Annotated in this window: 53 protein-coding genes and 1 riboswitch; of the genes, 20 read left to right on the plus strand and 33 right to left on the minus strand. The window is 68.8% G+C overall.

Features of this window, described 5'->3' with window-relative positions:
• A partial coding sequence (locus NBRGI_RS10370) for a TetR family transcriptional regulator (protein WP_036558387.1) occupies window positions 1–367 on the minus strand: 367 nt, incomplete at its 3' end.
• A complete protein-coding gene (locus NBRGI_RS10375; protein ID WP_029894926.1) occupies window positions 357–1,919 on the minus strand; it encodes a DHA2 family efflux MFS transporter permease subunit in 1,563 nt (520 codons plus the stop codon). The genes NBRGI_RS10370 and NBRGI_RS10375, both read right to left, overlap by 11 nt.
• A gap of 122 nt (window positions 1,920–2,041) precedes the next feature.
• Here NBRGI_RS10375 and NBRGI_RS10380 point away from each other — a divergent pair, with 122 nt between their 5' ends.
• On the plus strand, window positions 2,042–3,331 hold the full coding sequence (locus NBRGI_RS10380; RefSeq protein WP_029894928.1) for a D-alanyl-D-alanine carboxypeptidase family protein: 1,290 nt from the start codon (window positions 2,042–2,044) through the stop codon (window positions 3,329–3,331).
• A gap of 20 nt (window positions 3,332–3,351) precedes the next feature.
• On the opposite strand, the gene yhjD is transcribed toward NBRGI_RS10380, so the two are convergent.
• The 3 genes from yhjD to NBRGI_RS10395 are packed head-to-tail and all read right to left on the minus strand — an operon-like array spanning window position 3,352 to window position 6,453.
• Window positions 3,352–4,374 carry an inner membrane protein YhjD gene (gene yhjD, locus NBRGI_RS10385; protein WP_029894930.1) on the minus strand — a complete coding sequence of 341 codons (1,023 nt, stop codon included), beginning with the start codon at window positions 4,372–4,374 and terminating at the stop codon, window positions 3,352–3,354.
• A 39-nt stretch (window positions 4,375–4,413) separates the two neighbouring features.
• Complete coding sequence (trpS, locus tag NBRGI_RS10390; RefSeq protein ID WP_029894932.1) at window positions 4,414–5,445, minus strand: tryptophan--tRNA ligase; 1,032 nt, start codon at window positions 5,443–5,445, stop codon at window positions 4,414–4,416.
• A gap of 48 nt (window positions 5,446–5,493) precedes the next feature.
• A complete protein-coding gene (locus NBRGI_RS10395) occupies window positions 5,494–6,453 on the minus strand; it encodes an oxygenase MpaB family protein (RefSeq protein WP_029894934.1) in 960 nt (319 codons plus the stop codon).
• A 98-nt stretch (window positions 6,454–6,551) separates the two neighbouring features.
• Between NBRGI_RS10395 and NBRGI_RS10400 the strand changes: the two genes are divergently transcribed.
• Window positions 6,552–7,181 carry a TetR/AcrR family transcriptional regulator gene (locus NBRGI_RS10400; protein WP_081877990.1) on the plus strand — a complete coding sequence of 210 codons (630 nt, stop codon included), beginning with the start codon at window positions 6,552–6,554 and terminating at the stop codon, window positions 7,179–7,181.
• A 10-nt stretch (window positions 7,182–7,191) separates the two neighbouring features.
• Here the strand turns inward: NBRGI_RS10400 and NBRGI_RS10405 are convergent, their stop codons facing one another.
• From NBRGI_RS10405 to NBRGI_RS10415, 3 genes are read right to left on the minus strand one after another with little or no spacing between them, the layout of a single operon-like run.
• The gene (locus NBRGI_RS10405; protein WP_029894938.1) at window positions 7,192–7,689 is read right to left on the minus strand and encodes a barstar family protein; all 498 of its coding nucleotides are present in this window, start codon (window positions 7,687–7,689) and stop codon (window positions 7,192–7,194) included.
• Window positions 7,689–8,174: a ribonuclease domain-containing protein gene (locus tag NBRGI_RS10410; RefSeq protein ID WP_029894940.1), complete on the minus strand. Its 486-nt coding sequence runs from the start codon at window positions 8,172–8,174 to the stop codon at window positions 7,689–7,691. The genes NBRGI_RS10405 and NBRGI_RS10410 overlap by 1 nt, the downstream gene beginning before the upstream one ends.
• Window positions 8,171–8,890, minus strand: a complete 720-nt coding sequence (locus tag NBRGI_RS10415) for an exodeoxyribonuclease III (protein ID WP_228836015.1) — start codon at window positions 8,888–8,890, stop codon at window positions 8,171–8,173. Before NBRGI_RS10415 ends, NBRGI_RS10410 begins: the two co-directional genes overlap by 4 nt.
• A gap of 122 nt (window positions 8,891–9,012) precedes the next feature.
• Here NBRGI_RS10415 and NBRGI_RS10420 point away from each other — a divergent pair, with 122 nt between their 5' ends.
• From NBRGI_RS10420 to NBRGI_RS10430, 3 genes are all read left to right on the plus strand, one after another.
• On the plus strand, window positions 9,013–9,924 hold the full coding sequence (locus NBRGI_RS10420) for an alpha/beta fold hydrolase (protein WP_029894944.1): 912 nt from the start codon (window positions 9,013–9,015) through the stop codon (window positions 9,922–9,924).
• 86 nt (window positions 9,925–10,010) lie between these two features.
• Window positions 10,011–10,646: a hypothetical protein gene (locus tag NBRGI_RS10425; protein ID WP_029894946.1), complete on the plus strand. Its 636-nt coding sequence runs from the start codon at window positions 10,011–10,013 to the stop codon at window positions 10,644–10,646.
• Window positions 10,647–10,783: 137 nt separating this feature from the next.
• Window positions 10,784–11,308, plus strand: a complete 525-nt coding sequence (locus tag NBRGI_RS10430; RefSeq protein WP_029894948.1) for a hypothetical protein — start codon at window positions 10,784–10,786, stop codon at window positions 11,306–11,308.
• Window positions 11,309–11,325: 17 nt separating this feature from the next.
• On the opposite strand, the gene NBRGI_RS10435 is transcribed toward NBRGI_RS10430, so the two are convergent.
• The 6 genes from NBRGI_RS10435 to NBRGI_RS10460 all read right to left on the minus strand — a co-directional run bounded on the left by NBRGI_RS10435 (window position 11,326) and on the right by NBRGI_RS10460 (window position 17,101).
• The gene (locus tag NBRGI_RS10435; RefSeq protein ID WP_029894950.1) at window positions 11,326–12,177 is read right to left on the minus strand and encodes an alpha/beta fold hydrolase; all 852 of its coding nucleotides are present in this window, start codon (window positions 12,175–12,177) and stop codon (window positions 11,326–11,328) included.
• Window positions 12,178–12,294: 117 nt separating this feature from the next.
• Entirely contained in the window at window positions 12,295–13,554 is a 1,260-nt protein-coding gene (locus tag NBRGI_RS10440; RefSeq protein WP_029894952.1) for an acyl-CoA dehydrogenase family protein, read from the minus strand.
• A 27-nt stretch (window positions 13,555–13,581) separates the two neighbouring features.
• A complete protein-coding gene (locus tag NBRGI_RS10445; protein ID WP_029894954.1) occupies window positions 13,582–14,460 on the minus strand; it encodes an SDR family oxidoreductase in 879 nt (292 codons plus the stop codon).
• Window positions 14,461–14,517: 57 nt separating this feature from the next.
• On the minus strand, window positions 14,518–15,396 hold the full coding sequence (locus NBRGI_RS10450; RefSeq protein WP_029894956.1) for a MaoC/PaaZ C-terminal domain-containing protein: 879 nt from the start codon (window positions 15,394–15,396) through the stop codon (window positions 14,518–14,520).
• Window positions 15,393–15,830: a type II toxin-antitoxin system Rv0910 family toxin gene (locus NBRGI_RS10455; RefSeq protein WP_029894958.1), complete on the minus strand. Its 438-nt coding sequence runs from the start codon at window positions 15,828–15,830 to the stop codon at window positions 15,393–15,395. The genes NBRGI_RS10450 and NBRGI_RS10455 overlap by 4 nt, the downstream gene beginning before the upstream one ends.
• Before the next feature lie 65 nt (window positions 15,831–15,895).
• On the minus strand, window positions 15,896–17,101 hold the full coding sequence (locus NBRGI_RS10460) for a lipid-transfer protein (protein WP_014981867.1): 1,206 nt from the start codon (window positions 17,099–17,101) through the stop codon (window positions 15,896–15,898).
• Between the two features lie 385 nt (window positions 17,102–17,486).
• On the opposite strand from NBRGI_RS10460, the gene NBRGI_RS10465 reads away from it, so the two are divergent.
• A complete protein-coding gene (locus NBRGI_RS10465; protein WP_051066898.1) occupies window positions 17,487–19,139 on the plus strand; it encodes a purine-cytosine permease family protein in 1,653 nt (550 codons plus the stop codon).
• A gap of 133 nt (window positions 19,140–19,272) precedes the next feature.
• Here NBRGI_RS10465 and NBRGI_RS10470 read toward each other — a convergent pair whose 3' ends face one another.
• The 3 genes from NBRGI_RS10470 to NBRGI_RS10480 all read right to left on the minus strand — a co-directional run bounded on the left by NBRGI_RS10470 (window position 19,273) and on the right by NBRGI_RS10480 (window position 22,447).
• Complete coding sequence (locus NBRGI_RS10470; protein ID WP_029894962.1) at window positions 19,273–19,917, minus strand: TetR/AcrR family transcriptional regulator; 645 nt, start codon at window positions 19,915–19,917, stop codon at window positions 19,273–19,275.
• Between the two features lie 52 nt (window positions 19,918–19,969).
• Window positions 19,970–21,136, minus strand: coding sequence for an MFS transporter (locus NBRGI_RS10475; RefSeq protein ID WP_029894964.1), 1,167 nt, complete (start codon window positions 21,134–21,136; stop codon window positions 19,970–19,972).
• Between the two features lie 312 nt (window positions 21,137–21,448).
• On the minus strand, window positions 21,449–22,447 hold the full coding sequence (locus tag NBRGI_RS10480; RefSeq protein WP_029894967.1) for a GlxA family transcriptional regulator: 999 nt from the start codon (window positions 22,445–22,447) through the stop codon (window positions 21,449–21,451).
• A 127-nt stretch (window positions 22,448–22,574) separates the two neighbouring features.
• Here NBRGI_RS10480 and NBRGI_RS10485 point away from each other — a divergent pair, with 127 nt between their 5' ends.
• On the plus strand, window positions 22,575–23,465 hold the full coding sequence (locus NBRGI_RS10485) for an NAD(P)-dependent oxidoreductase (protein WP_029894969.1): 891 nt from the start codon (window positions 22,575–22,577) through the stop codon (window positions 23,463–23,465).
• Between the two features lie 101 nt (window positions 23,466–23,566).
• Here NBRGI_RS10485 and NBRGI_RS10490 read toward each other — a convergent pair whose 3' ends face one another.
• Both NBRGI_RS10490 and NBRGI_RS10495 read right to left on the minus strand, forming a co-directional pair.
• Window positions 23,567–24,784 (minus strand): NADP-dependent isocitrate dehydrogenase, encoded by a 1,218-nt coding sequence (locus tag NBRGI_RS10490; RefSeq protein ID WP_029894971.1) that lies wholly within the window; start codon window positions 24,782–24,784, stop codon window positions 23,567–23,569.
• A 326-nt stretch (window positions 24,785–25,110) separates the two neighbouring features.
• On the minus strand, window positions 25,111–26,622 hold the full coding sequence (locus NBRGI_RS10495; RefSeq protein ID WP_029894972.1) for an MFS transporter: 1,512 nt from the start codon (window positions 26,620–26,622) through the stop codon (window positions 25,111–25,113).
• Window positions 26,623–26,737: 115 nt separating this feature from the next.
• On the opposite strand from NBRGI_RS10495, the gene NBRGI_RS45085 reads away from it, so the two are divergent.
• The 3 genes from NBRGI_RS45085 (at window position 26,738) to metX (ending at window position 30,173) form a co-directional block, all read left to right on the plus strand.
• Window positions 26,738–27,442, plus strand: a complete 705-nt coding sequence (locus NBRGI_RS45085) for a TetR family transcriptional regulator (protein WP_051727644.1) — start codon at window positions 26,738–26,740, stop codon at window positions 27,440–27,442.
• A gap of 41 nt (window positions 27,443–27,483) precedes the next feature.
• Window positions 27,484–27,594, plus strand: a riboswitch (SAM riboswitch).
• A gap of 93 nt (window positions 27,595–27,687) precedes the next feature.
• On the plus strand, window positions 27,688–29,016 hold the full coding sequence (locus NBRGI_RS10505; protein WP_051727645.1) for a bifunctional o-acetylhomoserine/o-acetylserine sulfhydrylase: 1,329 nt from the start codon (window positions 27,688–27,690) through the stop codon (window positions 29,014–29,016).
• Entirely contained in the window at window positions 29,013–30,173 is a 1,161-nt protein-coding gene (gene metX, locus NBRGI_RS10510; RefSeq protein WP_029894979.1) for a homoserine O-acetyltransferase MetX, read from the plus strand. The genes NBRGI_RS10505 and metX overlap by 4 nt, the downstream gene beginning before the upstream one ends.
• Before the next feature lie 93 nt (window positions 30,174–30,266).
• Here metX and NBRGI_RS10515 read toward each other — a convergent pair whose 3' ends face one another.
• On the minus strand, window positions 30,267–30,917 hold the full coding sequence (locus NBRGI_RS10515) for a TetR/AcrR family transcriptional regulator (protein WP_029894981.1): 651 nt from the start codon (window positions 30,915–30,917) through the stop codon (window positions 30,267–30,269).
• Window positions 30,918–31,082: 165 nt separating this feature from the next.
• Between NBRGI_RS10515 and NBRGI_RS10520 the strand changes: the two genes are divergently transcribed.
• Window positions 31,083–32,042 carry an oxygenase MpaB family protein gene (locus NBRGI_RS10520; protein ID WP_036558374.1) on the plus strand — a complete coding sequence of 320 codons (960 nt, stop codon included), beginning with the start codon at window positions 31,083–31,085 and terminating at the stop codon, window positions 32,040–32,042.
• Window positions 32,043–32,105: 63 nt separating this feature from the next.
• On the opposite strand, the gene NBRGI_RS10525 is transcribed toward NBRGI_RS10520, so the two are convergent.
• The gene (locus NBRGI_RS10525; protein ID WP_235210908.1) at window positions 32,106–32,429 is read right to left on the minus strand and encodes a DUF3017 domain-containing protein; all 324 of its coding nucleotides are present in this window, start codon (window positions 32,427–32,429) and stop codon (window positions 32,106–32,108) included.
• Between the two features lie 150 nt (window positions 32,430–32,579).
• Here NBRGI_RS10525 and NBRGI_RS10530 point away from each other — a divergent pair, with 150 nt between their 5' ends.
• From NBRGI_RS10530 to NBRGI_RS10540, 3 genes are all read left to right on the plus strand, one after another.
• Entirely contained in the window at window positions 32,580–33,131 is a 552-nt protein-coding gene (locus NBRGI_RS10530) for a carboxymuconolactone decarboxylase family protein (protein WP_029894987.1), read from the plus strand.
• A gap of 75 nt (window positions 33,132–33,206) precedes the next feature.
• Window positions 33,207–33,626 carry a hypothetical protein gene (locus NBRGI_RS10535; protein ID WP_029894989.1) on the plus strand — a complete coding sequence of 140 codons (420 nt, stop codon included), beginning with the start codon at window positions 33,207–33,209 and terminating at the stop codon, window positions 33,624–33,626.
• A 45-nt stretch (window positions 33,627–33,671) separates the two neighbouring features.
• The gene (locus NBRGI_RS10540) at window positions 33,672–34,136 is read left to right on the plus strand and encodes a tRNA (cytidine(34)-2'-O)-methyltransferase (protein ID WP_029894991.1); all 465 of its coding nucleotides are present in this window, start codon (window positions 33,672–33,674) and stop codon (window positions 34,134–34,136) included.
• 6 nt (window positions 34,137–34,142) lie between these two features.
• On the opposite strand, the gene NBRGI_RS10545 is transcribed toward NBRGI_RS10540, so the two are convergent.
• The 4 genes from NBRGI_RS10545 to NBRGI_RS10560 form a co-directional block, all read right to left on the minus strand.
• A complete protein-coding gene (locus NBRGI_RS10545; RefSeq protein WP_014981849.1) occupies window positions 34,143–34,373 on the minus strand; it encodes a DUF167 domain-containing protein in 231 nt (76 codons plus the stop codon).
• 100 nt (window positions 34,374–34,473) lie between these two features.
• A complete protein-coding gene (locus NBRGI_RS10550; protein WP_036558377.1) occupies window positions 34,474–35,610 on the minus strand; it encodes a DUF4349 domain-containing protein in 1,137 nt (378 codons plus the stop codon).
• Window positions 35,611–35,719: 109 nt separating this feature from the next.
• On the minus strand, window positions 35,720–39,175 hold the full coding sequence (locus NBRGI_RS10555; RefSeq protein WP_029894995.1) for an error-prone DNA polymerase: 3,456 nt from the start codon (window positions 39,173–39,175) through the stop codon (window positions 35,720–35,722).
• A 24-nt stretch (window positions 39,176–39,199) separates the two neighbouring features.
• The gene (locus NBRGI_RS10560; protein ID WP_029894997.1) at window positions 39,200–39,652 is read right to left on the minus strand and encodes a hypothetical protein; all 453 of its coding nucleotides are present in this window, start codon (window positions 39,650–39,652) and stop codon (window positions 39,200–39,202) included.
• Between the two features lie 155 nt (window positions 39,653–39,807).
• On the opposite strand from NBRGI_RS10560, the gene NBRGI_RS10565 reads away from it, so the two are divergent.
• Window positions 39,808–40,779, plus strand: a complete 972-nt coding sequence (locus NBRGI_RS10565; RefSeq protein ID WP_029894999.1) for an SDR family NAD(P)-dependent oxidoreductase — start codon at window positions 39,808–39,810, stop codon at window positions 40,777–40,779.
• Window positions 40,780–40,798: 19 nt separating this feature from the next.
• On the opposite strand, the gene NBRGI_RS10570 is transcribed toward NBRGI_RS10565, so the two are convergent.
• Entirely contained in the window at window positions 40,799–41,533 is a 735-nt protein-coding gene (locus NBRGI_RS10570) for an alpha/beta fold hydrolase (protein WP_029895001.1), read from the minus strand.
• A gap of 168 nt (window positions 41,534–41,701) precedes the next feature.
• Here NBRGI_RS10570 and NBRGI_RS10575 point away from each other — a divergent pair, with 168 nt between their 5' ends.
• On the plus strand, window positions 41,702–42,406 hold the full coding sequence (locus NBRGI_RS10575; RefSeq protein ID WP_029895002.1) for a class I SAM-dependent DNA methyltransferase: 705 nt from the start codon (window positions 41,702–41,704) through the stop codon (window positions 42,404–42,406).
• Here the strand turns inward: NBRGI_RS10575 and NBRGI_RS10580 are convergent.
• Together NBRGI_RS10580 and NBRGI_RS10585 are read right to left on the minus strand one after the other, a co-directional pair.
• Complete coding sequence (locus tag NBRGI_RS10580) at window positions 42,397–44,001, minus strand: DNA polymerase Y family protein (protein WP_029895003.1); 1,605 nt, start codon at window positions 43,999–44,001, stop codon at window positions 42,397–42,399. The two genes, NBRGI_RS10575 and NBRGI_RS10580, sit on opposite strands and share 10 nt — an antisense overlap.
• A gap of 40 nt (window positions 44,002–44,041) precedes the next feature.
• A complete protein-coding gene (locus tag NBRGI_RS10585; RefSeq protein ID WP_029895006.1) occupies window positions 44,042–44,830 on the minus strand; it encodes a hypothetical protein in 789 nt (262 codons plus the stop codon).
• A gap of 262 nt (window positions 44,831–45,092) precedes the next feature.
• Between NBRGI_RS10585 and NBRGI_RS10590 the strand changes: the two genes are divergently transcribed.
• Complete coding sequence (locus NBRGI_RS10590) at window positions 45,093–46,214, plus strand: serine/threonine-protein kinase (protein WP_029895008.1); 1,122 nt, start codon at window positions 45,093–45,095, stop codon at window positions 46,212–46,214.
• A gap of 45 nt (window positions 46,215–46,259) precedes the next feature.
• Here the strand turns inward: NBRGI_RS10590 and NBRGI_RS10595 are convergent, their stop codons facing one another.
• Together NBRGI_RS10595 and NBRGI_RS10600 are read right to left on the minus strand one after the other, a co-directional pair.
• A complete protein-coding gene (locus NBRGI_RS10595; protein ID WP_014981839.1) occupies window positions 46,260–46,895 on the minus strand; it encodes a response regulator in 636 nt (211 codons plus the stop codon).
• 98 nt (window positions 46,896–46,993) lie between these two features.
• The gene (locus tag NBRGI_RS10600; RefSeq protein WP_148310768.1) at window positions 46,994–48,232 is read right to left on the minus strand and encodes an ATP-binding protein; all 1,239 of its coding nucleotides are present in this window, start codon (window positions 48,230–48,232) and stop codon (window positions 46,994–46,996) included.
• A 277-nt stretch (window positions 48,233–48,509) separates the two neighbouring features.
• On the opposite strand from NBRGI_RS10600, the gene NBRGI_RS10605 reads away from it, so the two are divergent.
• Together NBRGI_RS10605 and NBRGI_RS10610 are read left to right on the plus strand one after the other, a co-directional pair.
• A complete protein-coding gene (locus tag NBRGI_RS10605) occupies window positions 48,510–50,081 on the plus strand; it encodes a PspC domain-containing protein (protein WP_063726250.1) in 1,572 nt (523 codons plus the stop codon).
• Window positions 50,074–50,289: a hypothetical protein gene (locus NBRGI_RS10610; protein ID WP_029895016.1), complete on the plus strand. Its 216-nt coding sequence runs from the start codon at window positions 50,074–50,076 to the stop codon at window positions 50,287–50,289. The genes NBRGI_RS10605 and NBRGI_RS10610 overlap by 8 nt, the downstream gene beginning before the upstream one ends.
• Before the next feature lie 64 nt (window positions 50,290–50,353).
• On the opposite strand, the gene guaA is transcribed toward NBRGI_RS10610, so the two are convergent.
• On the minus strand, window positions 50,354–51,937 hold the full coding sequence (gene guaA, locus NBRGI_RS10615; RefSeq protein ID WP_370627715.1) for a glutamine-hydrolyzing GMP synthase: 1,584 nt from the start codon (window positions 51,935–51,937) through the stop codon (window positions 50,354–50,356).
• A 366-nt stretch (window positions 51,938–52,303) separates the two neighbouring features.
• On the opposite strand from guaA, the gene NBRGI_RS10620 reads away from it, so the two are divergent.
• Complete coding sequence (locus NBRGI_RS10620; RefSeq protein ID WP_029895020.1) at window positions 52,304–53,104, plus strand: alpha/beta fold hydrolase; 801 nt, start codon at window positions 52,304–52,306, stop codon at window positions 53,102–53,104.
• A gap of 39 nt (window positions 53,105–53,143) precedes the next feature.
• Here the strand turns inward: NBRGI_RS10620 and NBRGI_RS10625 are convergent, their stop codons facing one another.
• Together NBRGI_RS10625 and guaB are read right to left on the minus strand one after the other, a co-directional pair.
• Window positions 53,144–54,298 carry a GuaB3 family IMP dehydrogenase-related protein gene (locus tag NBRGI_RS10625; RefSeq protein ID WP_029895022.1) on the minus strand — a complete coding sequence of 385 codons (1,155 nt, stop codon included), beginning with the start codon at window positions 54,296–54,298 and terminating at the stop codon, window positions 53,144–53,146.
• Window positions 54,299–54,582: 284 nt separating this feature from the next.
• A complete protein-coding gene (guaB, locus tag NBRGI_RS10630) occupies window positions 54,583–56,127 on the minus strand; it encodes an IMP dehydrogenase (protein ID WP_081877991.1) in 1,545 nt (514 codons plus the stop codon).
• Window positions 56,128–56,173: the final 46 nt, after the last annotated feature.

Raw genomic sequence — 56,173 nt, forward strand, 5'->3', positions numbered from 1 at the left:
ACACCAGCGCTTGGCGCTCCTGCTCGAAGGCCAGCTCCGAAGCGGGCAGCGTGCCGAACACCTCGGCGATGGCGTCGCGGAAAGCCTGCAGCGGCGGCACCTCCGGCGGCTGCGCCTGGAAGACCGCCATCAGCACCGGGTCGAGGTCGTCGGCGAGCACCAGCTGTTCCTTGGACGGGAAATAGCGGAAGAAGGTGCTCGGCGAGACCTCGGCCGCCGCCGCGATCTGCTCGACGGTCGTCTCGCCGTAGCCCTGCTCGCGGAACAGCCGGAACGCTTCGAGTCGAATCGTCCGGCGGGTCCGCTCCTTCTTCCGCTCCCGTAGACCGCGCACCGCGGGCTCTTCTCCGGACTGATCAACCGACATGGTTCGATTCTGACGCATCCGCCCCGACGATCACCTCCGGTGCGGCCGTCGGTTGTTGCCGATCCGGCACCGCGGCCGGTGCCGCCGGGCGCGGCGCGCGGATGAACACGGTGGCGAGCACCGCGGCCACCGCGCACAGGGCCGCGCAGACCCAGAGCATCGCGGCCATGCCGCCGACGAACGCGGTCTGCACCTGGTGCAGCAGCACGAGGTCGCCGGTCCGGTGCGCCACCGCGGCGCCGGCGTTCACCCCGTCCGAGATCGGGTCACGGTTCACCTCGCCCAGTTCCGAACGGTATCGGGTGGCCAGCACGGTGCCGAGGACCGCGACGCCGATGGTGCCGCCCGCCTGGCGCAGCGCCTGGATCAGCGCGGACCCGGACCCGGAGCGCTCGGCGGATAGCTCGCCCATCGCCAATCCCATGGCGGTCGGCATGGCCAGGCCCATGCCGGCGCCGAGCAGCGCCAGCCACAGCGCGGTGAAACCGTAGCCGCTGTGCACGGTGGTCAGCCCGCCGAGTGCGAGCGCGGCGGCGAGCAGGCCGAAGCCCACGCCGAGCACCGTGCGGGTGCCGAGTTTCGGCAGCGCCCGGTCGACCACCCGGCTGCCGACGAGCAGCCCGCCGATCAGCGGCAGCAGGCGCAGCCCACTGCCGAGCGCGTCGACGCCGAGCACCGCCTGGAAGTACTGCGGCACCGTGAAGAACATGCCGAACATCGCGAAGTTGACGACGATGGAAAGTGCGGTGCCCCAGCGGAATCCGGCGATATCGAACAGGCCGAGATCGATCAGCGGGTGCGCGGTTCTGCGCTGCCACAGCACGAACGCGCCGAGTAGCAGCACACCGGCACCGACGATGACCCACGCCGCCCCGTTGCCCCAGCCGAACTCACCGATCCGGATGAAACCGTAGGTGAGGCCGAGCATGCCCGCGGCCGACAGCACGACACCGGGCAGGTCCAGCCGGTAGCGCTGCGCGCTACGGGATTCCGGCACCAGGGCGAGCACCGCGAGCACGCCGATGATCACCATCGGCACGTTGATCAGGAACACCGAGCCCCACCAGAAGTTCCGCAGCAGCCAGCCGCCCACGATCGGCCCGAGCGGCAGCCCGAGCGCGGTCGAGGTCACCCAGACGGTGAGCGCACGCTGTCGTTCACCGGGTTCGGGAAACAGCGAGGGCAGCACCGCCATGGACAGCGGGATCATCGCCGCGGCGGCCACGCCGAGCACCACCCGGGCGGCGATCAGCGCGCCCGCCGAGGTCGCGAACGCGCACGCGAGCGAGGCCGCGCCGAACACGAGCAGGGCGGCGAGCAGGAACTTCTTGCGCCCGTACCGATCGCCGAGCGCGCCCGCGGGCAGCATCACCGCGGCCAGCGCGAGCGTGTACGCACTGCTGAACCATTGCAGCGCAGCGGTATTCGCGTGCAGGTCGACGGCGAGCGTGGGCAACGCCACGGTCAAGACCGTCACGTCGAGTCCGATGGTCAGCATCGCGACCGCCAGCGCACCGAGCGCCAGCCAGCGGCGAGTCGAATCAGTTCGCACAACTCCTCCAGAAATGAGAGAAACTACTTTTTGATAGTAGCTCTCATTTAGTAGAGACTGTCAATACCTTGCTCAGACGCGTGCGCGGCCGTCGTCGGCACCGACCGTTACGCTCGCAAACGATGAAGATCCGGGAGTCGCGCCGCCGCGCCACACTTCGCCTCGGTTCCGCGCTGGCCGCACTGGCCGTCACCGCGGGCTTGGCCGCCGTACCGTCGCTCGCCGCGCCGACGAGCACGACGACGACACCGTTCACCACGCCCAATACCGACGGGTGCCCGCAGAAGACGAGCCCGCCCCCGCCGATCGACCAGTCCGAGGTGCCGCGGCCCGGGCAGTCGGCGCCGACCGCGCTGCCCGTCCCCGTCCCCCCGGTCGGCGGCAGCAGGCTCGGCGAATGCGGGCTGGTGCTGCCCAAGGGCGCACCCGCAGTGCCACAGGATATTTCGGCCACCTCGTGGCAGGTGTCGGACCTGGACACCGGCGACGTCCTGGTCGCGAAGGACCCGCACGGCCGGTATCGGCCGGCCAGCACCATCAAGGTGCTGCTCGCCACCATCGCGCTGCGCACTCTCGACCTGAACAAGGTGGTGACCGGCACCGAGGACGACGCGAACGCCGACGGCACCCGCGTCGGCATCGGCCCCGGCGGCCGCTACACCAATCGGCAGCTCATGCAGGCCCTGATCATGGCGTCCGGCAACGACGCGGCCCATGCCATCGCCACCCAGCTGGGCGGCGAGGAGGCCACCGTCGCCAAGATGAACGAGCTCGCGAAGTCGTTGCACGCCTTGGATACTCGCGCGGCCAGCCCGTCCGGGCTGGACGGGCCCGGCATGAGCACCTCCGCCTACGACCTGTCCGTGCTGTTCCGCGAGGCCATGACGATCCCGCTGTTCGCCGAACTCATCCACACCGAACAGGTCGATTTCCCCGGCTATCCCGCGAACCCGAAGATCCCCGACGACAAGGACCATCCCGGCTTCCCGATCGGCAACGACAATCACCTGCTCTACGACTACGAGGGCGCACTGGGCGGCAAAACCGGTTTCACCGACGACGCCAGGCAGACCTTCGTCGCCGCCGCCGAGCGCGACGGCCGCCGGCTCGTCGTCACCCTGCTCAAAGCCGATGTCCGGCCGCTACGCCCCACCGATCAAGCCGCCCGCCTGCTCGACTACGGCTTCGCCCTGCCCCGCGGCACCAGCATCGGCAAACTGCCCAGCGCCACCCCCGACCCGTCGAAAACCGGTGCCGCACTGGCCTCCCCACCGCCCCGCGACTCGATTCCCCAGGCCGACTCCGCTCCCGGCAACTCCCGCGGGCCCGACCGCACCGTCTGGATAGTGGGCGGCACCATCCTGGTCCTCGCCCTCCTCCTTGGCGCCCGCCGGCTGAATCGCCGCAGATAGAACGGCTCTACCCGGCCGAGTCAGGGACGGCGGCGCAGGCCGGAAAGAGCCAGGGCCGCAAGGGCTCCCGCACCGAAGAAGGTCGCGCCCGCGCCGACGGACAGTTCGCGGGCGCAGACCCGGGGTGCGATGACGGCGGCGGGCGGCGGCGGGATATCGGCTTCGCGGTCGTTGTCGGAGGCGGTGGCGGCCCACGCGGTGGCGAACAGGACGATGCGGTAGGTGATGTAGCTGAAGACCATCAGGCCGATGATGGAGCCGAACGCCGCACCGGCCGGACTGGACAGCACGGTGCGCAGGTAGATCGAGGCGACGAACTTGAAGACCTCGAAGACCAGGGCGGCCAGCGCCGCGGCCTTCGCGGCGCTCTTCAATGTGACCGGCTCGCGCGGCAGCCGCGCGATGATCCAGGCGAACACCGCCCAGGAGGCGAGGAAGCCGAGGAAGATCGAGACCAGCGCCAACAGCAGCCGCGCGCCCGGCAGATGCGAAAGACCGAGGCTGATCAGCAGCCGAGCCCCGAGGGTACTGGACGCGAGCGCGGAAAGACCAAGGGAGACAACGAAAGCCAGGCCGAGCCCGAGCAGCGCACCGAGATCGGACAGCTTCGCCAGGAACCAGTTCTGCTCCTCGCTCTTCTGCTCCCACTGCTCGGTGAGCGCCGCGCGCAGGTTCGCCATCCAGCCGAGGCCGGTGTAGAGCCCGGCCAGCAGACCGATGACGCCGACCGTGCCGCGGGAGTCGACGGCCTTGTCGACCAGCTCGTTCAGCTGGGTGCCGAGCTCGCCGGGGATGTTGTCGACGATCTTGGCCTGCAGCTCGCCGAGCAGATCAGGATTGCTCGTCAGCACGAAGCCCGCGATCGCGAAGGCGACCATCAGCAACGGAAACAGCGACAGCACGGTGAAATACGTGATACCCGCGGCGTAGTAGTCACCGCGCTGCCGTTGGTACCGTCCGCCCGCTCGCACCAAATGGTCGAGCCACGGCCGCTTCTGGATCCGTCGTTCGATCCCGGCCTGGATGTTGTCGATCACCTGCACCAGTTCGCCCCTTCAGGAGTGATCTCGCAGGTGCCGCCGCTAGCGGGTCAGCAGACCCACTCGGTCGTATACCTGTGCGAGGGTGTTGCCGGCGATCTCTCGCGCACGCTCGGCACCGGCGGCGAGGATGCGGTCGAGTTCGCCCTGATCCGACAAATACTCTTGCACCTTCGCCTGCAATGGCGTGACAAATTCGACCAGCGCGTCGGCCACATCTGCTTTCAGGTCGCCGTAGCCCTTGCCCGCGTAATCCTTTTCGAGCGTCACGATCGGCGTGCCGGTCACCGAACTGAGGATCACCAGCAGGTTGCTGACGCCCGGCTTGTGCTCGACGTCGTAGCGGATCTCGCGCTCGGTGTCGGTGACCGCGGAACGCACCTTCTTGGCGGTGATCTTCGGGTCGTCGAGCAGGTTGATCAGCCCGGCGTCGGAGGACGCCGACTTGCTCATCTTCGCCGTCGGATCCTGCAGGTCGTAGATCTTGGCCGTGCCCTTCACGATATGCGCCTCGGGCACCACGAAGGTCTTCTTGAACCGGGTGTTGAAGCGCTGCGCCAGGTTTCGGGTCAATTCGAGATGCTGGCGCTGATCCTCGCCGACCGGCACCTGATGCGGACGGTAGAGCAGGATGTCCGACGCCATCAGCACCGGATAGGTGAACAGCCCGACGGAGGCGTTGTCCGAGCCCTGTTTGGCCGACTTGTCCTTGAACTGAGTCATCCGGCTCGCCTCGCCGAACCCGGTGATACAGCTGAGCACCCAGGCCAGTTCCGCGTGCTCGGGCACCTGGCTCTGCACGAACAACGTCGACTTCTTCGGGTCGATGCCGATGGCGAGCAGCTGTGCGGCGGCACCCCTGGTCTGCGCCCGCAGCGCCTTCGGGTCCTGCGGCACGGTGATCGCGTGCAGGTTCGGGATGAAGTACAGCGAATCGTAATCGTCCTGCATGGTCACCCAGTACTGCAGCGCCCCAAGGTAGTTGCCGAGATGGAACGAGGAACTGGTGGGCTGGATCCCGGAAAGGACCCGCTGCTTGCGTTCAGCGGCCGGGGTTTCTGCAGGAGCGGACATACTCCGATCTTTCCATGCCCTGCCCGTCCGTCGCCCGACCACCTCCCCTCAACGAGTCGCTGCGCGACGCCCCTGTCCGATCGAATTTCGCTGCGCCCAGTTGCGCGGATCAATGCCCGGCATGCTCGGCCGCCCGGTGCGCAACAGGCGGCGTTCACGTTGGGAAACCAGCTTGTAGACCGGCGCGCTCGGTCCGGCCAGCGTGCCGCGCAGCACAGGCGGCGCCAGCGGCAACGCGACGTGCGCGGTCCGCACGGCCTGCGCGAGCGCCCGGTACGCGCCCTGCTCGGCGATCCCCCACCGCATGCCGTACATCTCGCGGATCCGCGGCGGCAGACTGCCCTGCACCAGCAGGAAGAAGGCGGAGGTGACCTGCTGCAACGGCATCCGCTGCGGATACGGCACGCGCTGTCCGGCCAGGTACGAGCCGACCAGCCGCGCCTCGTCGGTGAGGAACAGTTCGTCCGAGGCGAGGTAGGCGTCGAACGACGCGCGGAACTCCCGGTAGGTGGCGGGCGCGGCCGCGGGCGGCATGCCGAACAGCTCGGCCCAGCGGACATAGTCCTGGTAGAGGCCCTCGCGTTCGCCGTCGGTCAGGTTGCGGACCAGCAGGTCGTACATCACCTCGGCGGAGTCGAAGGTGAAGGCCATCGTCAGATACATCAGGTGCGGATCGTCGGCCGAATATCCGGTGCCCGCCGGATGATGGGCTCCGGCGTCCTCGGGCAGCACGCCGCGCACCGTGGCGTGCTTCTTCTTGGTGAATTCCAACGCGCGGTCCGCCTCCGCCTTGCTGCCGAGAAACACCGCCTCGAACAGGTGACCGGTGAGCGCGAGCCTGGTGTAGGGCGTCATCCGATGTTCGGTGTTCTCGGCGGTGCCGACGTAGAGCAGTGGCTGCACCGCGCCGACGACCAGGGCGCGCTGGCCATAGGTCAGGCCGACCGCCCGCTTGCGCATCACCCGCCGGGCCATCGAGTGATCGCTGAAATAGCCAGGTTCGGACATCACTGCCTCCTCATCGAGACCATCTGGCAATAGCATCCGCCAGATTCGCAATTCTGGCAAGAGGCTATGCCAGAATGGGCCGTGCCAGAATCGGAGTCGTGACTCGTAGCTATGGCGGGGTCTCCGCGACGGAGCGCAAGGCACAGCGGCGCACGGCACTGCTCGATGCCGCACTGGAGATCATCGGCACCCAGGGGCTGGCCAAACTGACCGTCTCGGGGCTCTGCGCTCGAGCCGGGCTCAACGAGCGGTACTACTACGAGAGTTTCGACAGCCGCGACGCCGTGCTGACGGCGCTGATCGACGCCATCGCCGAGGAACTGGCGAGCGTGATCGTCGCGGCGGTGGGCGCCGCGCCGAAGGATTCCCGGGGCACCGCGCACGCCGCGATCGCCGCGGGCATCCATTTGCTCACCGACGATCCGCGCAAAGCCAAGGTCGCACTGGTCGCGGGCATGGCGACGCCGGAACTGCGGGCGCGCACCACCGAAACGGTGCGGTTGTTCGCCGGGATGGTCGCGGCCGAAGGCATCGACTTCTACGGCATCGACGATCCGGCCGCGGATCCCGCGATCGCGTTCCGGGCGAACTACCTGGTCGGCGGGTTGGTGCAGACGCTGACCGCCTGGCTACAGGGCGAGCTGCCGATCAGCCGCGACGAACTGATCGAGCACACCACCGACGTGTTCGTCCTGCTCGGCGAGGACCTGGCGCACCGCCTGGGCTGACTCGGCGGAGTCAGAGCTGCACCGAAACGTCCTGCAACCCGGTCGATTCACCCTGCAACACCACCCGGAACAGAATGCCCTTGTCCGACCAGTATTCGGCGGCATCGCGAATCGCCGAACCGAACCAGGCCCGCTCGTCCGGTTCGTCGGCCAGCAACTGCGCCGAATCCCGGATCACCACCACGTATCCGGTCGCGTCGCCGACGAAATCGTCCAGATCACGCAGGCATTCGTCGAACGCGTCCTTGTTCTCGCCGAAGTAGTACGGGAACTGCAGCGCGGCGGCGATCTCGTCGAAAACCCGTGCGACCGAACGCATCTTCGGTCCGCGCAGCTCACGCACCGCGAAACCCGAAGGCGCACGGTAGCGCACACTGCTCAGCTCGGCCGCATCGACGGCCGTGGCGCCCAGCGCCGCCCGCGGCGGCAACGGAGCGATCGACTGTACGCCCGCGTCGGCGGCGACGGGACGAGCAAGGAACTGCGACAACGTGACTGACTCGGTCATCAACGCATCCTCGTGAAGGTTTTGTAATGGTCCCCGGTGTACCAGGCCGCACCGTCACTTCCGGTGACGATGCGTTCGGCGTCCCGATTCCGGTTGCGCTGCTTGGGATTGACGTCCCACTCCCGATAAGTGATCGGTTTGCCGGACGCGTCGGTGGCGGGCAGATCGCCGCCGCGATTCATCCAGCGGTCACCACCCTTGGTGCCGGGCGCGTTTGCCGAATCCGGCCAGCGGCCCGCGTCGATCTCGCGCAGGGTGGCGTACGCGCGATCTGGTACGCCGGGTGCGCGACTGGCTGAAGGGGTCGCTTCCGGTGTCCGCTGAGCGTTCCCGGCCGGTGCGCCGGCGCTCGGCGTGGCACGGGTGGTGGTCCCCGCGGCCCGGTCGTCACCGCCGCGGGTTGCCAGCACCGCGGCCACGATCAGCACCAGCGCCACCGCGCCGAGCGCGACGGCGGCGCGAATCGCCTTCGGCGACAGGTTCATCGGTACTGCACCGTGACCGGTGCGTGGTCGGACCAGCGCTGGTCGTAGGCGGCGGCCCGCTCCACCACGGCCTGCTTGGCGCGGGTCGCGAGTTCGCCGCGCGCCAGCTGGTAGTCGATGCGCCAGCCGGTGTCGTTGTCGAAGGCGCGGCCGCGATAGGACCACCAGCTGTACGGGCCTTCGACGCCGGGATGCAGTGCGCGCACCACATCGACGTATCCCGCGGCGAGCAAGCCGTCGATCCAGGCGCGCTCGTCCGGCAGGAAGCCCGCCGACTTCAGGTTGCCCTTCCAGTTCTTCAGGTCCAGTTCGGTGTGCGCGATGTTCCAGTCACCGCTCACCACGAACTCGCCGGTGCGCGTGGTCAGGTAGGCGCCGAGTTCGGCCAGGTACCGGTACTTTTCGTCCTGGCGCGGGGTACCGGCCTCGCCGGAGTGCACGTACACACTCGCCACGGTGACATCGCCGAAGTCCGCCTCGAGGTAGCGGCCCGAGGCGTCGAACTCGCTGCTGCCGAAGCCGATTCGGACCGCGTGCGGCTCCCGGCGGGACAGGATCGCGACTCCGGCGCGGCCCTTGGATTCCGGTTCGGCATTGGCCAGCCACCACCCCTCGGCCAACGCCGGCGCCAACGCCGCTCTGGTCTGCTCGTCGGTCGCCCGGACCTCCTGGACGCAGACGATGTCGGCCTCGGTGGCGGCGAGCCAGGCCAGCATGCCCTTGCCCGCGGCAGCGCGGACGCCGTTTACGTTCACACTCGAAATGATGTAGGCCACCGAACGACCGTACAATGCTGGTCAGATGAATTCCTTCGGACACCGCCGTCCAGGAAAGGGTGATGACGATGCCGTCTGACACCTCCAAGCCCACCACCGCCGCGAAGCGCCCCGCGCGCCCGCCGGCCGCCGCCAAGCAGGCTCCGGCAATGCCCAAGGCCGTCAAGGCTTTACATCTGGGCTCCGGCGACCCGCTGCTCCTGCTGCACGGCTTCATGATGTCGCCGCACTGCTGGGAGCAGACGGCGACGCGGCTGTCGAGCCAGTGCGAGGTGTACGCGCCCGCCTTCGCGGGCCACTGGGGCGGCGAGGACGCGGACGGGTGGTCGGTCAACGTGCACACCCTCGCGGACCGCATCGAGGATCAGCTCGACGACCTCGGCTGGCGCACCTGTCACATCGCGGGCAACTCGCTCGGCGGGTGGGTCGGAGTCGAACTCGCCCGGCGCGGGCGGGCCCGCACCCTCACCCTCGTCGCGCCGGCGGGCGGCTGGCACGCGCCCTCGATCACGCAGCTCCGGATCAGCCTGAAGTTCCTGTCGCTGGTCCCGATCGTCGAAATCGGCAAGCGGCTGGGCGGTTTCGCGATCAACAATCCGATCGCGCAACGCTTGGCATTGCTCCCGCTGAGCAAGAACGCCTCGGCGGTGTCGCGGGCCGACGCCGCGGCGTGCATCATGGCGGCGCTGCACTGCCCGACGATGATCCCGTTCGTCATCGCCGGTCTGCGCGGGCCGGGACAGGAAGACCTGTCCACCCTCACCACGCCGGTCCGGCTGCTGCTCGCCGAATACGACCGGGTGATCCCCAATCGCGTATACGCCCGCCGGTACTTGAAAGAACTGCCCGACTCCGCCGATCGCATCGTCGTACACGGGGTCGGCCACGTCCCGATGCTCGAAGCCCCCGACCGCATCGCCACCCTAATCGCCGAGCACGTCTACGCCAGCCGCAACCGCCTCCGCGCAGTCTGAACGACCGGATATCCACAGGTAGAGAAGTTGTCCCCAGATCGAAGAAAGATCTCGATCGCGCTCGCACCGAGACCTAGTCTCGTGCCATGGGGAGCCAGCACACCGACCGAACCTTCCATCAACTGCGTGGCGACGTCTACGGATTGTACGAAGTGGCCCAGGACATCAAAGATGACGTGATCAAGTGCGACCGCGTCATTCGAGACGTCCACCTACGCCTAGGACGGCTGGGGCGAACCTCCGGACGTCAATTCGGTCTCCTGCTCACCGCCCAGCACGAACACGGGCACCGCCTGGACCGCGTGGAGTCCCGCCTCCGCGATGTCACTACCGACCTCGACAGACTCGCACCACTACCAGCGCAAGTCGCCACGCTCACAACCCAAGTCAACGGACTCACAACCCAAGTCAACGAACTCACCGGCCGGTTCGACCAACTCACCAGCCGGGTCGACCAACTCACCAGCCGGGTCGACCAACTCACCAGCCAGGTGGACCAACTCACCAGCCAGGTGGACCAACTCGCCAGTCAGGTCGGTGAACTCGCCGCTCTACCTGCACGATTCGTCACCCTCGAGACTCAGATGGGCAACCTGCAAATGCAGGTGAACCAACTCGAGGGGACCATTCATCAGAACTCCCGGACCCTCGACACCGTCGTCGAACTCCTGCGCAAACAGCAGCCCGCACGACGCAGAGACGAACTCGAACCGCCTTTCTGAACCCGGCGACCCGTTCCATTCGGACGAGCACGATTTGCGGTGCCGCGGCCCGGCCCGATGCACCGCAGGTCAGAACAGTTTTCCCAGGTCGGCAATGTGGTCGACGCGCCCTCTAGCGACGGCTAGCGTTGCGCGCCATGGGAATCGCCGAGCTCCAGCACGCTGTCCGCCGGCTCCGGAATGACATCACGAGCCTGCACGATCTGGCCCGAGCTTCCACCGGGCAAGCCGAAGCAATAGGTCGCACGATCCGCCGGATCGAGCTGCAGCTAATTCGCCTGGAGCAGCGCGCTGACCGGCAATTGAGAGCGCCCCACCGGCAGCCGACTGCACACCTTCGACCTGAGCAGGAATCCGTTCTCGCCCAGATCGACCGGCTGAAAACCAGCTCGGCCCGGCTGGCAACGCGAATCGACCAGATGTCGACACGGACGACCAACGTTGTCTCGCAAAGCCATACCCTGCGGATCAGAGCCGGTGTTTCCAGGCGGCGCAAAGCCTTGTTCGAGCCGGAGCTGGGCATGCTGCAGACACAGACGCGCCGTCTCAATCGGCAGACGAGACGCCTACGCAGTGACCGACTCAGGCTTTCCGCACGGATGGCACAGCTCGAGCACCGTTTCGGTGCGGCCGTGACGAATGCACCTGCGTCACGGCTCTGAGGCCGTGCTCGACCGGGTCAGGAGGCAGCGGTTGATCGCGGAGTGACGGGGAAGTGGAGGAGGAGTTGGGCGATCTGGTCGGGGGCGTCGAGTTGGGGGCAGTGGCCCAGGCCGGGGAGGAGGACGAACTTGCTGTGTGGGAGGAGGGCGTGTAGTGCGCGGGCGGCGGCGAGCGGGATGATGCGGTCTTCGGTGCCGTGGGCGATGAGGACGGGGCAGGTGAGGGCGAGAGCGCCGTGGCCTGCGGGATGTTCGCGGGCGTAGCGGACGGCGTCACGACCTCGGGCGGCGACGGCGGCCATGTCGGGGATCGAACGGACTGCGCTGCTGAGGAATTCGGGGGTGGCGGGGAAGCCGGGGCCGTAGACAAAGGTGGCGACGGCACGGTGCACACCCCAGCGCACCACCGAGTCCGGCACCGGCAGTACAGCGAGGAGACCGAACAACAGCCGGTACTCACATAATCGACCGACCCGGGCCAGCCAATGCCGAGCCAGCAGCGGCTCGTCCAACGCGACCACAGCGATGACCTCGTCACCCGGATGCCGGGCGGCGGCATGCAGCGCGGTGGCCGCGCCGAGCGAGTTGCCGACCACGGTCAACGGGCCGTGCTCGGCGATGATCGCATCGACGAACGCATCGAACTGCGGGGTCAACGCGCCGGGCCGACGCCGCTGTGCCAGGCCGAAACCCGGCAGGTCGACGGCGAACGCCGCACGTCCGGCGGCCGCGAGCGCGGTGAGCACCCCACGCCAGGTGTCGGCACTGTCCGCATACCCGTGCAGCAGCAGCATGGGCGGGCCCGCGCCCGCGACGGAAAGCACCCGGGTGCGCACTCCGTCGTAGTGCGCGGTGGTCTCGGTGATCATGGCCGATGTCCTTCACGAGCGGCGTACCCCGAAAGGTGCACAGGGACAACGGCGTTGCAACGGCACAGCACGTTCGGAGCGCACACGCCGTTGTAGTGCGCCCCGAACGACGGGCTGTCAGGCCAGCAGGCCCTTGGCGATGTGGGTCACCTGGATCTCGTTGCTGCCCGCGTAGATCATCAGCGACTTCGCGTCGCGCGCAAGCTGTTCCACGCGGTACTCGGTCATGTACCCGTTACCGCCGAACAATTGGACCGCCTCCATGGCGACCTCGGTGGCCGCCTCGGACGCGTACAACTTCATCGCCGAGGCCTCGGCCAACGTCGGCGGCTTACCCGCCCGGCCCCGTTCCAACGTGTTGAACACCATGTTCTGCACGTTGATGCGCGCGATCTCCATCTTGGCCAGCTTGAGCTGCACCAGCTGGAACCGGCCGATCTCCTGACCCCAGAGCTTGCGGCTCTTGGCGTATTCCAGGCAGAGCCGGTGGCATTCGTTGATGATGCCCAACGCCATGAACGCGACGCCGACCCGTTCCGCGGTGAAGCTGGACCGGGCGCTTTCCCGGCCGTCGCCGCCCTTGTGCTCCTCGGTTTCGCCGAGCAGCCGGTCCCGGCCGAGGCGGACGTTGTCGAAGAACAGCTCGCCGGTGGGCGAGGCGTGCAGGCCCATCTTCTTGAACGGCTTGCCCTGGGTGAGGCCCTCCATGCCCTTGTCCAGCACGAAGGTCAGCACTTTGCGCTCGCGCTTGTCGGCGCCGTCGCCCTCGTCGAGCTTGGCGTAGACGATCATCACGTCGGCGAAGGGGCCGTTGGTGATGAAGGTCTTCTGCCCATTGAGCAGGTAGTCCTCGCCGTCGCGTTTGACGTAGGTCTTCATGCCGCCGAACGCGTCGGACCCGGAATCCGGCTCCGTGATAGCCCACGCCGCAACCTTTTTCATGGTCACGATGTCGGCGAGCCAGCGCTGCTTCTGCGCCAGCGTGCCCCGCGACATGATGGTGGTGGCTCCGAGACCGATGCTGACACCGAGCGCGGTGACCACGCCCATGCAAACACCGGACAGTTCGCCGACGAGCACCGCCATCAGCGATTCCTGCCCGGCGAACGGGCTACCGCCGGCGGACTTCTCCTTCTTCTCCGGCTTCGGTTCCCCCGCCGCGATGGCCGCTTCCTTCGCCTCCTGCTTGGCGAGCAGCTTGGTCACCGCTTCCTCGCCCATCGCGTCGATCCCGAACTCGCTGAACAGCTTCCGGATGATCGGGTACGGCGACAGCTCGCCGCTGTCCAGGGCGTCCAGGTTGGGCCGGATCTCCTTGTCGATGAACGTCCGCACGGCATCGCGGATCAGCAGATCGGTCTCGGACCATTCGAACATCGTTGTTCTCCTAACGTTGCGGCGAGCTCAGGGCAGCCGGGCGGAGATGTCGTCGATCAGCCAGGGCCCATCGGTCTCGATCGTTTTCACATCGTGCCAACCGGCCAGCTCGGAAATGGCGCCACCCTGCACGGCGAAGACCTTGCCGGTGATCGGGCACTTGTCCGAGGCCAGGTAGGCCACCAGCGGCGAGATGTTGGCGGGGCTGAAGGCATCGAAGCCGCCCTCCTCCACCTCGTCGGCCTCGGCGGCCATCATCGCGCCCATGCCCGGCGTGGCGAGGGTGAGCCTGGTGCGCGCGATCGGCGCGATGGCGTTGACCCGCACGCCGTAGCGAGCGAGTTCGTCGGCCGCGACGAGGGTCAGCGCGGCGATCCCCGCCTTGGCCGCGCCGTAGTTGCCCTGGCCGGCGTTGGGCACCGTGGTGCCCGAGGCGGACGCGGTGTTGATCACCGCCGCGTTGGGCTGGTTGCCCGCCTTGCTCTGGTCTTTCCAGTAGGCGGCGGCGTGGTGCAGCACGGCGGCGTGGCCTTTGAGGTGCACCGCGATGACCGCGTCCCATTGCGCTTCGTCCATGCCCGCGATGAACGCGTCACGCAGGATGCCCGCGTTGTTGACCACGATGTCGAGCCCGCCGAGTTCGGCGACGGCCTGGTCGACCACTCGCTTCGCGCCGTCCCAGGTGGCGATGTTGTCGGTATTGGCCACCGCCTTGCCGCCCGCGGCGACGATCTCGTTCGCGACCTCTTGCGCGGGCGTGGTGTCGGTACCCTCGCCCTCGTTGCTGCCGCCGAGGTCGTTGACGACCACGGCCGCGCCCTCCTTGGCGAACAGCAGGGCGTGCTCGCGGCCGATGCCGCGCCCGGCGCCGGTGATGATGGCTACTCGACCTTCGAGTGCACCCATCGAAGTCTCCTTTTCTGAAGTCTGTGCTGAATTGTGCGACCTGGTAAGGGTTTTCGCTCAGTCCGCGATCTCGGCGAGCCCGTCGCTGAGCACCACGTCCGCGCCGCGCACGGTTTCGAACGCGTAGGTGGTGACACCGTCGGCGGAGCCGACCTTCCAGATGCGGGTTTCCAGGTCGTCGCCGGGGAAGACCATCTTGGCGAACCGCACGGCGAATCGCTTCAGCCGGTTGACGTCCGAACCGCCCACCTCGGTGAGCACCGCCCACGACGCGAACGCCATGGTGCAGAGGCCGTGCGCGATGATGCCGGGCAGCCCGGCGTCCTTGGCCACCTGCTCGTCGAGGTGCAGCGGCACCGGATCACCGGAAGCCGGTGAGTATCGGAAGGTTTGGTCGTCGTCCACGTGCTGGGCCACGACCGCCACCGGCGGCTGCGCGCGCAGGCTCTCGTCGAACTTGTGCGCCGGTGCCGCCGTGCCGACCGACTTGCCGGCGTCGATATTGCGGAAGAAGGCGGTCAGGTACTGCTCGTTGACCAATTCCCCTTCCTCGGTACGACATTCGATGAGGATGGTGATGGTCGTGCCATTGGACCGGCTGGTGTATCCGGTCGCCTTCGCCCGCGAGATCAGCTTGTCGCCGGGCTGGATGGCCCGGTGGAAGTGGAAGTCCTGCTCGCCGTGCACGACCCGGCCGAAGATGTCCATCGGCGCGACATCGATCACCGGCATCATCATCGCCTCGAACACCGGCACGATGGCGAAGACCGGCGAGGCGACCCGGCCCGCGAGGTGCGCCTCGATCGGATCATTGGTGGCCGCGGCGTATTCGCCGATCCGCTCGCCGGTGACCTCGAAACGCTCGTCGTCACACCAGGTTTCCAGGCCCGCGTCGTCGAACTCGACCAGCCGTGCCGCGGCGGTCTCGGCGGTCATGCCGAGGCCAGCGCGTCGAGCTGCTCGAGGGACTTGTCCAGCTGCTTGAGGCCGTCCTTCTCGACCGCCTTGCCGAGCGCGCCCTTGATCAGCGCGCCCTCGAAGTCGCCGGACACCAGGATGGTGCTGCCGCCGTCACCCTTGGGCTGGATGTCGAAGGTGAATTCGGTTTTCACACCGGCCATTCCGGTACCGCCCAAGGTGAGCTTGGACGGCTGCGCGACGGAGACGACGGTCCACTCCAGCTTGTTCGCCATGCCGAGCATCACGATCTTGGCGACGAGCTTGGCGCCCTCGGTGAGCACGGCGGGCGGCTCCTCCATGAAGCGCTCGTGGATGGTGAACCACTTGTCCCAGGTCTGCGGGTCGGAGACGACCGCCCAGAGGGCATCGGGGGTGGCGTTGACGTCCTTGGTGGCTTCGATGTGTCCCATGAATTGACTCCTCGTCGAGATGTGTTGTGCGAGTTCAGCGGTCGGAGGTTCGGTGGCGGGCCGGCTCAGCGGTCGGCGCGCTGGTAGGCCGTGACGACCGCGGCGCCGCCGAGACCGATGTTGTGCTGCAGCGCGGCGGTGACGCCGTCGACCTGCCGCTTGTCCGCGGTGCCGCGCAGCTGCCAGGTGAGTTCGGAGCATTGCGCCAAACCTGTTGCGCCCAAGGGATGTCCCTTGGAGATCAGGCCGCCGGAGGGGTTCACCACCCACTTGCCGCCGTAAGTGGTCAGGTTGTCGTCGATCAGCTTTCCGGCTTCACCCTCGCCGCAGAGACCCAGCGCCTCGTAGGTGAGCAGCTCGTTGGCCGAGAAGCAGTCGTGCAGTTCGATGACCTGGAAGTCTTCGGCACCGAGGCCGGCCTGCTCGTAGACCTTGCGGGCCGCCTGCACGGTCATGTCGTAGCCGACGAGGTTCTTGGCGGTCTCATCGAAGGTGGACTTGAAGTCGGTGGTCATCGCCTGGCCGACGATCTCCACCGCCTGCGCGGCGAGGTTGTGCTTGTCCACGAACGCCTCGCTGGCCAGGATCACCGCGCCGGAACCGTCCGAGGTGGGCGAGCACTGCAGTTTGGTGAGCGGGTCGTAGATCATGCGCGCGCCGAGGATGTCGTCCATCGAGTACGCGTCCTGGAACTGCGAGTATGGGTTGTTCACCGAGTGCTTGTGGTTCTTGTAGCCGATCTTGGCGAAGTGCTCGGCCGTGGTGCCGTACTGCTTCATGTGCTCGCGGCCGGCCGCGCCGAACATCCACGGCGCCACCGGGAACAGCACCTCGGAGATCTCGGCGAGCGCCATGATGTGCCTGGCCATCGGCTGCTCACGGTCGTCCCAGGTGGAGCCGAGCGAGCCCGGCTGCATCTTCTCGAAGCCGAGCGCCAGCGTGCACTCGGCAAGCCCGCCCCGAATCGCTTGTGCCGCAAGGTAGAGCGCGGTCGAGCCGGTGGAACAGTTGTTGTTGACGTTCACCACCGGGACACCGGTCATGCCGAGTTCGTAGACCGCGCGCTGACCGGAAGTGGATTCGCCGTACACATAGCCGACGTAAGCCTGCTCTACCAAGTCGTAGGCGATACCCGCGTCGGCGAGCGCCTTGGTCCCGGACTCCCGCGCCATGTCCGGGTAGTCCCAGTCGGTCCCGTCTTCGTTCTTGCGGCGGCCCGGCTTCTCGAACTTCGTCATGCCGACGCCGACGACGTAAACCTTGTTCGCCATCGAACTCCTCAGATAGTGCCTAGCCCGGCGGCCCCCGCCGGGTACCGCCCGTGGGCGGACGACGCTGACCGATCCGTCCGGATCGAGCTGAAACAAACATACAGAGATGTATGTAAGTACGCAAGGTTGTCACCAGTACCCGCGGTTCCAACTAGGTGTTGTACTGCCATCAGACACGCCGCTACGACATACCGTCGGAGGTGTATGTATTGCCAGTTCGTGCTGGTATTCAGGCCGGTTCGAGCGGCCGACGGAGTGCACCACGCCGACTGCTGTGACCCAATTCACCGCCTCGGCGGCCGTAACAGCCGCGTAATGGTCCGGAAATTCATCGTCCACAACCGTGTACGACGGTCGACACGTCGCAGAACATGAGGAGAAGAACGTGGTCGAGCTCGATACCCGGTCGTCGAATTCCGACGGGATCGCCGCAGCAAAAGAAACACTCGAGGACTACACCCTGCGGTTCGCGCCACGGAGTTACCGGAAATGGAGCCCGGCCGTCGTCGGCATCTCCGCCCTCGGTGGCATCGCCTACCTGGCCGACTTCGCCATCGGCGCGAACATCGGCATCGCCAACGGCACCGGGAACGCGCTGCTCGGGATCGGACTGTTCGCCGTCGTCGTGATGCTGACCGGCTTTCCGCTCGCCTACTACGCGGCGCGCTACAACATCGACCTCGATTTGATTACTCGCGGCAGCGGATTCGGCTATTACGGGTCGGTCATCACCAATATCGTGTTCGCCTCGTTCACCTTCATCTTCTTCGCGCTCGAAGGGTCGATCATGGCCCAGGGGCTGGAACTCGGCCTGGGCATACCGCTGTGGCTCGGCTACCTGGCCTCGACGTTGATCATCTTTCCGCTGGTCATCTACGGCATGAACACCCTCGCCAAACTGCAGGTGTGGACGACGCCGCTGTGGCTGCTGCTGATGGTGCTGCCGTTCGGGTTCCTGCTCGTGCGCCACCCCGACTCGGTGTCCTCGTTCTTCGCTTACGGCGGCGAAAACGGCTCCGGCGTCAGCTTTTCCGGCACGCTGCTGGCTGCGGGCGTCTGCCTGTCGCTGATCGCCCAGATCGCCGAGCAGATCGACTACCTGCGCTTCATGCCCCCGCGCACGCCGGAGAACGCCCGCAAGTGGTGGAGCTGGATGCTGCTCGCCGGGCCGGGCTGGGTGGTCTTCGGCGCGCTCAAGCAGGTGGTCGGACTGTTCCTCGCGGTGTACCTGATCGCGAATGTGCCTGCCGCACAGGGGATCGCCAATCAGCCGGTGCACCAGTTCCTGGAGATCTACCGCGATATGGTGCCGGGCTGGCTGGCCATGACGCTGGCCGTCGTGCTCGTCGTGATCAGCCAGATCAAGATCAATGTGACGAACGCGTATTCGGGCTCGCTGGCCTGGACCAATTCCTACACCCGGGTCACCAAGAGCTACCCGGGCCGGTTGATCTTCCTCGGCGTGAACCTGGTGATCGCGCTGATCCTGATGGAAGCCAACATGTTCGACTTCCTCAACAACATCCTCGGCTTCTACGCCAACTGCGGCATCGCCTGGATCGTCACCGTCGCAACGGATATCGCGGTCAACAAGTACCTGTTGAAGATCTCGCCGAAGCAGCCGGAGTTCCGGCGCGGCATGCTGTACGACTTCAACCCGGTCGGCCTGGTCGGCTTCGGGCTGTCCGCGGTGCTCTCGATCATGACGTTCTTCGGGCTGTTCGGCGAGTTGCTGAAGCCCTACTCCCCCATCGTCGCGGTGGTCGTCGCGTTCCTCGCCACCCCGCTGACCGCGATCGCCACCAAGGGCAAGTACTACCTGCGGCGCAGCGACGACGGCATCGATCTGCCGATGTTCGACGAGCACGGCAACCCCTCCGGCGAGACCCTCACCTGCCATGTCACCGGCCTCGAATTCGAGCGCCCCGACATGATCGCCTCGGCCACCCCCGGCCCCGAAGGGGAGATCCAGTACATCAGCTCGCTGGCCCTGTCCACCGACAAACCCGGCCACCACCTACTCCCCCGCCAGCACTGACCAACCTCGTCGAGCGGGACGCGACCGAGCGGCAACACCTGCCGCACCGGTCTCGTCCCGCTCGACGGCGTTATTGGCTAGGCTCCGTCCGAACCGCTCGCCCTGGCACTGTGCGGCGAGTAGTCGCCGCGTCTCAGTCGGCGGTGCGGACGCCGGCCAGCGCCGCGGCGGCGATCTCACGCAGGTGGGCGGTGGCGCGACGCCAACGGCGTTGGGCGCGTTCGTTGTCGGGGTCGATGAAATTGGAGACGAGGATGCCGCGCAGGGCGTCCATGGCCGTGTAGATGAAGTCGCGCGCTTCCTTGCGGCGGATCTCGTCGGGAACGAAGCGGGCGACGGCCATCAGGACGGCGTTGTTGACGAACGGCTCGACCTTCTCCATCGCGGCGGCGAGCACGGGGTCGGTGCGGCCCGCCACCCACAGTTCGACGGTGGCGATGAACAGCGGGCCCTGGTGCAGTTCCCACAGGAACTCCAGCGCCGCCCCGACCGGGTCGTCGCCGCGCTCGACCTTGGCCATCTCCCGCATCGCGGTCTCGGCGCGCAATTGCGCGAGGTGACTGATCGCGGCGACCACCAGATCGGTCTTGGAACCGAAGTGATGCACCTGCGCACCGCGGGTTACGCCGGCGCGTTCGGCGACCCGCGGTGTGGTCGTGCCCGCGTAGCCGTACTCGACCAGACAGTCGATGGTCGCGTCGAGCAACCGCGTGCGCATCTCGGTGCTGCGCTGCTCCTGGGTGCGGCGCTGCGGTTTCGCGACTTCGATCCTGGCCATCCGGCGATTCTACACTTACATACAGCTCTGTATGTTCAAGCGCGGCGCACCGTCAGGCGATCAGGGCCGCCGCGGCGACGAGGCGCGCGTCGCGCCGGGCCGCCCAGACGGTGACAGCGAACAACATCACGCCGATCACGGCGAGACCCGCGCCGACCATGGCGGGCGCGGTGTACCCGAGCCCGGCCGCGATCACGGCGCCACCCAGCCAGGCACCCGCGGCGTTGGCGATGTTGAGCGCGGCGTGGTTCAACGCGGCGGCCAGCGTCTGCGCCTCATGCGCCACGTCCATCAGCCTGGTCTGCAAGCCGGGGGCGAGCGACGCGCCACTCGCGCCGACCAGGAACGCGCCGATCGCCGCGGTGTACGGATTGTGCGCCGCCGCAACGAATCCGGCGAGGATGACGGCCATACCGATCATGGCGAAGTAGATCGCGCGATCCACCCCGCGGTCGGCGAGCACGCCGCCGACGATATTGCCGACCACCATGCCGACGCCGAACAGCATCAGCACCAGCGGAACCAGACCGGCGGACATGCCGGCGACGCCGGTGAGCGTGGTGGTGATGTAGGTGTAGACGGCGAACATGCCGCCGAAGCCGATCGCGCCGACCAGCAGGGTCAGCAATACCTGGGGACGACGCAGCGCACCGAGTTCGGTGACGGGGTTGGTCATCGTGATGCCGGTGAGTTCCGGGACGAACTTGATCAGTGCGGCGACGGTCGCCAGTCCGATCACGGCGACCACGACGTAGGCATCGCGCCAGCCGAGATGCTGGCCGAGCCAGGTCGCAGCAGGAACGCCGACAACATTGGCGGCGCTCAACCCGAGCATAACCGCGGCGACCGCTTTCGCGCGCTGCCCGACCGGAGCGAGGGTGGCGGCGGCCAGCGAGGCGACGCCGAAGTACGCGCCGTGCGGCAGCCCGGAGACGAACCGCGCGGCCACCAGCGTGCCGAAGGTCGGTGCCAGCACGGTCGCGATGTTGCCGAGCGTGAACGCAGCCATCAACGCGATGAGCAATATCTTCCGGGACACCCGCGCGCACAGCGCGGCGATGACCGGCGCACCGATCACCACCCCGAGCGCGTACGCGGAGACGGCGTGTCCCGCGGTCGGTTCGGAGACGCCCATCGCGTGGGCGATGTTGGGCAGCAGGCCCATGGTCACGAATTCTGTTGTGCCGATGCCGAATCCGCCGAGAGCCAGCGCGAGCATGGCCGGAATATGCCAGCTCGTCCGCTCAGCCTCGGGGCGTGCGGGTACCTGGGTGGCGAGTGGGGTGGTCACGTATCCATGAAACGCCTCCCGCGGCGGTTCCGCTTCCCGAGTAAACGTGAGTTGAAACACCTTTAGCTTCATAAAACATGCAGGTCAGAAGGAAAAATCAGGCAATTTGGACGCGTCGGCCATTCGACCTGGCAATTTTCATTCGGAAACACTCGCGTACCCCGAGCACACCGGCCCGCCGCCTCCGCCGGATGTGTGCGGCGTCATCCCGGCCCCGATTCGGTTCCGCCGACGAGCAATTCACGCCGCGGGTGGTTCGCGTAGTTCGAAGGTGCGGCGGTATTCCGCGGGCGTCACGCCGACCACGGCGGCGAAGTGTCTACGCAGGTTGGCGGCGGTGCCGAGGCCGCACATCCGGCTCACCCGATCGATGGGGTGATCGGTGGATTCGAGCAGCGATTGCGCGCGGGCCAGGCGCTGGGTCAGCAACCACTGTTTCGGGGTCACCCCGATCGACTGCTGTACGCGGCGGTGGAAGGTGCGCGGGCTCATGGCGGCGCGGGCGGCGAGCTGGTCGACGGTGAGCGGCTCATCGAGGTGAGCGCCTGCCCATTCGAGCACGGGGCCGAGATCGGCCGCGGCCCGCGCCGTGACGGACAGGTCGATGAACTGGGCCTGTCCCCCGGCTCGATTCGGCGGCACCATCAGCCGCCTGGCCAGCCGGTTCGCCACGGGCGCCCCGAAATCGCGGCGCACCAGATGCAGCGAGAGATCCAGCGCGGCGGTCATTCCCGAGCTGGTGAGGATGTCCCCGTCGTCCACATAGAGCGCCGATCCGTCCACTTCGACAGCCGGAAAGCGCCGAGCCAGGACCGCGGCGTGCTCCCAGCCCACGGTGGCCCGTCTGCCGTCGAGCAGACCGGCGGCGGCCAGCACGAAGGTGCCGCTGCACAGCGCGACCATCCGCGCACCGCGCCGATGCGCCGCGACGAGGGCATCGATCAGTTCGGGTGGCACCGGGCGGTTGTCGGTCGTGCAGTCGTAGGCGATCGACGGGATGAAAACCGTGTCGGCCGCGACCAGTTCGGCCACGCCGTACTCGGCGCGCAGGAAGGCGCCGTGCCCGATCGCCGACTCGGCGGTCCCGGGCAGGACCGAGCAGATCCGCAACTCGTACCAGTCCGCAGCGATATCGGGCTGCGGTGTGCCGAAGATCGAGGCGAGCACACCCAGTTCGTAGAGGTCCCAGGGATGCATCGCTCCGGGCGTGACGGCGATGGCGACGGTGCGACCGGTCATGCCGCCCAGGATATGGCAGGAAGCGTGCGGCGGCGGTCAGTCCTGCCACTCGTGCGGCGCGACCGGAACGCGAAGACTGGGACGCGGGCGCCCACCCGACACCCGCACAGATCTACGGAGGAAACGCATGACCAGCGAAAAGCGCACCCGGATAACGGTGCTCGGACTAGGGCGGATGGGCTCGGCGATCGCCGGACGCTACCTGGCCGCCGGCTATCCGACCACGGTGTGGAATCGGACGCCGGGCCGCGCGCCGGAGCTGGACGAGCTGGGCGCGCGCCGCGCCGCAACACTCGCCGACGCGATCGCGGCGAGTGAACTGATCATCGTCTCGCACGTCGACACCCCCGGCGTGGCGGCGCTGCTCGACACCGTTCCCGGCGCGCTGGCGGGACGCACGGTGCTGAACGTGTCGACCGGCCGCCCCGACGACGCCCGCGCGCTCGCGGTGCGGATCGCCGAGCAGCAGGGTCACTTCCTCGACGGTGCGATTCTCGGCATGCCCGCGACGGTGGGTACCGCGGCCACGCTCGTTCCCTACAGCGGATCGGCAGAAGCCGCGGACGCACACGGCGCGGCGATCGCGGAGCTGGGCGCCACGACCTATCTCGGCGCCGACACCGGCCTGGCGGCCTTGCACGACATGGCGGTGCTCGCGGGCATGTACGGACTGTTCGGCGGCTTCTTCCACGCGGCGGCGATGCTCGGCGGCGCACCCGCCACCGTGCACGGGCTCACCGCCGATTTCCTGGTGCCGTGGTTGCGCGCGCTGCTCGACGTGCTGCCGGCCCTCGCCGCCGAAATCGACGCGGACGAGTTCGCACCGACCTTCGCGAGCATCGCGGAGATGGGGTCGGTACTGGACACGATCCGCGGCGTGAGTCGCGAGCAGGGCGTACCCACCGACCTGCTGGACCCGTTGCAGCGACTGCTCGACGTGAGCGTCGAACGCGGCCTCGGCGCGGACAACTTCCCCCGCGCCGCCACGGTACTGCGCGACCACACCGTCGCGGCCTGACCCGCAAAACAGTCCGGGCACCCGTACCACCGTGTGGTGCGGGTGCCCGTAGAGTCGTCCCCGGCGCCGGATTCGCTTCCAGCGCCGGGACATTCAGCTGGTCAGCGCAGGGCGCGGGCCAGGTTGGCGTCCAGCGCGCCGAGGAATTCCTCGGTGCTCAGGTAGCCCTGATCGCCGCCGACGAGCAGCGCGAGATCCTTGGTCATCTGGCCGCCCTCGACGGTCTTGATGACGACATCCTCGAGAGTCTGCGAGAAGCCGATCACCTCGGGGGTGTTGTCCAGCTTGCCGCGGTGCTCGAGCCCGCGCGTCCAGGCGAAGATCGACGCGATCGGGTTGGTCGAGGTCGGCTTGCCCTGCTGGTGCTGGCGGTAATGCCGGGTGACGGTGCCGTGCGCGGCCTCCGCCTCACAGGTCTTGCCGTCCGGGGTCAGCAGCACCGACGTCATCAGGCCGAGCGAACCGAAGCCCTGGGCTACGGTGTCGGACTGCACGTCGCCGTCGTAGTTCTTACAGGCCCAGACGTAACCGCCCTCCCATTTCATGGAGGAGGCGACCATGTCGTCGATGAGGCGGTGCTCGTAGGTCAGGCCCGCCGCGTCGAACTGGGTCTTGAACTCGGCGTCGAAGATGTCCTGGAACGTGTCCTTGAACATGCCGTCGTAGGCCTTGAGGATGGTGTTCTTCGTGGACAGATACACCGGGTAGTTCTGCTGCAGGCCGTAGTTGAACGAGGCGCGCGCGAAATCGATGATCGAGTTCTTGAAGTTGTACATGCCCATGACGACGCCGCCGTCCTCGGGCATCTTCACGACCTCGTGCTGGATCGGCTCGCTGCCGTCCTCCGGCGTGAAGGTCACGGTGACCGTACCCGCCTGGTACACCTTGAAATCGGTGGCGCGGTACTGGTCGCCGAACGCGTGGCGGCCGATGATGATCGGCTTGGTCCAGCCGGGCACCAGGCGCGGGACGTTGGAGATGATGATCGGGGCGCGGAAGATGGTGCCGCCGAGGATGTTGCGGATGGTGCCGTTGGGCGAGCGCCACATCTTCTTCAGGCCGAATTCCTTGACGCGTGCCTCGTCCGGCGTGATGGTGGCGCATTTGACGCCGACGCCGTGGCGCTTGATCGCCTCGGCGGCATCGATGGTGACCTGGTCGTCTGTCTTGTCCCGGTACTCGATGCCCAGGTCGTAGTACTCGAGGTTCACGTCGAGATACGGATGGATCAGCTTGTCCTTGATGAACTGCCAGATGATCCGGGTCATCTCGTCGCCGTCGAGTTCGACGACGGTGCCTTCAACCTTGATCTTGGACATGGATCTTCGTGTCCTCCTAGGATGGTGCCCTCATTGCACGGCCAGGCGAACACGCTTGTGAGCGGACCCCAGCTGTTCCAACAGACAACGTATATGCCCCGCGTTGTCCGCGAGACGTGTGGTGCAAACAAGACAAGCGTACTGCTGCCGCTGTTCGCGGTGTGCGGGCAGCCCCCCGAGTGAGAAACCCCACGAACTTACTGACTGGTAGGTCCCAGCGCAATTCACCAGTTGGCTACGGCGCAATGCGCGGGTCGCCCGCGCCCCCACGATAGGTCCGCGGACCGCCGCCTGGCGATCCGCGGACCGAGTCGTTATCCAGATGATCAGACGCCGACGTGCACCGGGCGCGCCGTGTCGTCGGCGCCTTCGATCAAGTTCGCCGGCCGGTCCCGGATCATCAGCCAGATCACCGGGATGGCGGCGAGGAAGAACCCGGCGCCGACATAGAACGCCACGTCGTAGCTGTGGATCGAGGCGCGGGCGAGCAGGTTGTCCAGCGTCGCGTGGCTTTCGGCGTAGCTCTTGGCCGTCTGCACCGAGATGGTGGTCAGCAGGGCCGTGCCCACCGCGCCGCCGACCTGCTGCGCCGCGTTCAGCAGCGCACTGGCCACACCCGAATCCGCTTCTTCCACCTGATGCAGCGCGACGGTCTGCATGCCGACGAACAGCGGGCCCATACCGAGCGCGATCAGCAGCTGCGCGGGCAGCACGCTGGTCGCGTAGCCGTCCCCGAAACCGAGCTGGGCCAGCCAGAGCAGGCCGAGTACGCCCAGCACAGCGCCGGCCACCATCAGCGGCCGCGGACCGACCTTCGGCAGCAGCGCGCTGGTCACGCCCGCGGAGATCGCGATGCCCGCGGGGAACGGCAGGAACGCGAAGCCCGCCTTCAGTGACGAGTAGCCGAGCGTGATCTGGAAGTAGTAGCTGAGGAACAGGAACATCGCGAACATGGCGATCGGCACCAGCAGCGCGGCGAGGAACGCGCCGCCCCGGTTGATCTCACCCGGAATATGCAGCGGCAGCAGGGGATTCGCCGAGCGGCGCTCGATCGCGACGAACGCGATCAGCAGCGCGGCACCGGCCACCAGCAAGCCGAGCGTGCTGCCCGCAAGCCAGCCGTCGTCGGCGGCCCGGCTGAAGCCGTACACGATCGAGATCAGGCCGAGGGTGACGGTGACGGCGCCGGGCACGTCGTAGCCGCCGGTCCGCGGCGCAGGCACATCCTTCACGACCCAGGCCAGTGCGCCGACCAGGGCGAGCAGCGCGATCGGGGTGTTCACCAGCAGGCACCAGCGCCACGAGGCGTATTCGGTGAGCGCGCCGCCGGCGATCAGGCCGAGCGCGGCGCCACCGGCGGAGATGCCCGCGAACAGGCCGAAGGCCTTGGCCCGCTCACCGGGTTCGGTGAAGGTCACCGAGAGCAGCGAGAGCGCGGCCGGCGCGAGCAACGCCGCGAACGCACCCTGCAGGGCACGTCCGGCGAACATCTCGGCCCCGTTCTGCGCGAGACCGGCAAGTGCCGACGCGGCCGCGAAGCCGATCAGGCCGATGATGAAGATCCGCCGTCGGCCGAGGTAGTCGGCCAGCCGCCCGCCGAGCAGCAGCAGGCCGCCGAAGATCAGCGTGTACGCCGTGAGCATCCACTGCTTGTTGCCGTCGCTGATGCCGAGGTCCTGCTGCGCGAAGGGCAGCGAGATCGTCACGATGGTGGCGTCCAGCACCACCATGAGCTGGGCCAACGCGATGACGCCGAGGGCGAACCAGCGCGCTGAACTGCCTTGTTTTTCTGGAACTGCTACCGCTGTCGCAGTGTCGGTCACTGTCTTCTCCCTCATTTCGAAGTGGTGCCATCCTGACATTGCGCGACATTTGGCGTCAAGAGAAAAATGTCGGGATGCGACAGTTGTCCGCTAATGACACAATCCGGCCCGATTGCGATAGCATGGACGCATGCTCGAGTCACCGACGCCGACGAGTGCGAACACCGCGGCCCCCGCGCCGCAACCCCACCCCGGCCTGCGCGAGCGGAAGAAGCAGCAGACGCGGTTGCGCATCATCGAAGTCGGCCTGAACCTGTGCGACGCACAGGGATTCGACGCGACCACGATCGAACAGATCGCCAACGCGGCCGATATCTCGCCGCGCACCATCAACCGATACTTCGAGAGCAAGGAAGACATCGTCCTCGGGCCGGTGGTCGATTTCGGCGCGGCCGTCGCGGAAACCCTGCGCGAGCTGCCGCGCACCGGGAACGAACTGCACGCGCTGCGCGAAGCGTTCCTGCAGGTCGTCGACAGCGCGTCGACTGACGACAGCAAAGACCCGGTGACCTTCCGCCAGTTCCAGCAGATGCGACGGATCATGCGCAGCAGCGCGGCGGTCAGCACCCGCAGCATCGACCACGCCGAGAGCAAGAACGCCGCGATCGCGAGCGTGCTCGCCGAGCGGCTGGACACCACGCCCGACGCACTGCCGGTACGGCTCATTCTCGGCGCCTGGCAGTTGATCGGGCACGTCGGCATGGAATGTCAGGAGGCAGTCTTCGACGACGATGATCTCGAGGCCGCGGCCCAGGCCTCGCGCGCGGCCTTCACCACGACATTCGACGAGTTCCTGCGCCTGTGCTGCGGTACCGGTAGCGCCGCCGCGGGGTGAGGTTGCGGCCGTCGCGATCGCGCCGGTTATGATCTCGGTCAGGTCATGAGTACCAGCGCCAAGCCCCGGCTCGCTGGTCGGCAACCCTCCAGCAGCGGTGGGGTGCTCCGGGTGATGACCCGGCTCTCGACGGTCGAGAGCAAGCGCGCTTCCAGGAGGTTCCCGAAATGTGTTGTTGTTCTTCGCCTGCGCCCCGATAACCGAGCAGTTCTGGCGAGCAACCTTTTCTTTGGAGCAGAACCGAGATGACTGACCCCACCGTGTCCGCGGTCGATCCGAGCCAGTGGTCCTTCGAGACCAAGCAGGTGCACGCGGGCCAAGCGCCCGACGCCACTACCGGCGCCCGTGCCCTGCCGATCTACCAGACCACCTCGTACGCCTTCCGCGATACCGACCACGCCGCAGCGCTGTTCGGCCTCGCCGAGCCGGGCAACATCTACACCCGGATCATGAACCCCACCCAGGACGTGGTCGAGCAGCGCGTCGCCGCGCTCGAGGGCGGCGTCGCCGCGCTGCTGCTGGCCTCCGGGCAGGCCGCGGAGACCTACGCGATCCTGAACCTGGCCGCGGCCGGCGACCACATCGTGTCCAGCCCGCACCTGTACGGCGGCACCTACAACCTCTTCCACTACACGCTGCCCAAGCTCGGCATCGAGGTGTCCTTCGTCGACGACCCGGACGACCTCGAGCAGTGGCGCGCCGCGATCCGGCCGAACACCAAGGCGTTCTACGGCGAGACCATCGCCAACCCGAGCAGCGCCATCTTCGACATCCCCGGCATCGCCGCCGTCGCGCACGCGGCCGGGCTGCCGTTGCTCGTGGACAACACGGTGGCCACGCCGTACCTGATCCAGCCGCTGGCGCACGGCGCCGACATCGTGGTGCACTCGGCGACCAAGTACCTCGGCGGGCACGGCTCGGCCATCGCCGGCGTCATCGTCGACGGCGGCACCTTCGACTGGACGGTGACCGACGCGCAGGGACAGTCCCGCTACCCCGGTTTCACCACCCCGGACCCGAGCTACCACGGCGCGGTGTTCGCCGACCTCGGCGCGCCCGCCTTCGCGCTCAAAGCCCGCGTGCAACTGCTGCGTGACCTCGGCGCGGCCGTCTCGCCGTTCAACGCGTTCCTGATCAGCCAAGGCCTCGAGACGCTGAGCCTGCGCATCGAACGGCATGTGGCCAATGCCACGGCGGTCGCCGAGTTCCTGCGCACCCACCCGGACGTGATCTCGGTCAGCTACGCGGGTCTGCCCACCTCACCGTGGTACGAGCGGGCCAAGCAACTGGCGCCCAAGGGTGCGGGCGCGATCGTGGCGTTCGAGCTGCGCGGTGGTGTCGATGCGGGCAAGAAGTTCGTGGACGGATTAGTCCTGCACAGCCATGTGGCTAACATCGGAGATGTGCGTTCTCTCGTGATCCACCCCGCGTCGACCACACATTCGCAGCTCACGCCGGACGAACAACTCCGCGCGGGCGTCACTGCGGGACTGGTCCGGCTGGCGGTGGGCATCGAGGGGATCGACGACATCCTGGCCGATCTGCGCGCCGGCTTCACGGCGGCGGCGACGTGACGGTGGGTACCGAACCGAGTTTCCGCCGTTCGTCCGAGGTGGCGCTGCCGCCGCCGGACGGGCGGCTCGGGATCATCCCGGTCGGTGACATTCGATTGGAGAGCGGCGCGGTCATTCCGCAGGTCCATCTCGCGGTCCAGCGGTGGGGCGAGCTCTCCCCCGAGCTGGACAACGTGGTGCTGGTCGAGCACGCGCTCACCGGCGACTCGCATGTGGTCGGCTTCCCGGACGATATCCACCCGCTGCCCGGTTGGTGGGACGGCATGGTCGGTCCGGGCTGTCCGCTCGACACCGACGAGTGGTGCGTGATCGCGACGAACGTGCTCGGCGGCTGCAAGGGCAGCACCGGGCCGTCGACCCTGGCGCCCGACGGAAAGCCTTGGGGCGCAAGGTTTCCGGAAATCTCCATCCGCGACCAGGTGACCGCGGAGGCGGCGCTGATGGATCGGCTCGGCATCACGCGGCTGGCCGCGGTCGTCGGCGGCTCGATGGGCGGCATGCGGGTGCTGGAGTGGATGGTCGGCAGCCCCGACCGGGTCGGCGCCGCCTTGGTGCTGGCCGTCGGCGCCCGCGCCACCGCCGATCAGATCGGCACCCAGACCACCCAGATCGCCGCCATCAAGGCCGATCCGGACTGGCAGGGCGGCGATTACCACGACACCGACCGCGCGCCGATGACCGGCATGGGTCTGGCCCGGCGCATCGCGCACCTCACCTATCGCACCGAGGACGAACTCGACCACCGCTTCGAGAACAGTGCGCAGGGCACCGAAGATCCTTGGCGCGGTGGGCGTTACGCGGTGCAGAGCTACCTGGACCACCAGGCCGACAAGCTGTGCAACCGGTTCGATCCGGCCACCTACGTGCTGCTGACCGAGGCGATGAACCGGCACGACATCGGCCGCGGCCGCGGCGGGGTGCGGGCGGCGCTGGCCGCGACGCCCGTGCCGTGCGTGGTCGGCGGCGTCGACTCCGACCGGCTGTATCCGCTGCGCACTCAGCAGGAACTCGCCGACGGGCTGCCCGGCTGCGACGGCCTCGAGGTCGTGCACTCCAGAGACGGTCACGACGGCTTCCTCACCGAGGCGGCCGCGGTGGCGAAACTGCTGACCGAAACGGTGCGCCTGGCCCGCGCCGCCCGGCAACCCGCCACCTGAGTCGCCCGGTTCACGCGCGCGGTTCATCGCGGCGCGCACAGAATCGCTGACCAATTCGTGCGCGGGGTGCTGAGATGTGCGCGGGGGCAGGGGTTATGGGGCCGGGGCGCCGACGAGTAGGCGGACGATGGCGTGCACGAAGCCCTGTAGGCGTTCGCGGGGGTACTCGTCGGGTTCGCTGACCGCCAGCCGCCCGAGCATCTCGGCCACCTGGAGCAGTGAGTTGGTGAGCAGCGCGGAATCCACACCGGCCCACCGTGGTTCGAGCGCGGTGCCGATCCGCACCAGCGCCTCGGCCTGATCGAAGATGCCCGCTCGCGAATTGCGCAGGGCCTCACGGTATTCGTCCGGCGCGTTGCCCGGTCCGGCGAGGATCAGCCGCCAGCGGGTCGGATTCTCCAGTGCCACACCGACGAACGCCTCGACCGTGGCCGAGGCCGCGACCACGGGGTCGGCGCCGATCAGGTCGGTCGGCAGGGTGGCGGCGACCTGTTCCAGGCCCCGCTCGCGTTCCCGTTCCAGCAGTGCCGCAACGAGTTCGGCGCGGGTCTTGAAGACGGTGTAGAGCACCGGCTTGCCGACACCGGCCTCCTGCGCGACCGCCTCCATGTTCAACTCGTGCAGTTCCATCCGGCCCAGCACCGTGAACGCGGCGTCGAGCAACTGGGCCCGGCGCTGCTCGGGCGGCAGGCGCGGCGCGTAACGGCGACGCGGCCGCTCCGCCGCGGTACGCGATGTGGTCACTGCCGCCTCACCTCCATGCGGTCCATCCTGACAGCATCCGCTCACCTGCGGGGAATCCCGCCGGTCACAAATGCTACGCCCCCGTTGTATTCAACACACGCAATTGCTACGGTTGCGTTGTATTCACCCCCGCGCCCAGGGGCGATCACCGCAAAGGAGCACGTGATGCACTTCGATCCGACCACCCTGCGCCGGGACGACTACGGGTTCTTCGGCCCCGATTCGCCCAGCTGGAAGATCTGGACCGCGCCGACCGCGGTAATCGGCTTCCAGCGGGCCGTGGTGCTCGAGCACTTCGACCCGTACCTCACCGCCGCCGTCGCCGACTCGCAGGGCATCTACAGCAACCCGCGCCGGCGGCTCGATCACACCTTCTCCTACTTCCTGATCGCCGCGATCGCCGACGGACGCACCGCCATCCAGGCGGCCGAACACCTGATGCAGGTGCACGCCCCGATGACGGGCATCGAACCGATCAGCGGCAACCGCTACAGCGCGAACAGCCCCGAGACCCAGCTGTGGATCCACATCACCGGCTGGCACTCGGTGCTCAAGACCTACGAGGTGTTCGGCCCCGGCCCGCTCTCGCCGGAGGAAGAGACCCGGTTCTGGCACGAGTGCGCCATCGCGGCCGAACTGCAGACCTGCAAGCCGGAGGATGTGCCCCGCTCCCGCGAAGAGGTACGCGCCTACTTCGAGCGGGTGCGCCCGCGCCTGTGCACCTCCGAACGCGCCGAAGAAGGCATGCACCACCTGCTGTGGACCTCGCCCCGCAACGGCGCCGGGCTCGCGTATGCCATTGGGAGCAGGCTGCTTTCGCTCGCCTCGGTGGCGACGCTGCCGAAGTGGATGCGCAAACTCGGCCGCTTCGATCGCTGGGGCATCGTCGATCTCGCGGTGAAGATTCCCGCGAAGGTGCTGGTGTGGAGCTTCAGCCGATTCAATTCGTTCGGGCTGCTCGCCGCGGCGCCGTTCATCGCGCCGATGGCGGGGCAGATCCTGAAGGAGCACATCAACGCCGAGCCGCCGACCCGGCCGGAAACCGTCACACCGGCGCAGGCCCGCGCGCTCCACGGCAGTCGCGGCGCCCGGCCGGTTCCGTCGCTCGTCGCGGAATCGGCCTGACCGGAAGGTATTTCGCGGGATCCGCCCGCCGCGTCGAGGGGTGCGGTGCGGCGGGTCCCGTGCTCAGAAGACGCCGAGGGTGTTGATCGTCGCGGCGATGAAGACGATGGACGAGCCGAGCAGGGTCAGCGCGCCGACGTCGAAAGGCTTGCTGCGCACCGCGAGCAGGCCGACCCGCGCGGTCGGCAGGCACAGCCGGAAGGCAGCGGCCAGCAAGGTGGCCCCGCCGAAGAACAGGGCGCCGCGGCGCCATCGATCCTGGGCCACGAAGACGATCGCCACCAGGATGACCAGCGTGACGAGCACGAGCGGCAGGTGGCAACGCAGGAACTGGGCTCCCGCGCCACCTGTGCGCTGCTCCACCCTCGACCGCTCGGCACCTGTCACCCCCCGATTCTTACAGACCCGCGTAGCCCGCGCCGCCGGCGGCCGCAATGGCCGCGTCCGGGCGCTCGGCACGTGGCGAGTCCCACCCTTGCCGGGAAATTACTACCGAGCGTAGTTTGAGGAGGGATCAGCGGCACAGAAGGTGGGGCCATGCGAGCGTTGACACGGATCGGGTACTACTTCCAGGCGATGCGCCAGGCCAAGCGGCACCGATCGGATCTGGTCGGCTGGCAGCTGCGCCGACCGCAATTGCTGTTCAGCACAGCGGTATTCGAGACCTCACTGCTGTTCGCGAACCGCCTGGACCCGAAGCTCAAGGAACTGGCCGAGCTGAAAACCGCGGGCCTGGTGAACTGCGAGTTCTGCCTGGACATCGGCTCCGCGCTGGCCAGATCCGCGGGGCTGTCCGAACAGCAACTGCTGGACCTGCCTCGTTACCAGACCAGTTCCGCCTACACGGATTTGGAGAAGCTGGTCATCGCGTTCGCCGAAGCCATGACCGTCACGCCCGCGATCGGCATCGATGACCTGCGCGAATCCCTGCTCGCCCAGCTGTCCAAAGCACAGTTGGCCGAACTGGCCGTCACCATCGCGTGGGAGAACCAGCGCGCTCGCGTCAATCAGGGGTTGGGCGTCCGCCCGACCGGCATGGCCGAAGGCGGCGTCTGCGCCCTGCCCGAACGGCCTGCCGCAGCCGAATAACCCTGCGGTCGAATCGATTCGGCGCACCGCCCCGAAAAATGGGGGCGGCGACGGGCGGGTGACATCATCTCGACCATGACTCGACGACTTTCCCTCCTCGCGCTGCTCGCCGTTCCGGCCGCGGCGCTGGTGCTGCCCGGCGCCGCCGCCAACGCGATCCCCGGCCTCGACGCGCCGGTGATCGAAGAGGTCTTCTCGGTGTCGGGCACCGTGTCGGCGAAGTTCCACAACCCGAACAACGACGGCGTGTGCTGGATCTTCAATGCCAAGACCGGCGAAATCTTCGGCGGCAACAACCCGACCTCGTTCGCCACCAACGACCACAAGATGGTGCAGACCTCGATCGGCAACGGCAGCCTGCCCGCCGGACAGGTGATCGACGTGCGCGGCGCCTGCGCCTGGGAACGCCCCACCGGCCCGCACGACAACGTGACCGTCACCGACATCATCCCCGTCACCGTGGTCGGCAAGCCCAGCACCGGCAGCTTCGGCTGACCCACCCACGATCGGACGCAACCGGTACCTGATTGACTTGGGGACGTGTTCCGTCTGATGTTTCATGAGCCCGCTATTCCCGGGAACACCGGGAATGCGATCCGGTTGGTGGCCGGGACCGGGTCCGAGCTGCATCTGATCGAGCCGTTGGGGTTCGATCTGTCCGAGGCGAAGCTGCGGCGGGCCGGGTTGGATTACCACGATCTGGCCTCGGTGACGGTGCATCCGAGTCTGGCTGCGGCGTGGGCGGCGTTGCGGCCGGAGCGGGTGTTCGCGTTCACCACGCAGGCGACGACGCGCTACACCGAGGTCGCCTACCGCGCGGGCGACGTGCTGCTGTTCGGGACGGAGCCGACCGGGCTGCCGCCCGCGGTACTCGATGACCCGCAGGTGACGGCGCAGCTGCGGATTCCGATGCTGCCGGGCCGGCGCTCGATGAACCTGTCCAACGCGGCCGCGGTCACCGTGTACGAGGCGTGGCGGCAGCTCGGGTTCCCGGACGGCGTGTAGTCCCGCTCAGCGATCGATCTCGAACCGCTTGTGACGAGAGGTCGCACCCGCCGCCAAACGCACGGCGCTCTTCGGCACCCCGTAGTGCGCGGCGAGCAGTTCGATGGCGGCCTTGTTCGCTTTGCCCTCGACCGCGGGCGCGCGCACATACAGCTGCAAGGTGCCGTCATCGAGGGTTTCGACGAGCGGGCCCTTGCGGCTGTTCGGTTTGATCGTCGCCCGGACGATGGTCGGCACCGCACCTCCTCGTCGATCGTCATGACTGGCTGGGCTCCAACAGTATTCGACGGCTGGGCGGGTCCGCCCTCGATCTCGGACCCGCCCGGACGCAGTCTGCTCAGGACTCGGATTCCGCCGAACTCCCGGTGCCCGAAGGTTTCCCGGCGCCCGAAGAGCTTCCACCGCCCGAAGAACCGCTAGTGCCCGAAGCACTTCCCGTACCCGAAGAACCTCCGGTGCCCGTAGTACCGCTGCTTCCCGAAGTTCCCTCGGCACCCGAGGAACTCGCTGTCCCCGCAGCACCGCCCGACCGCTCGGCGCCCACCGCAACCGGCGCGGGCCGACCCGATTCCCCGTGCGCCGGACCACTCGCCCCGGTCTTCTTCCGCCGCACCACCGTTCGCACGATGCCCCACACCACGGCGGCGAGCACCACCAGGAACCCGAGCCACGGAATCGCCTTACCGGTGAACACGACCGCGTCCTTCAGCCAGTCCACCAACGAGTTCCAGCCGTCGACGATGCCTTCCCAGAAACTGTCGGCACGTTCCTCGTCGACCTTCTTGGTCGTGGTGGTGATGTCGATCGAGAGGCTGGACAGCGCGACCTGGTCGTCGAGGTGGCGTTTCTGCGCGGTCAGGCTGTCCAGTTCGCCCTGCCTGCTGGACAGCGCCTGCTCGGCGTTGAGCAGGTCGGCGGTGTTCGTCGCGTTCGCGATGAGCCCGCGCAGCCGCTCGACGGAGGCCTGCAACGCCTTGATCCTGGCGTCCAGGTCTTCCCACTGCATGGTGACGTCGTCGCGGTTGGTGCTCACCCGGGTGACCTTGCCGATGCCGCCGAGCCCGTCGATGAACGCGTCGGTCTTGTCCGCGGGCACCCGGACGGTGAGCGTGGCGCTGGCGTCGGTGTCCCCGGCGCCGGGCTGCTCGGTCCGGCTGTCGATCCGGCCGCCGACCTCGCGCACTCGGTCGGCGATCTTGCCCGCCGCGTCGATCGGTTTGTCGGCGGTGATCTCCACGCTGCCGGTGACGATTTCCTTACGCGCCGAGGTGGTTTCGCTGCTCCCGGTGTTGTCCTTGCGCGCGGGGCCCTGGTCGCGCAGCGCGGGCGGCGGCACGGCGGCGGGCGCAGGCGCCTCGGTGGCGTAGGTGGAGGGCCGGCCCGGCGGCGCGGACTTCTTCGCGTCGTCGGCACCGCAGCCGACGAGCAACGTGAGACCGAGCAGGCCGGTGCACAGCACAGCAAGCTTCCGCATGATTCGCACAGTAACCCCTCTGGCTGCGGAAACGGCCCGACATAACGGTTCTCTAGAACGCTTCTAACAGTTCCTTAAAAGCGTCGGCGGGCCCGGCCGCCCGAGCGGCTCAGCGGAAGTCCCGCGACTTCGAATCGACCCGCAGTTCCAGCCTGCGCAGGTGTTCGGCGACGACGGTGACCGCGCCCTCGGCGTTCTGCACCCGGCCCCGGATGAGCAGGGCGGGCGCGCTCTGGGCCAGGCGGCGGTAGCGCGTCCACAACCCGACCGAGCAGACGACGTTCACCATGCCGGTTTCGTCCTCCAGGTTCATGAAGGTGACACCGCCGGCCGTGGCGGGGCGCTGCCGATGGGTCACCGCGCCGCCCACCAGGACTCGCGAACCGTCGGGCACCGTGAGCAGATCGGCGGCGGGGACCACACCGAGCGCGTCCAGCCGCGGACGCAGGAATTCGGTGGGGTAGCTCCCCGGCGAGACCCCGGTGGCCCAGACGTCGGCGGCGGCCAGTTCGAGATCGCTCATACCCGGCAACACGGGCGCGGTGGTGGCGGCGCCGGTGCCGGGCAGTCGGTCCGGGCGTTCCCCCGCGGCGGCGCCCGCGGCCCACAGCGCTGCGCGCCGGGTACTGCCCAGACTGCCGAGCGCACCCGCGGTGGCCAGCGATTCGGCTTGCGCGACAGTGAGTTCCACCCGCCCGGTCAGGTCGAGGAAGCTGGTGTAGGGCCGCTGCCCCCGGGCGGCGACGATCTTTTCGGCCAGATCGGAGCCGATGTGCCGGACCGCCGCGAGACCGAGCCGGATCTCGGTGCCCCGGCGTTCGAGGGTGGGTTCGGCCCGGCTGGCATTGATGTCGGGGCCGTGCACCACCACCCCGTGCCTGCGGGCGTCGGCGACCAGCGATTGCGGCGAGTAGAACCCCATCGGCTGGGCGCGCAGCAACCCGGCGCAGAACGCCGCCGGGTAGTGCAGTTTGAACCAGGCCGAATAGAACACGATCGAGGCGAAGCTCTGCGAATGACTCTCGGGGAAGCCGAAATTGGCGAAGGCGTAGAGCTTTTCGTAGATGCGATCGGCGATCTCGCCCTCGATGCCGTGCAGCTCGCGCATGCCTTGGTAGAGGCGCGCTTTGAGCCGCTGCATGCGTTCGGGCGATCGCTTGGAACCCATCGCGCGGCGCAGCTGATCGGCCTCGGTGGCGGTGAATCCCGCGACATCGACGGCCATCTGCATCAGCTGCTCCTGGAACAGCGGCACGCCGAGCGTCCGGGCCAGCGCATTCTCCAGGGCCGGATGGTCGAAGTCCCAGTCCTCCAGTCCGTTGCGCCGCCGGATGTAGGGGTGCACCGAGCCGCCCTGGATCGGACCGGGCCGGATCAGTGCCACCTCCACCACCAGGTCGTAGAACGTGCGGGGCCGCAGCCGGGGCAGGGTCGCCATCTGCGCGCGCGACTCCACCTGGAATACGCCCACCGAGTCGGCGCGCGAGAGCATCTCGTAGACGGCGGCCTCTTTCAGGTCGAGCTTGTGCAGCTCGACCACCTCGCCGGTGTGCTCGCGCACCAGGTCCATCATGTAGTGCAGCGCCGAGAGCATGCCGAGGCCGAGCAGATCGAACTTCACCAGATCGATGGCGGCACAGTCGTCCTTGTCCCACTGCAGCACGCTGCGGCCGGGCATGCGCGCCCACTCCACCGGGCAGACGTCGGCGATCGGCCGGTCGCAGATCACCATGCCGCCGGAGTGGATGCCGAGATGCCTTGGGAGGCCTTCGATCTCGCCCGCCAACCGGAGTACTTCGGCGGGGATGTCGGTGTGCGCCTCCGCCTCGACGCCGGTCCACCTGCTCACCTGCTTGCTCCAGGCGTCCTGCTGCCCCTGCGAGAAGCCCAGTGCGCGAGCGGCATCGCGCACCGCGGACTTGCCGCGGTAGGTGATCACATTGGCCACCTGAGCGGCGTACGCGCGGCCGTACTTGGCGTAGACGTGCTGGATGGCCTCCTCGCGGCGGTCGGACTCGATGTCGATATCGATATCGGGCGGGCCGTCGCGCTCCGGGGAGAGGAAGCGCTCGAACAGCAGGGTATTGCCGACGGGATCGACATTGGTGATGCCGATCGCGTAGCAGACGGCCGAGTTGGCCGCCGATCCCCGGCCCTGACAGAGGATGTCGTTGTCCTGGCAGAAACGGACGATATCGTGCACCACCAGGAAATAGCCGGGAAACTCCAGCTCCTCGATCACCGCCAGCTCGTGCTCGATCTGCTGGTAGGCCTTGGGATTTCGCTCCCGCGGTCCATAGCGCACGGCCGCGCCCTGGAAGGCGAGCAGGCGCAGATAGGACGTCTCGTCGTGATCCGGGGGCACAGCGAACGGCGGCAGTTTCGGCGCGATCAGCTTCAGGTCGAAGGCGCACTCGCGGGCGAGCAGGACCGCGTTGCGCACCGCCTGCGGGCACTCGGCGAACAGCCGCGCCATCTCCGCGCCGGAGCGCAGGTGCGCACCGCCGGTGGGCGCCAGCCAGCCCGCGATCTCGTCCAGACTCTGCCGCGCCCGGATCGCGGCCAGGGCCATGGCGCGACGACGCTGCCGCGGCGCGGCGAAATGCGCTCCGGTGGTGGCGATCACGGGCAGGCCGAGCCGCTCGGCCAGGGCGAGCAGGTGCGCGTTGCGCTCGTCGTCCTCCGGGATGCCGTGGTGGGTGAGCTCCACGCTCACCCGGTCGGCGCCGAAACGTTCGGTCAGATCGCGCAGCGCGGCCTCGGCGTGCACGAGACGGGTACTGCCCGAACGCAAGTCGTCCGCGAGCGCGCGGCGCAGATGTCCTTTCCGGCAGCCGGTCAGGATCTGCCACTGGCCGCCCGCCGCCGCGGTGAGGGTGTCGAGGTCGTAGCGCAGGATGCCCTTCTCCCCCGCCGCCATGTGCGCGGCCGCGATCTCCCGGGAGAGACGGCGGTAGCCCTCCTGGCCGCGGGCCAGCACCAGCAGATGCGGTCCGGCGGGGTCGGGAGAGCCGGTGCGCGGCACGGAATCCGGGGCATCGATGTGCCCGCGCCGTCCGGCGCCGTTCCCGTCCGGGTCGGGCGCGCCGAGCACACCGTCCGGGCCGGTCGCCGAATCACGTTGGCGGCCCGCGCGATCCGCGCCCTTGGTGCGCCGCCGCGGCGCCGGCCGGTCGGTACCGAGTGACAACTCGGAGCCGAACACGGTCGGCAGGCCGAACTCCCTGGCCGCCTCGGCGAAGCGCACCGTGCCGTAGAAACCGTCGTGGTCGGTGAGCGCGATCGCCTCCAGGCCGAGGCGCACGGCCTCCTCCACCAGTTCCTCGGGCTGGCTCGCCCCGTCCAGGAAGCTGTAGGCCGAGTGCGCGTGCAGTTCCGCGTACGGCACCCGCGGTTCGTCGGCCGGCGCCACCGGCTCGGCCCGGTACTCGCCGCGTTTGCGGGACCAGGCCGGACTGTCGCCGCCGTCGCCCGGATACATCGCGTCCGGGTTCGTGCGGCCGGGCCGGCCGGACAGCACCCGTTCCAGCTCCGCCCAGGTGGGCGGGCCGTTACTCCACCCCACCGCGCATCACCTCCTCAGGCGGGTTCAGCTCGACAGCGGTTCGGTCGAACCGCGAGCCAGCGCGGATTCCACGCGTTCGAGTTCGGACCGGATCAGCGCGCCGTACGCGTCGGCGGCGAGGACGTCGAGGTGCCCGCGGGCGATGGTCAGCTGCATGCGCGCGGTGTCGAAATCGCCGACGCGGCGATGACTGTCGGCCAGGTTCAGATACAGCGACGGAAGGAAGCTGCGCAGCCCCTCGTCGAGCGGAATGCCGGGGCCGAACACCGCGGCCAGTGCCCGCCGATCCCAGAGCAGCGCGTCGGCGGCCGCGCCTTGGAGATCGGCCAGGTGATGCGCGATCACGCAGCGGTGCAAGGGATCACCGCCCTCACCGATCTCGTCCCACAACTTCTCCAGCGCCTGTCGCGCCGCCGCCGGGTTCCCCCCACCGAGCCGCACCGCGGCAAAGATGTCCGCCATCCGATCGTCCGCCATGCGCCGAGTATCGCACATATGTTCGATCGATTTCGAGGGGTTGTTCGACCCGTGTTCACCACCTCGACCGCCGCCCCGGAAAGTGATCAGCGCCACTTGGCAGGTAAACTTACTTCGGAGTAAGTTCGTGCCAAACAACCTGCAAAGGAGCAGCGATGACCGAGGCCTCCGCTGACGCCGCCGGCGCACGTCGCCGCCGCAACCGCGATATCGCCGGACGACATGTCCTGATCACCGGCGCCTCCTCCGGCATCGGCCGGGCGGCCGCGATCGCCGTCGCGGGCAAGGGCGCCACGGTGTTCCTGCTCGCGCGCCGCGCCGACGAACTCGCGAGCGTGGTCGAGGAGATCAAGGCCGCGGGCGGCAGTGCCTATGCCTACCAGTGCGATGTCACCGACTCCGACTCGGTCGATCACGCCGTGAAGACCATCCTCGACGAACACGGCCACGTCGACATGCTGGTGAACAACGCGGGCCGGTCGATCCGGCGCGCGATCCACCGCTCCACCGACCGGCTGCACGACTTCGAACGGACCATGGCGGTCAACTACTTCGGCGCGCTGCGGCTGACGCTGGCCCTGCTGCCGCAGATGCGCGAGCGCAAGTTCGGCCACATCGTCAACATCAGCAGCGCGGGCGTGCAGGTGGCGACGCCACGCTTCGCCGCCTACCTGGCCAGCAAGGCGGCGCTGGACAAATTCGCCGAGGTGGCCTCGGTGGAGACGATGGCCGACGGCGTCACCTTCACCACCATCCACATGCCGCTGGTGCGTACCCCGATGATCACCCCGAGCGGCGACCAGGGACCGTCCGAATCCCCCGAATGGGCCGCGGCGACCATCGTGCGCGCGCTGACCGAACGCCCCAAGCGCATCGACGTACCGCTGGGCACCTTCGCCGAATACGGCGCGCTGCTCACACCCAAGTTCCGCGACCGGATCCTGCACCGCTACTACCGCGCCCTGCCGGACTCCCCCGCGGCCAAGGGCGAACAGGTGGAGGAAACCGAGGACAACGCCGAACCTGTTGTGTCCCAGGCGAAACCGCGTCCACGCTCGGCGGCCCGGCGCGTCACCGGCACCGCCCTGCGCCGCGCGGCCCGCTGGGTGCCCGGCACCCACTGGTGAGCCGAGCCGCTCGACGAGCTCAGGCGGCGAGGAACGGGTGCACGACGGCGGCGAACTCGCGATAGCGGTCGCGATGGATGCTGTGGCCGCAGGTGAACGCGGTGACCGTGCAGTCGGGGACGGCGGTGCGCAGGAACTCGAGCTTCACCGGGTCGACCATGCCGCCGGGCCCGCCGCGCAGCACCAGCGTCGAGGCGGTGATGTCGGACAGCCGGTCCCACCACTCCGGGTTCGGCTTGCGGAACTGCTCGAGCGCGGTCCTGGTCATGGACCGGTCGAAGGCCAGCACCGCGCGCGGATGCCGGACCAGGCTCGAGGTGGCGTGCCAGAGTTCGGGCACGGTCGGGAAACGCCGGGTCAGGCGTAATTCCTCGGCGCCGGACTGCAAAGGCAGCGGGCATTCCTCGATGACCAGGCGACGCACCAGTGCGGGACGCTCCTGCGCGACGCAGGAGACGGCGTAACCGCCCAGCGAATGACCGACCAGATCCACCGAGGTCAGCTCCAGTCGCTCGCACAGGGCCAGCACGTCGGCGCCGAACTCGTCGAACCGATACGACTCGGCGTGCGCACTACGGCCGTGGCCGCGTAGATCGGGGATGATCACCCGGCGGCCCGCCTGCACCAGGGTCCGCGCGAACCGGTCCCAGGTGTGCCCGTCCCCGCCCATGCCGTGCACCAGCACCACGGGTACGCCGGAACCCGCGGTCGCCCCCGTGTCCCGGTAGGCGATCCGCACGTCACCGCATGCCATCTCGGCTGCCGTCAGATCCACGATCTTCGAGGGTACCGGGGTCGCGGCGGCCGGACCTGCGACTTGTCGCCCGGATCACGTGCGTCGAGCAGCACAGATCTGCCGCGCCGACGGCGCCGCAAGAAAAACTTCCTGGCGAAACCCGTTGTGCCGCGCAATACTCCGGGCATGCCGTCATTCGCGGAGTACGACCGCCGAAATTATCCCACCGTCGACGTGGCCACCGGATACGACGGCTGGGCGCCGACGTACGAGCACACGGTCATGGACGAGATGGATATCGCGCTGCTGGCCCGCCTGCGCCGACCGGAGTGGGCCCGGGTGCGGCGGGCCGCCGACCTCGGCTGCGGGACCGGACGCACCGGCGCCTGGCTGCGCACCCAGGGCGTCGCGGAGGTCGACGGGGTCGACCTGAGCACCCAGATGCTGAAACAGGCCGCGCAGCGCGGCGCACACAGCACGCTCACCACCGGCGACGTGCGCGACACCGGACTGCGCGGCGGGGCCTACGACCTGATCATCGCCTCGCTGGTCGACGAACACCTGCCCGAGTTGGCGCCGTTCTACGCCGAGGCCTGGCGGCTCGCCGCACCCGGCGCGCGGTGCGTGCTGGTCAGCTTCCACCCCCAGTTCATGATGGTGACCGGCATGCCGACGCACTACACCCCGCCCGGCGGCGAACCGGTGGCGATCAGCACCAACCTGCACCTGCTCAGCGAACACCTGACCGCGGCGCTGAACGCGGGCTGGGTGCTCACCGAATTCGCCGAGGCGTTGATCGACGAGGCCTGGCTGGCCGCGAAACCCAAGTGGACTCACCTGCTGGGGCAGCCGTTCACCATGGCTTCGGTGTGGACCCGGCCTCAGTCGTAAAGCCCTTCCGCACGCCAGTTCTCGTCGTAGTAGAGCAACAGCAGCACCCGCACCTCGGTGGCCGCACCGTCCAGCTGCACCTGGGCGCGGGCCGTGAAAGTGGCTGCGCTGTCGGCTTTTCCGGAGGTTTCCGGCGCCCACCAGCGCTCGTCCACCGGCCACGGTCCGGCCCATCCGGCCAGCCGCCACTGCCTGCTGCCCCAGCGCAGGCTGGACGGGTCGGCGCTGAACAAGGCGCGTTCGGTGATCCGGACCGGCCTGCCGTCGGCGTCCTCCAGGTGCACCACCGGGCGGTGCAGCAGGATCAGCGCGGGCGCGGGCTCCGGCAGCCGGCCCGGCCACGGCAGCGCCGGATCGGCGGCGGGCACGAGTTCGTCGCCCAGCGCAACCATGGTGACGCGCTCGGTGGGGCCGCGACCGCCGCTGAGCACGCCGACCCGCACCGCTTCCCCGCCGAGCAGGCCCTGCACCCGGATGAGCGCACGACGGGCCCGCTCGTCCTGTTCACCCACGCCGCCCCACAGGCCGAGTTGCAGCGCGCCCGCGGCCACCACCTCGACCGGGTCCAGGCGCAGCCGGACGATCGGCGCGGTGGGCCGGTCCCGGTGGGTGAGCCAGCCGTCGAGCTGCCAGCGCACCCGGTCCGCGGTGCCCTCCGGGGTCAACGGCTCCGCGCAGCGCCAGATCCGGGAAAGCTCCTCTCCCGCTTCGGTTTCGGCGAAAATCGACAGTCGGGTACAGGCCAGGCCGGCGGCCGCGAGCGCGGTGTGCAGGCGGGTGGCGAGCAGGCGGCCCGCGAAGGCGGCGGCGTCCACCCGTTCGATCGGCGGATCGCAGGGATACTCCACCGCCAGGTCTTTCGGCGGCTGCCGCGCGGCGGGCGGCCGCTCCGGCTCGGCGTTGGCGCTGCGGTGCGCGAGCACCGCGTCCGCGCCGAAGCGCGAGGCCACCTCCGCGGTGGACAGCGCGGCGAAATCACCGATCCGGCGTAAACCCAAGCGGTGCAGCAGATCCACCAGGTCGGTCCGCTCCGGGGCGGCCAGGCTCGGCTCGATCGCCAGCTCGTGCACCGGCAACGGCGCCAGGAAGCGTGCACCGTGCCCGGCGGGCACCAGCACGCCGCGGCGGGCGGCGATCACCGCAGTGGACACCTCGTCGGCGATGCCGACCTGCGCCTCCACCCCGGCGGCGGCCGCGGTGTCGACCAGCCGCTCGGCCGCCACCTCCTCGGAGCCGAAAAACCTTGCGGCGCCCCGGGCCCCGAGCACCAGCAGCCCCGGCCGCAACACCTCCACGCCGGGCACCGTCTCGTCCACCGCCGCCACCACCGGTTCGAACAGCCGCGCGTCCCGATCCGGATCCGCCTGGGCGAGAAACAGATCGGGGCAGCGGGCCTGCGCTTCCCGGCGCTTGAGCCCGCGCCGCACCCCGTCGGTGCGCGCGACCGCCGAACACGCGACCACCCGGTTGGCGAACAGCACCGCCACCGGCCGCGTCGCGGGTATCCCGGCCAGCGCCGCCGCGGCGACCGCAGGCCAATCCGGGCACCACAGCGCGAGCACCCGGGTCGCCTTTCCCGACTTCGGACGAATCATGGTGCCGCTGAGCCATTCCCGAGTAAAGGGACCGAGTGCCTCACGAGGCTGCTTCGCCGGCGTCGATCACCGGCACGGCCCGCCGGTTCGCCTCGTGCCGGACCCATTCGACCCGGCCCGCCCGCGAACACAGATCGAGCCTGCCGCGCCGGGGCTGCCCCTCCTTGCCGCGCACCTCCACCTCCAGGCCGAGGGCACGCAGGCGGCCCCAGCCCCGGCCGAGCCCCGCATAACCGGCGACGCGCGCGTCGAGCCGCAGGGTGGGACCGGGCCAGCGACCGTCGGTGACCACCAGGGTCGAGCCCTTGTTGCGGGCGCGCGCGGCGATCACCCTGGTGCGGGCGGGCGGCACCGCCGCGCCGCTCAGGCCGAGCACGACCAGGTCGAGACCGTCGAGCAGGACGGCGGCCACCTCCACCGGGTCCTGGCCCGGGTCGGCGATCACGGCGAGCCGCTCCAGCTGGGCGCCCATCTCCGCCGCGGCGAGCAGGCCGAGCCGCGGCACCCCGACCACCGCGGCATGGCCGCCTGCTCCGGTCACCGCGGCGACCAGCCCGGCGAGCAGCGAACGCGCCCCGGTGTAGGACACGACGGAACCTTTGGCCAGACCGCCGTCCGGCAACAACTCGGCGAGCGGCGGCGGCACCGCGAGCACCTCCCGGCGCAACCGCGCCTGCACCGGTACCCGCTCGACCGCCGCCGCCCCGCGCCCGGGGATGGCCGCCATCTTTCTGCGCAGCTCAGCCAGGGTCATCCGGGTCTCCCGACCCGCCGACGGCGACGAGCCCCGCGGTTGTGCCCCCTCCTGCGTTCGCGCATCCGAACCCATCCCTACCACCTACTTCCCACGATGGACCCGGGTCGGCACCGACTCAGCTATCGATCCGTAATCGAATATACGTTCGATACCTGCTCAGTAGAAACCGACCCCCGGGTTCCGTCAAGAGGGCGCACCCGTGGGCGGCGATTTCGAAACGCGGCCGTTGTACGACGACGGCCGCTCTACCCGGTCGTTATGCGGGTGCGACGGCGGCATGCGGTGTCGCCACGAATCAGGCCAGCTAAGCCCATTTTCCGCTACCCTCGCACCCGTGACCGAACGCGCTCGTCCCATCGTCGGCCCCGACTACCTCGTCGCCGGCCGCTACCGGCTGCAGTCGAAGGCGGGCGGGGGTGGCATGGGCGCGGTCTGGCTCGCGCACGACCGGCTGCTCGATCGGGATGTCGCGATCAAGCAGGTCATCTCGACGGCCGGGCTCGACGAACAAGAGGCCAACGAGATCCGCAGCCAGATCATGCACGAGGGCCGGGTCGCCGCCAAGCTCTCGCACGAGCACGCGATCGCCGTCTACGACGTGGTGCTGGAGGCCGGCGAACCGTGGCTGGTGATGGAACACCTGCCGTCCCGCAGCGTCGCCAAGGCGCTCGCGCTGGTCGAGACCCTCCCCCCGATCGAGGTGGCGCAGATCGGCGCGCAGGTGGCCGACGCGTTGGCCGCGGCACACGCGGCGGGCATCGTGCACCGAGATATCAAGCCGGGCAATATCCTTGTCGCCGACCGCGGTCCGATCGTCGGCATGGCCAAGCTCAGCGACTTCGGCATCTCGCGCGGCGCGGGCGAGCACTCCGACGAACCCGACGGTGTGATCACCGGCACCCCCGCCTACCTGCCGCCGGAGGTGGCGCGCGGCGCCCAGCCGACCAAGGCCAGCGACGTGTTCTCCCTCGGCGCCACGCTCTACACCGCGATCGAGGGGCAACCGCCGTTCGGTTTCGACGAGGATCAGGACGTCGTGGTGACCCGCGCGGCCATGGCGCAGATCATCCCGCCCACCCGCAGCGGCATGCTCACCGAGGCGCTGCTGCACATGATGGAGCCGGCCCCGCAGCGCCGGCCGACGATGGCCGAGGCCAGAGACGAAATCCTCACCGCCGCTTTCGGTCCCGGCACCGGTCCGTACATTCTCGGCGCGCCGGTGCGCACCGAGGACGGCACGATTCCGGCGTGGGCGGCCCGCAATTCGGCCTCCGGCTTACGCAGCCCGCACTCCACCCCGTTACCCCGCCCGCACCGCACCCCCGTGAGCACCGCGGCGGCCCCCGCCCCGCAGCGCACGAAGGCCCCGCAGCCGAGCAGTGCTCCCCTGGCCATCGCAGTCGGCCTGCTGATCGGCCTGATCATCATCATCGCGATCATCGTCGCGGTGATGTAAGCGCCTCTCTCCCAAACAATCTGCCCCGGAGCGGGCGAAGAGAACTCAGTCGATCCGGCGCCGATGCGCCCAGCGGGTGAGCGCATTGCGGTTGGACTGCTGAGTTTTGCGCAACACGTTGGAGGCGTGGGTCTCCACGGTTTTCACCGAGATGAACAGGTTTTCGGCGATCTCCCGATAGGTGTAGCCGCGCGCGAGCAGGCGCAGCACCTCGAGTTCCCGCGGGGTCAGCGAATCCAGTTCCGGATCCAGCGGCGGTTCCGGCACCGGCGACTTACCGGTGAACGAGTCCAGCACGAAACCGGCCAGGCGCGGACTGAACACGGCGTCGCCGCCCGCCACCCGCCGGATGCCGTCGGCCAGTTCGGCGCCCGAAATCGTCTTGGTCACATAGCCTCTGGCGCCCGCCCGGATCACCGCGATCACGTCTTCGGCGGCATCGGACACGCTCAGGGCCAGGCACACCGGCCCGTCCTCGATACCGCCGAGCACCGCCACACCGCCGCCGTCGGGCATGTGCACGTCGAGCAGCACCACATCCGGTTTCGCCGTGTTGATCCCGGCGATCGCCTCGGCCACCCCGCCCGCCTCACCGACCACTTCCATGTCGGTTTCTCTGCTCAACTCCGCCCGCACACCCGACCGGAACACTGCGTGATCGTCGACGAGAAAAACTCGCACGGTCACCTATCCGCCTCTCCGCGTACTCCGCCGGACATGAAAGCCACCGCGCTGTCGCCGCGGGCCACCGGCCGCACGCTGAGTCTAATGAAAAATCGTCACGGCACGGGTTGCCGGACTTCGGCCTGCGCCGCCTGCTCGTCGGCGGCGTCATCCGGGCCGCCGGAATCCGTGCGCGGCATGAAGATTCGCACCTCGGTGCCGCGGCCCGGATGGGACAGGATCTCCACTTGACCACCGCGGCGTTCGATGCGGCCGCGAATGGATTTCGCCAACCCCTGCCGGTCCTGCGGCACCGCCGCGGCATCGAAACCGGTGCCGCGGTCGCGCACGAAGATGCTCACCTGATGGGGTTCGGTCTCGGCGAAGAGATCGATCTCCGGGACGCCCGCGTGCTTCGCGGCGTTGACCAGCGCCTCCCGGCTGGCGCCGAGCAGCGCGGTGAAATGCTCCTTGGGCAGGCCGGATCCGGTGTCGCCGAGATCCATCGACACGTCGCCGACGGTCACCGGGGCAACCTTCACACCGTGCTGATCCTCTACTTCGCCCGCGATGGTGCGCAGGGCAGCGGCCAGACTCGACTGCGCGGGCCCGGCGTCATCGAACAACCACTTGCGCAGTTCGCGCTCCTGGCTACGCGCCAGCCGCGCCACCTCCTGCGGATCGTCGGCCTGACGCTGGATCAGGGCCAGCGTCTGCAAGACGGAATCGTGCAGGTGTGAGGCGATCTCCTCGCGTTCCTCGTTGCGGATGCGCGCCGCGCGCTCGGCGTTCAATGCTCGCATCATGCGCAGCCAGAGCGGCACCGTCAGCAGCGCCGCCCCGACCAGGGTGACCGCCACCGCGACGAGCGCGGACCCGAGCGAGCTCAGATCGATCCTGGCCAGCACCACCACGCCGAGCCCCGCCACGATCAGCGTGCCGCCCGCGACGATGCGCGCCCAGGTCACCACCGAGGGACGGGCGGGCAGGCCGAGCAGCGAGCGCGGACCGTCGGCGTCGTACTCGCGCCAGACCAGCGCCGCGCCGATGGCCACCACGATGATCGGCACGATCACGCTCGCCGCGGTCCCGCTGAACAGCCAGGACACCCCGACCGCGAGCGCGAGCCCGAGCAGGGCCAGGCCGATCGCCTGCCGCCGCTCCGAACCGGAGGCCTTCACCACATCGTTGCCACCGGGGGTGAAGATCCACAGCAGCCCGTAGGTGACGATGCCCGCGCCGAACGCGGACAGCAGCACGAAGGCGATCCGTACCTTGAACACGTCGATGCCGAGGTGATCGGCGATGCCGCCCGCCACCCCGCCGACGATTCGGCCGCCCGAGCGCCGGACCATCCGCGCATGCGGCGCCCGCCCGGGGTCGAACACCGGCGCCGGGCCGAAACCGCGCACAGGATCGAACCCCCGTGTGGCTTCGAACCCCCTGGTGTCGAACGAGGGCGCAGACGGGTACATGTCTTCGATAGTGACACGCGCCCCGGCAGCTAGCTATCAGGAATCACCCTGATCTTCGCGCCTACCCGCCGCTGACCGGCCGGTCCAAAGGATGGGGGGAATTATTCAGGGTTCCCCCCGATGTGCGGATGCGCTGGTCAGGCACAGTATGGGAACCATGACGAAAACGAGCTTCGGGGACCAGCTCCAGCACATGTGGCGCACGCGGCCGGTGCGGCTGCCTCGGCAGGGGCCGATCGCCGGCGTCGCGGCCGGGTTCGGCCGGCGGTACAACGTCGACCCGGTGCTCGTTCGCGTGGCATTCGTGGTGTCGGCCATCTTCGGCGGCGCGGGCGTCGTCCTGTACCTGCTCGCCTGGCTACTGTGCAGCGAGGCCGGGGATCAGGCGTCGGCGGCCGAGTCGCTGGTGGGGAAGGGCCACAGTTCCCAGTCACAGACCAAGACGATCGTGTTGATCGTCGCGCTCGCCATCGCGGTGAGCACGATGGGTCCGGTCGGGGTCGGCCTCGGCGGCTCGGGGCTGATCAGCCTCGCGCTGATGCTGGCGGGCTGGTGGATGCTGCATCTGCGCAACCCCGCCGCACCACCCGGCACCACCAGTGAGTTCAGCGGGTTGATGACCGACGACGGCATCACCGCCACCGGGTACCCCGGCGCCACCTTCCCGCCGGGCGCCCCGCGCACCGCCGGAGCCATGTACGTCCCACCGACCAACGTGTACACCCCGTACACCAAGCTGCCGGACGCCTACGTTCCGGATGCCCCTGCTCCTGAAACCGCCTCGCCGCAACCGGATTCGCCCGTTGCCGCCGAAGCGCCCACCGCCGTGCTGCGGGTGGACGAGCAGTCCACGACGATCATCGACCTCGAAAAGCCCGCTACGCCGGGCGAAGACAGCACCGTCGCGCTGGACAAGCCGAACACGCCGGTCGAGTCCGCCGACGACATCCAGGACGCCGAGATCGTCCCCGATCCCGCGCCCGCACTGCGCAAGGATTCTCCTGCCGAGCGGTTCGACACCGGAACGCCTTCCGGTGCAAGCAGATCCGTGACGCTCGACCGCCCGGCTCCGCCGTCCTGGGATCCGCTCGGCGTCGCGCCGCTCGCCTGGGACCTGCCCGAACCGACCCCGGTCCGCACCGTGGTCGCGCCCCCACCGAAACGCCCACGCTCCCGGCTGACCCCGGTGGTGATCGGTCTCGCCATCCTGGCGGCCGCGGGCGCCGGTGCGCTGGCCGCATCGGGCGTCGAATGGATGACGCCCGGCCGGATCGCGGCGGTGGCACTGGCGGTGGTCGGCCTGGGCCTGGTACTCGGCGCCTTCCTGCGCCGCGGCTACGGACTGCTGGTGCTGACCGCCCCGCTGGCCGGCTTCGTCCTGCTCGCCTCGGCGATCGGCCCGGTCGAACTCGATCGCGCCGCGATGGGCGAGCACGTCTGGACCCCGACCTCGATCGACCAATTGGACGCGAAGTACCGGATCAACATGGGCGCGGGCAAACTCGACCTGCGGTCGCTGAACCTCACCGCGAATCGCACCGTCGACATCAGTGTCCGCATGGGCGACTTCCAGGTGCTGGTGCCCGCCGGTATGACGGTGCGCACCAATTGCGATGTGGCGATGGGTGATTGCGTAAACGGCATCACCGGACCGAATACACCCGACACCCCCGTGCTCGACCTGCGGGTCGACGTCCGGGCCGGCTCTATGGCGGTGCAACGTGGCTGACAACTCGTACAACGAGACCGACACCAAGCGCGGCCCGTCCGCCTCGCTGCTCATCGTCGGCCTGCTGGCCCTCGGGGTGAGCGCATGGGCCTTCATCGGCCCCGAGTCGTGGTCGCAGACCAGCGGAGTGCCGCTGGGCTGGATCGTGGTGCTCGCCGCCATCGTCATCGGCGTAGTGCTGGTGGTCTCCCCGCGCAAACGACGCTGAACACGCCGCACACGAAAGGCCCCGTCCATCAGGACGGGGCCTTTGCTGTCGGCTCAGTGCCGGATCACTCCCATTCGATGGTGCCCGGCGGCTTGCTGGTCACATCGAGGACGACCCGGTTGACCTCCGGCACCTCGTTGGTGATCCGGGTGGAGATCCGCTCCAGCACCTCGTAGGGCAGCCGGGTCCAGTCTGCGGTCATCGCGTCCTCGCTGGAGACCGGGCGCAGCACGATCGGGTGACCGTAGGTGCGGCCATCGCCCTGCACGCCGACGCTGCGCACATCCGCGAGCAGCACCACCGGGCACTGCCAGATCTGCTTGTCGAGCCCGGCGGCGGTGAGTTCCTCCCGTGCGATGGCATCGGCCTGGCGCAGCGTGGCCAGCCGATCGGGGGTCACCTCGCCGACGATCCGGATGGCCAGGCCGGGGCCGGGGAACGGCTGCCGGCCGACGATCTCCTCCGGCAGGCCGAGCTCACGACCGACCGCGCGCACCTCGTCCTTGAACAGCAGGCGCAACGGCTCGACCAATTCGAATTCCAGGTCGTCGGGCAGGCCACCGACATTGTGATGGCTCTTGATGTTCGCGGTGCCGGTGCCGCCGCCGGACTCCACCACATCCGGGTACAGCGTGCCCTGCACGAGGAATTCGACCTTCGAGCCGGTGTCCGCGGCATCCGTGCCCTGCTCGAGCACGACCTCGGACACCGCGTCCTCGAACGAACGGATGAACTCGCGCCCGATGATCTTGCGCTTCTCCTCGGGGTCGGTGACGCCCTTCAACTCACCGAGGAACTTGTCGACCGCGTCGACGGTGACCAGCTTGGCCCCGGTGGCGGCGACGAAATCCTGCTGCACCTGCTCGCGCTCGCCCGCGCGCAACAGGCCGTGGTCGACGAACACACAGGTCAACCGGTCCCCGATGGCGCGCTGCACCAGCGCGGCGGCGACCGCGGAATCGACACCGCCGGACAGGCCGCAGATCGCGTGCCCGGTGCCGATCTGCTCACGCACCCCGGCGATCAGTGATTCGGCGATATTGGCCGGCGTCCAGGTGGCGCGGATGCCCGCGATCTCGTGCAGGAAGCGGCTGAGCACCTGCTGGCCGTGCGGCGAATGCAGAACCTCGGGGTGGTACTGCACGCCGGCCAGGCGGCGGGCCCGATCCTCGAACGCGGCGACCGGCGCGCCCGCCGTGGTGCCGGTGACCTCGAAGCCCGCGGGGGCATCGGTCACCGCGTCGCCGTGGCTCATCCAGACCGGCTGGATGGTGGGCAGGCCGCCGTGCAGCAGGCCGCCGTCGATATTGAGTTCGGTGCGGCCGTATTCGCGGGTGCCGGTGTGCGCGACCGTGCCGCCGAGCGCCTGCGCCATCGCCTGGAAGCCGTAGCAGATGCCGAACACCGGCAGGCCCAGATCGAACAGCCGCGCGTCCAATTGCGGTGCGCCCTCGGCATACACGCTGGCCGGACCGCCGGACAGGATCACCGCGAGGGGCTGGCGCGCGGCGATCTCCTCCACCGTGGTGGTGTGCGGGATCACCTCGGAGAACACACTCGATTCGCGGACTCGCCGAGCGATCAGCTGTGCGTACTGCGCGCCGAAGTCGACGACGAGGACCGGTCTCTGAGTTTCTGCCACCGGCACAGTTTAGTGAGCGGGCCACACGAGCGAATCATCGGCACCGCGGTGCCGCTACCAGCACCGACGACGCCGTCTCGGTAGTACGCGGGCACCGGCCGCCGCAGGCGTCGCGACGAGCATCCGCGCAACGAAGGCAACGGCGAGCGAACTGTCGGCACCGCCGACACGCGGCCGCGGCGCCCGATCCCGAGCGCTGCGGCGGCGAACCCGGCCGCCCCGCAACGAAGTCCAGCGATCGAGGTCGCGGCCTTGGCGAACCGGTCGGCACGGGCGATTTCGGAACTCGTCGCGCCCACGAACTCCAGCAAGTAATCGGGCGACCCAGCAAATCGGCCCGCGAGCCGGTGCCCCGCTGGCTATTCTCGTGCAGTGCCATTCGCCCGCGCGATCGACGCCGACATCCACTACGAGGACAGCGGCGGGAGCGGACCGGTGGTACTGCTAGCACACGAATTCTTCATGGACCGGACCATGTTCGCGGCTCAGATGGCCGCGCTGGCACCGGAATTCCGGATCGTCTCGTGGGACGCCCGCGGCCACGGCCGCACCAGGGACGAGGGTTTGCCGTTCACCTACTGGACCGCGGCACGCGACGCGCTCACCGTGCTCGACCACGTCGGCGCCGAACGAGCCGTGGTCGGCGGCACCGCGCAAGGCGGCTTCACCGCCCTGCGGACCGCGCTCATCGCGCCGGAACGAGTCTCGGCACTGATATTGATCAGCACCGAAGCGAACGGCCCGACCCCCGAACAGTCCGACGCCACTCAGAAGTTCCTCGAGGAGTGGTACGACGACGGCTCCCGCCAGCAGGCCGCGCACCAGCTCGCGTCCTGGCTGATCGGCAACGACAACTGGTACCGCACCATCTGGACCACCCGCTGGCTGCTGCGCGACTGCCGCGGCATCGAGATGGCGGCCGGCTGTCTGCTCAGCCGTGACTCGGTGCTGGAGCGGCTGTCCGAAATCACCTGTCCCGCCTTGGTGATCCACGCCACCGACAGCGGCATCCCGCCCGACCGGGCCAGGCAGCTGACGCACGGCCTCACCGGCTCGACCTACGTCGAGATCGCGGGCGCCCGGCTCGCGGTCACCATGACCCATCCCGACCCGGTGAACACCGCGATGCGCCGCTTCCTACGCGAACGCGTCATCCCGAGCAGTGCCCGCTGAAACCTTCGCGGCGAGCGCGGGATTCGCGACGCCATGCGCTCAGCCGCGGACGCTGAGGCCGACCTTCTGGAATTCCTTGAGGTCGGAGTAGCCCGCCTTGGCCATCGAACGGCGCAGACCGCCAACGAGATTCAGGGAGCCGAACGGGTCGTCGGAGGGGCCGAACAGCACCTGCTCCAGGCTGGGGCGCAGCGAATCGCCGGAGCCCTCTTCCTGTTCCCATTCGACGCCGAGCAGCGAGCCACGCGGCACCGAGGGGTGCGCGGCGGCCGAGGGCCAGTACCAGCCGCGGCCCGGCGCCTCGGCGGCCACCGCGAGCGGCACCCCGAGCATCGCGGCGTCCGCGCCGCAGGCGATCGCCTTGGCCAGCTGACCGGAGGTCTCGATATCGCCGTCGGCGATGACGTGCACGTACCGGCCGCCGGTCTCGTCCAGATAGTCCCGGCGCGCGGCGGCGGCGTCGGCGATCGCGGTGGCCATCGGCACACCGATGCCGAGCACCTCGCGGGTGGTGGTCGCGCCGGGGAACGAGCCGTAGCCGACGATGACGCCCGCCGCGCCGGTGCGCATCAGGTGCAGTGCGGTCCGGTGATCGCTCACCCCGCCCGCCACCACCGGCACGTCCAGCTCGGCGATGAAGGTCTTGAGGTTCAACGGTTCACCGTCGCCGACGTGTTCGGCGGAGATGATGGTGCCGTGCACGACCAGCAGGTCGACCCCGGCCTGCACCAGGGCGGGCGTCAACGCGCGCGCGTTCTGCGGGCTCACCCGCACCGCGACGGTCACCCCGGCCGCCCGCACCTGCGCGACCGCGGCCGCGAGCAGCTCCGGCTGCATCGGCGCGGCATGCAGCTCCTGCAGCAGCGAGACGGCCCGCTCGTAGCCGCCCTTGCCGACCAGCTCGAGCAGTTGCTCGATCTTCGCGGCGACATCGGCGTGCCTGGCCCAGAGGCCCTCGCCGTTGATGACACCGAGTCCGCCGAGGCGGCCGAGTTCGATGGCGAACTCCGGCGACACCAGCGCATCGGTCGGGTGCGCGAGGAACGGGATCTCGAAACGGTAGGCGTCGAGCTGCCAGGACAGCGACACCTGCTTCGACGAGCGGGTCCGGCGCGAGGGGACGATATCGATATCGTCCAGCTCGTAGGTACGCCGGGCGGTCCGGCCCATGCCGATCTCGACCATGTCGCGCACGTTTGTACTCCTATCTATCGGCCGCGCGAACGCGGCGTGTTCGGGCCCCCTCGTGTCCGGCGCACGAGCCGTCGAGACTCGCGCGCGAGACGGGCCACGAACGGCGCGTGAGACTCGCGCTGTGGTGACCTTGTCCGCACCGGAGGTCGCGGCCCCAGGCTAGTCGCAGCCAGGTCAGCGACCGCGCGGACACGGCACGCCGGCCCCGTCATCGGGTCCGGACGCGCCATTCGGCATCCGCGGCCGCCGTTGCCCGGCAGCGCACCGCCGGTTTCCTACCTCCGCTAGCCGCGGCCGGTGTAGTTGGGGGCCTCGACGGTCATCGTGATGTCGTGCGGGTGGCTCTCCTTCAGACCCGCTGCGGTGATCTGCACGAACTGCGCGTCCTGCAGATGCGCGATGGACTGCGAGCCGGTGTAACCCATGGCCGCGCGCAGACCGCCGACGAGCTGGTGGATGACCTGGTTCACCGGGCCGCGGAAGGGCACCCGGCCCTCGATGCCCTCAGGCACCAGCTTGTCCTCGGCGAGCACGTCGTCCTGGAAGTAGCGGTCCTTTGAGAAGGACTTCGCCTGGCCCCGGCCCTGCATCGCACCGAGCGAGCCCATGCCGCGGTAGCTCTTGAACTGCTTGCCGCCCACCAGGATCAGCTCGCCCGGCGATTCGGCGGTGCCCGCGAGCAGCGAGCCGAGCATCACGGTGGACGCGCCCGCCGCGATGGCCTTGGCGATATCGCCGGAGAACTGGATGCCGCCGTCGGCGATCACCGGCACACCGGCCGGCTTGCACGCGGCCACGGCCTCGAGGATCGCGGTGATCTGCGGTGCGCCGACGCCCGCGACCACGCGGGTGGTGCAGATGGAGCCGGGACCGACGCCGACCTTCACCGCGTCCGCGCCGGCCTCGACCAGCGCGGCTGCGCCCGCTCGAGTGGCCACATTGCCGCCGACGACCTGGATCCGGTCGCCGACCTCGGCCTTGACCTTGGTGACCATCTGCAGCACCTGCGCCTGATGGCCGTGCGCGGTATCGACGACGAGCACGTCCACGCCCGCGTCGGCCAGCGTCATCGCGCGCGACCAGGCGTCCTCGCCCACGCCGACCGCGGCGCCGACCAGCAGGCGGCCGTCGCGGTCCTTGGTGGCGTTCGGGTACTGATCGGTCTTGACGAAGTCCTTGACCGTGATGAGTCCGCGCAGCCTGCCGTTGCCGTCCACGATGGGCAGCTTCTCGATCTTGTGCCTGCGCAGCAGGCCGAGCGCCGCCTCTGCGGTGACACCCTCCTGCGCGGTGATCAACGGCGCCTTCGTCATCACCTCTTCGACCCGGCGGTTCTGATCGACCTCGAACCGCATGTCGCGATTGGTGATGATGCCCACAAGGGAACCGGTCTCGTCCACCACCGGCAGGCCGGAGATGCGGAACCGGGCGCACATGGCGTCGACCTCGGCGAGGGTGTCCGACGGACGGCAGGTCACCGGATCGGTCACCATGCCCGCCTCGGACCGCTTCACCGTCTCCACCTGCGCGGCCTGATCGGCTGCCGCGAGGTTGCGGTGCAACACGCCCATGCCGCCGGCGCGGGCCATCGAGATGGCCATCCGCGCCTCGGTCACCGTGTCCATCGCCGAGCTCACCAGCGGGGTCCGCAACCGGATCTCCCTGGTCAGCTGGCTGGACGTCTCCACAGAACTGGGGATGAGATCCGAGGCGGCGGGCAACAACAACACATCGTCGAATGTGAGGCCGAGCATGGCGATCTTGTGCGGATCGTCACCACCCGTAGATGGGCGGACAGCAGTGCGTTCGCCCGATACGGGATTACTCATTCGGATCGACCCCTCCTGGACGTCGACAGCGAGCGGCGCCGGGGTC

Origin of the sequence: Nocardia brasiliensis IFM 10847, from assembly GCF_000710915.1 — a bacterium.
GTDB classification, from domain to species: domain Bacteria; phylum Actinomycetota; class Actinomycetes; order Mycobacteriales; family Mycobacteriaceae; genus Nocardia; species Nocardia brasiliensis_A.

Bases quoted from the DNA above. Each gene is read 5' to 3' on its own strand.
- NBRGI_RS10440 (WP_029894952.1), bottom strand. From the start codon at position 13,554: ATGTTCGAATGGTCCGAGACCGATCTGCTGATCCGCGATGCCGTGCGG.
- NBRGI_RS10530 (WP_029894987.1), top strand. From the start codon at position 32,580: ATGCGAGCGTTGACACGGATCGGGTACTACTTCCAGGCGATGCGCCAG.
- NBRGI_RS10415 (WP_228836015.1), bottom strand. From the start codon at position 8,890: ATGCTGGCCTGGCTCGCCGCCACCGAGGCCGACATCGTCTGCGTCCAG.
- NBRGI_RS10460 (WP_014981867.1), bottom strand. From the start codon at position 17,101: ATGGCGAACAAGGTTTACGTCGTCGGCGTCGGCATGACGAAGTTCGAG.
- NBRGI_RS45085 (WP_051727644.1), top strand. From the start codon at position 26,738: ATGCTCGAGTCACCGACGCCGACGAGTGCGAACACCGCGGCCCCCGCG.
- trpS (WP_029894932.1), bottom strand. From the start codon at position 5,445: ATGTCCGCTCCTGCAGAAACCCCGGCCGCTGAACGCAAGCAGCGGGTC.
- NBRGI_RS10585 (WP_029895006.1), bottom strand. From the start codon at position 44,830: ATGGGTTCGGATGCGCGAACGCAGGAGGGGGCACAACCGCGGGGCTCG.
- NBRGI_RS10430 (WP_029894948.1), top strand. From the start codon at position 10,784: ATGGGAATCGCCGAGCTCCAGCACGCTGTCCGCCGGCTCCGGAATGAC.
- NBRGI_RS10505 (WP_051727645.1), top strand. From the start codon at position 27,688: ATGACTGACCCCACCGTGTCCGCGGTCGATCCGAGCCAGTGGTCCTTC.
- NBRGI_RS10480 (WP_029894967.1), bottom strand. From the start codon at position 22,447: ATGACCGGTCGCACCGTCGCCATCGCCGTCACGCCCGGAGCGATGCAT.
- NBRGI_RS10475 (WP_029894964.1), bottom strand. From the start codon at position 21,136: ATGCTCGCGCTGGCTCTCGGCGGATTCGGCATCGGCACAACAGAATTC.
- NBRGI_RS10455 (WP_029894958.1), bottom strand. From the start codon at position 15,830: ATGGGACACATCGAAGCCACCAAGGACGTCAACGCCACCCCCGATGCC.
- NBRGI_RS10410 (WP_029894940.1), bottom strand. From the start codon at position 8,174: ATGAACCTGTCGCCGAAGGCGATTCGCGCCGCCGTCGCGCTCGGCGCG.
- NBRGI_RS10520 (WP_036558374.1), top strand. From the start codon at position 31,083: ATGCACTTCGATCCGACCACCCTGCGCCGGGACGACTACGGGTTCTTC.
- NBRGI_RS10570 (WP_029895001.1), bottom strand. From the start codon at position 41,533: ATGGCATGCGGTGACGTGCGGATCGCCTACCGGGACACGGGGGCGACC.
- NBRGI_RS10575 (WP_029895002.1), top strand. From the start codon at position 41,702: ATGCCGTCATTCGCGGAGTACGACCGCCGAAATTATCCCACCGTCGAC.
- NBRGI_RS10535 (WP_029894989.1), top strand. From the start codon at position 33,207: ATGACTCGACGACTTTCCCTCCTCGCGCTGCTCGCCGTTCCGGCCGCG.
- NBRGI_RS10560 (WP_029894997.1), bottom strand. From the start codon at position 39,652: ATGGCGGACGATCGGATGGCGGACATCTTTGCCGCGGTGCGGCTCGGT.
- NBRGI_RS10425 (WP_029894946.1), top strand. From the start codon at position 10,011: ATGGGGAGCCAGCACACCGACCGAACCTTCCATCAACTGCGTGGCGAC.
- NBRGI_RS10395 (WP_029894934.1), bottom strand. From the start codon at position 6,453: ATGTCCGAACCTGGCTATTTCAGCGATCACTCGATGGCCCGGCGGGTG.
- NBRGI_RS10445 (WP_029894954.1), bottom strand. From the start codon at position 14,460: ATGGGTGCACTCGAAGGTCGAGTAGCCATCATCACCGGCGCCGGGCGC.
- NBRGI_RS10605 (WP_063726250.1), top strand. From the start codon at position 48,510: ATGACGAAAACGAGCTTCGGGGACCAGCTCCAGCACATGTGGCGCACG.
- NBRGI_RS10495 (WP_029894972.1), bottom strand. From the start codon at position 26,622: ATGAGGGAGAAGACAGTGACCGACACTGCGACAGCGGTAGCAGTTCCA.
- NBRGI_RS10405 (WP_029894938.1), bottom strand. From the start codon at position 7,689: ATGACCGAGTCAGTCACGTTGTCGCAGTTCCTTGCTCGTCCCGTCGCC.
- NBRGI_RS10380 (WP_029894928.1), top strand. From the start codon at position 2,042: ATGAAGATCCGGGAGTCGCGCCGCCGCGCCACACTTCGCCTCGGTTCC.
- NBRGI_RS10580 (WP_029895003.1), bottom strand. From the start codon at position 44,001: ATGATTCGTCCGAAGTCGGGAAAGGCGACCCGGGTGCTCGCGCTGTGG.
- NBRGI_RS10565 (WP_029894999.1), top strand. From the start codon at position 39,808: ATGACCGAGGCCTCCGCTGACGCCGCCGGCGCACGTCGCCGCCGCAAC.
- NBRGI_RS10420 (WP_029894944.1), top strand. From the start codon at position 9,013: ATGACGATGCCGTCTGACACCTCCAAGCCCACCACCGCCGCGAAGCGC.
- NBRGI_RS10600 (WP_148310768.1), bottom strand. From the start codon at position 48,232: ATGGTCCGGCGCTCGGGCGGCCGAATCGTCGGCGGGGTGGCGGGCGGC.
- NBRGI_RS10470 (WP_029894962.1), bottom strand. From the start codon at position 19,917: ATGGCCAGGATCGAAGTCGCGAAACCGCAGCGCCGCACCCAGGAGCAG.
- NBRGI_RS10485 (WP_029894969.1), top strand. From the start codon at position 22,575: ATGACCAGCGAAAAGCGCACCCGGATAACGGTGCTCGGACTAGGGCGG.
- NBRGI_RS10450 (WP_029894956.1), bottom strand. From the start codon at position 15,396: ATGACCGCCGAGACCGCCGCGGCACGGCTGGTCGAGTTCGACGACGCG.
- NBRGI_RS10490 (WP_029894971.1), bottom strand. From the start codon at position 24,784: ATGTCCAAGATCAAGGTTGAAGGCACCGTCGTCGAACTCGACGGCGAC.
- NBRGI_RS10435 (WP_029894950.1), bottom strand. From the start codon at position 12,177: ATGATCACCGAGACCACCGCGCACTACGACGGAGTGCGCACCCGGGTG.
- NBRGI_RS10550 (WP_036558377.1), bottom strand. From the start codon at position 35,610: ATGCGGAAGCTTGCTGTGCTGTGCACCGGCCTGCTCGGTCTCACGTTG.
- guaB (WP_081877991.1), bottom strand. From the start codon at position 56,127: ATGAGTAATCCCGTATCGGGCGAACGCACTGCTGTCCGCCCATCTACG.